Annotated in this window: 57 protein-coding genes and 1 riboswitch (2 of these 58 cut by a window edge); of the genes, 17 read left to right on the top strand and 40 right to left on the bottom strand. The window is 36.0% G+C overall.

Annotation, left to right across the window (positions count from 1 at the left end; translation table 11 throughout):
* A protein-coding gene (locus HMPREF2937_RS01415; protein WP_002479640.1) for a 2-hydroxyacid dehydrogenase family protein crosses the window boundary here: on the top strand, positions 1-526 show its 3' portion. It extends 443 nt beyond the left edge of the window; the window shows 526 of its 969 coding nt (coding positions 444-969); its start codon lies beyond the left edge, outside the window; it ends in the stop codon at positions 524-526.
* A gap of 94 nt (positions 527-620) precedes the next feature.
* Here HMPREF2937_RS01415 and HMPREF2937_RS01410 read toward each other — a convergent pair whose 3' ends face one another.
* The 8 genes from HMPREF2937_RS01410 to HMPREF2937_RS01375 form a co-directional block, all read right to left on the bottom strand.
* Complete coding sequence (locus HMPREF2937_RS01410; RefSeq protein WP_070863867.1) at positions 621-1,745, bottom strand: FAD-dependent monooxygenase; 1,125 nt, start codon at positions 1,743-1,745, stop codon at positions 621-623.
* Positions 1,746-1,853: 108 nt separating this feature from the next.
* Complete coding sequence (locus tag HMPREF2937_RS01405) at positions 1,854-2,630, bottom strand: N-acetylglucosaminidase (protein WP_002479642.1); 777 nt, start codon at positions 2,628-2,630, stop codon at positions 1,854-1,856.
* Between the two features lie 25 nt (positions 2,631-2,655).
* Entirely contained in the window at positions 2,656-2,907 is a 252-nt protein-coding gene (locus HMPREF2937_RS01400; RefSeq protein ID WP_037556062.1) for a hypothetical protein, read from the bottom strand.
* Positions 2,908-3,031: 124 nt separating this feature from the next.
* Positions 3,032-3,502 carry a helical membrane plugin domain-containing protein gene (locus tag HMPREF2937_RS01395; protein WP_002479643.1) on the bottom strand — a complete coding sequence of 157 codons (471 nt, stop codon included), beginning with the start codon at positions 3,500-3,502 and terminating at the stop codon, positions 3,032-3,034.
* Positions 3,495-6,452: a formate dehydrogenase subunit alpha gene (gene fdhF / locus HMPREF2937_RS01390; RefSeq protein WP_002479644.1), complete on the bottom strand. Its 2,958-nt coding sequence runs from the start codon at positions 6,450-6,452 to the stop codon at positions 3,495-3,497. Before fdhF ends, HMPREF2937_RS01395 begins: the two co-directional genes overlap by 8 nt.
* A 561-nt stretch (positions 6,453-7,013) precedes the next feature.
* Positions 7,014-7,316 (bottom strand): hypothetical protein, encoded by a 303-nt coding sequence (locus HMPREF2937_RS01385; protein WP_070863866.1) that lies wholly within the window; start codon positions 7,314-7,316, stop codon positions 7,014-7,016.
* Between the two features lie 117 nt (positions 7,317-7,433).
* Positions 7,434-8,390: an LCP family glycopolymer transferase gene (locus HMPREF2937_RS01380; protein ID WP_180364609.1), complete on the bottom strand. Its 957-nt coding sequence runs from the start codon at positions 8,388-8,390 to the stop codon at positions 7,434-7,436.
* Positions 8,391-8,454: 64 nt separating this feature from the next.
* Positions 8,455-9,264: an inositol monophosphatase family protein gene (locus HMPREF2937_RS01375; protein WP_070863864.1), complete on the bottom strand. Its 810-nt coding sequence runs from the start codon at positions 9,262-9,264 to the stop codon at positions 8,455-8,457.
* Positions 9,265-9,663: 399 nt separating this feature from the next.
* Here HMPREF2937_RS01375 and HMPREF2937_RS01370 point away from each other — a divergent pair, with 399 nt between their 5' ends.
* Positions 9,664-10,350, top strand: coding sequence for a helix-turn-helix transcriptional regulator (locus HMPREF2937_RS01370; RefSeq protein WP_070863863.1), 687 nt, complete (start codon positions 9,664-9,666; stop codon positions 10,348-10,350).
* 26 nt (positions 10,351-10,376) lie between these two features.
* On the opposite strand, the gene HMPREF2937_RS01365 is transcribed toward HMPREF2937_RS01370, so the two are convergent.
* Entirely contained in the window at positions 10,377-11,093 is a 717-nt protein-coding gene (locus tag HMPREF2937_RS01365) for a CPBP family intramembrane glutamic endopeptidase (protein WP_002479649.1), read from the bottom strand.
* A 100-nt stretch (positions 11,094-11,193) separates the two neighbouring features.
* Here HMPREF2937_RS01365 and HMPREF2937_RS01360 point away from each other — a divergent pair, with 100 nt between their 5' ends.
* On the top strand, positions 11,194-11,538 hold the full coding sequence (locus tag HMPREF2937_RS01360) for a hypothetical protein (protein WP_002479650.1): 345 nt from the start codon (positions 11,194-11,196) through the stop codon (positions 11,536-11,538).
* A gap of 298 nt (positions 11,539-11,836) precedes the next feature.
* A complete protein-coding gene (locus HMPREF2937_RS01355; protein WP_002479651.1) occupies positions 11,837-12,709 on the top strand; it encodes a MurR/RpiR family transcriptional regulator in 873 nt (290 codons plus the stop codon).
* A gap of 45 nt (positions 12,710-12,754) precedes the next feature.
* Here the strand turns inward: HMPREF2937_RS01355 and HMPREF2937_RS01350 are convergent, their stop codons facing one another.
* Complete coding sequence (locus tag HMPREF2937_RS01350) at positions 12,755-14,146, bottom strand: amino acid permease (RefSeq protein WP_002479652.1); 1,392 nt, start codon at positions 14,144-14,146, stop codon at positions 12,755-12,757.
* 656 nt (positions 14,147-14,802) lie between these two features.
* Here HMPREF2937_RS01350 and HMPREF2937_RS01345 point away from each other — a divergent pair.
* From HMPREF2937_RS01345 to HMPREF2937_RS01335, 3 genes are all read left to right on the top strand, one after another.
* The gene (locus HMPREF2937_RS01345; protein WP_002479653.1) at positions 14,803-15,645 is read left to right on the top strand and encodes a formate/nitrite transporter family protein; all 843 of its coding nucleotides are present in this window, start codon (positions 14,803-14,805) and stop codon (positions 15,643-15,645) included.
* 68 nt (positions 15,646-15,713) lie between these two features.
* The gene (locus HMPREF2937_RS01340) at positions 15,714-16,067 is read left to right on the top strand and encodes a hypothetical protein (protein ID WP_070863862.1); all 354 of its coding nucleotides are present in this window, start codon (positions 15,714-15,716) and stop codon (positions 16,065-16,067) included.
* Positions 16,064-16,246, top strand: coding sequence for a hypothetical protein (locus tag HMPREF2937_RS01335; RefSeq protein WP_002479655.1), 183 nt, complete (start codon positions 16,064-16,066; stop codon positions 16,244-16,246). Before HMPREF2937_RS01340 ends, HMPREF2937_RS01335 begins: the two co-directional genes overlap by 4 nt.
* Positions 16,247-16,354: 108 nt before the next feature.
* Here HMPREF2937_RS01335 and HMPREF2937_RS13940 read toward each other — a convergent pair whose 3' ends face one another.
* Positions 16,355-16,537, bottom strand: coding sequence for a hypothetical protein (locus HMPREF2937_RS13940; protein ID WP_070468812.1), 183 nt, complete (start codon positions 16,535-16,537; stop codon positions 16,355-16,357).
* Between the two features lie 16 nt (positions 16,538-16,553).
* Positions 16,554-17,186, bottom strand: coding sequence for an HAD-IA family hydrolase (locus HMPREF2937_RS01330; RefSeq protein ID WP_060803638.1), 633 nt, complete (start codon positions 17,184-17,186; stop codon positions 16,554-16,556).
* A 203-nt stretch (positions 17,187-17,389) separates the two neighbouring features.
* On the opposite strand from HMPREF2937_RS01330, the gene HMPREF2937_RS01325 reads away from it, so the two are divergent.
* Both HMPREF2937_RS01325 and glpT read left to right on the top strand, forming a co-directional pair.
* Entirely contained in the window at positions 17,390-17,926 is a 537-nt protein-coding gene (locus tag HMPREF2937_RS01325) for a hypothetical protein (protein ID WP_002479658.1), read from the top strand.
* Positions 17,927-18,060: 134 nt separating this feature from the next.
* A complete protein-coding gene (gene glpT / locus HMPREF2937_RS01320; protein WP_060803637.1) occupies positions 18,061-19,416 on the top strand; it encodes a glycerol-3-phosphate transporter in 1,356 nt (451 codons plus the stop codon).
* 75 nt (positions 19,417-19,491) lie between these two features.
* Here glpT and HMPREF2937_RS01315 read toward each other — a convergent pair whose 3' ends face one another.
* From HMPREF2937_RS01315 to HMPREF2937_RS01275, 9 genes are all read right to left on the bottom strand, one after another.
* Positions 19,492-20,013, bottom strand: a complete 522-nt coding sequence (locus HMPREF2937_RS01315) for an SRPBCC family protein (protein ID WP_002479660.1) — start codon at positions 20,011-20,013, stop codon at positions 19,492-19,494.
* A 156-nt stretch (positions 20,014-20,169) separates the two neighbouring features.
* The gene (locus tag HMPREF2937_RS01310) at positions 20,170-21,477 is read right to left on the bottom strand and encodes a Na+/H+ antiporter NhaC family protein (RefSeq protein ID WP_002479661.1); all 1,308 of its coding nucleotides are present in this window, start codon (positions 21,475-21,477) and stop codon (positions 20,170-20,172) included.
* A gap of 68 nt (positions 21,478-21,545) precedes the next feature.
* Positions 21,546-21,656, bottom strand: a riboswitch (SAM riboswitch).
* Positions 21,657-21,745: 89 nt separating this feature from the next.
* Positions 21,746-22,357, bottom strand: a complete 612-nt coding sequence (locus HMPREF2937_RS01305) for a flavin reductase family protein (protein ID WP_023015031.1) — start codon at positions 22,355-22,357, stop codon at positions 21,746-21,748.
* Positions 22,358-22,489: 132 nt separating this feature from the next.
* On the bottom strand, positions 22,490-23,371 hold the full coding sequence (locus tag HMPREF2937_RS01300) for an SDR family oxidoreductase (RefSeq protein WP_070863861.1): 882 nt from the start codon (positions 23,369-23,371) through the stop codon (positions 22,490-22,492).
* A gap of 71 nt (positions 23,372-23,442) precedes the next feature.
* Complete coding sequence (locus tag HMPREF2937_RS01295; RefSeq protein ID WP_070863860.1) at positions 23,443-24,558, bottom strand: amidohydrolase; 1,116 nt, start codon at positions 24,556-24,558, stop codon at positions 23,443-23,445.
* On the bottom strand, positions 24,555-25,739 hold the full coding sequence (locus tag HMPREF2937_RS01290) for a SulP family inorganic anion transporter (protein WP_306806996.1): 1,185 nt from the start codon (positions 25,737-25,739) through the stop codon (positions 24,555-24,557). Before HMPREF2937_RS01290 ends, HMPREF2937_RS01295 begins: the two co-directional genes overlap by 4 nt.
* 128 nt (positions 25,740-25,867) lie before the next feature.
* Entirely contained in the window at positions 25,868-27,109 is a 1,242-nt protein-coding gene (gene hutI, locus HMPREF2937_RS01285; RefSeq protein ID WP_002479666.1) for an imidazolonepropionase, read from the bottom strand.
* On the bottom strand, positions 27,102-28,790 hold the full coding sequence (gene hutU / locus HMPREF2937_RS01280; RefSeq protein WP_057509931.1) for a urocanate hydratase: 1,689 nt from the start codon (positions 28,788-28,790) through the stop codon (positions 27,102-27,104). The genes hutI and hutU overlap by 8 nt, the downstream gene beginning before the upstream one ends.
* A gap of 56 nt (positions 28,791-28,846) precedes the next feature.
* Entirely contained in the window at positions 28,847-30,172 is a 1,326-nt protein-coding gene (locus HMPREF2937_RS01275; RefSeq protein WP_173020225.1) for a YjiH family protein, read from the bottom strand.
* A 498-nt stretch (positions 30,173-30,670) separates the two neighbouring features.
* Between HMPREF2937_RS01275 and HMPREF2937_RS01270 the strand changes: the two genes are divergently transcribed.
* A complete protein-coding gene (locus tag HMPREF2937_RS01270) occupies positions 30,671-31,552 on the top strand; it encodes a LysR family transcriptional regulator (protein ID WP_002479669.1) in 882 nt (293 codons plus the stop codon).
* Positions 31,553-31,602: 50 nt separating this feature from the next.
* Here the strand turns inward: HMPREF2937_RS01270 and hutG are convergent, their stop codons facing one another.
* Positions 31,603-32,532, bottom strand: coding sequence for a formimidoylglutamase (hutG, locus tag HMPREF2937_RS01265; RefSeq protein WP_002479670.1), 930 nt, complete (start codon positions 32,530-32,532; stop codon positions 31,603-31,605).
* Between the two features lie 352 nt (positions 32,533-32,884).
* Between hutG and HMPREF2937_RS01260 the strand changes: the two genes are divergently transcribed.
* Entirely contained in the window at positions 32,885-33,874 is a 990-nt protein-coding gene (locus tag HMPREF2937_RS01260) for a peptidoglycan release complex CPBP-like subunit SdpC (RefSeq protein ID WP_002479671.1), read from the top strand.
* Between the two features lie 94 nt (positions 33,875-33,968).
* On the opposite strand, the gene HMPREF2937_RS01255 is transcribed toward HMPREF2937_RS01260, so the two are convergent.
* The 9 genes from HMPREF2937_RS01255 to HMPREF2937_RS01215 form a co-directional block, all read right to left on the bottom strand.
* The gene (locus tag HMPREF2937_RS01255; RefSeq protein WP_031262441.1) at positions 33,969-34,655 is read right to left on the bottom strand and encodes a ribose 5-phosphate isomerase A; all 687 of its coding nucleotides are present in this window, start codon (positions 34,653-34,655) and stop codon (positions 33,969-33,971) included.
* Between the two features lie 21 nt (positions 34,656-34,676).
* Positions 34,677-35,696 (bottom strand): aldose epimerase family protein, encoded by a 1,020-nt coding sequence (locus HMPREF2937_RS01250; protein WP_180364608.1) that lies wholly within the window; start codon positions 35,694-35,696, stop codon positions 34,677-34,679.
* 34 nt (positions 35,697-35,730) lie between these two features.
* Complete coding sequence (locus HMPREF2937_RS01245) at positions 35,731-36,057, bottom strand: YnfA family protein (RefSeq protein ID WP_002479674.1); 327 nt, start codon at positions 36,055-36,057, stop codon at positions 35,731-35,733.
* A gap of 129 nt (positions 36,058-36,186) precedes the next feature.
* Positions 36,187-37,416 (bottom strand): ABC transporter permease, encoded by a 1,230-nt coding sequence (locus tag HMPREF2937_RS01240; RefSeq protein ID WP_070863858.1) that lies wholly within the window; start codon positions 37,414-37,416, stop codon positions 36,187-36,189.
* On the bottom strand, positions 37,409-38,308 hold the full coding sequence (locus HMPREF2937_RS01235; protein WP_023015039.1) for an ABC transporter ATP-binding protein: 900 nt from the start codon (positions 38,306-38,308) through the stop codon (positions 37,409-37,411). Before HMPREF2937_RS01235 ends, HMPREF2937_RS01240 begins: the two co-directional genes overlap by 8 nt.
* Positions 38,309-38,428: 120 nt before the next feature.
* Positions 38,429-39,151 (bottom strand): DUF3169 family protein, encoded by a 723-nt coding sequence (locus HMPREF2937_RS01230; protein WP_070863857.1) that lies wholly within the window; start codon positions 39,149-39,151, stop codon positions 38,429-38,431.
* Positions 39,144-39,350 carry a helix-turn-helix transcriptional regulator gene (locus HMPREF2937_RS01225; RefSeq protein ID WP_002479678.1) on the bottom strand — a complete coding sequence of 69 codons (207 nt, stop codon included), beginning with the start codon at positions 39,348-39,350 and terminating at the stop codon, positions 39,144-39,146. The genes HMPREF2937_RS01230 and HMPREF2937_RS01225 overlap by 8 nt, the downstream gene beginning before the upstream one ends.
* A 142-nt stretch (positions 39,351-39,492) precedes the next feature.
* Entirely contained in the window at positions 39,493-39,996 is a 504-nt protein-coding gene (locus HMPREF2937_RS01220; RefSeq protein WP_070848685.1) for a DUF805 domain-containing protein, read from the bottom strand.
* A gap of 76 nt (positions 39,997-40,072) precedes the next feature.
* A complete protein-coding gene (locus HMPREF2937_RS01215; RefSeq protein ID WP_070863855.1) occupies positions 40,073-40,711 on the bottom strand; it encodes a DUF805 domain-containing protein in 639 nt (212 codons plus the stop codon).
* Positions 40,712-40,962: 251 nt separating this feature from the next.
* Here HMPREF2937_RS01215 and HMPREF2937_RS01210 point away from each other — a divergent pair, with 251 nt between their 5' ends.
* On the top strand, positions 40,963-41,577 hold the full coding sequence (locus HMPREF2937_RS01210; protein ID WP_057509939.1) for a DNA-3-methyladenine glycosylase: 615 nt from the start codon (positions 40,963-40,965) through the stop codon (positions 41,575-41,577).
* A 75-nt stretch (positions 41,578-41,652) separates the two neighbouring features.
* Here HMPREF2937_RS01210 and nrdG read toward each other — a convergent pair whose 3' ends face one another.
* The 5 genes from nrdG to corA all read right to left on the bottom strand — a co-directional run bounded on the left by nrdG (position 41,653) and on the right by corA (position 47,444).
* Positions 41,653-42,180 carry an anaerobic ribonucleoside-triphosphate reductase activating protein gene (gene nrdG / locus HMPREF2937_RS01205; protein WP_057509940.1) on the bottom strand — a complete coding sequence of 176 codons (528 nt, stop codon included), beginning with the start codon at positions 42,178-42,180 and terminating at the stop codon, positions 41,653-41,655.
* 2 nt (positions 42,181-42,182) lie between these two features.
* Entirely contained in the window at positions 42,183-44,030 is a 1,848-nt protein-coding gene (nrdD, locus tag HMPREF2937_RS01200) for an anaerobic ribonucleoside-triphosphate reductase (RefSeq protein WP_070863854.1), read from the bottom strand.
* Positions 44,031-44,491: 461 nt separating this feature from the next.
* Positions 44,492-44,971 (bottom strand): hypothetical protein, encoded by a 480-nt coding sequence (locus HMPREF2937_RS01195; RefSeq protein ID WP_002479684.1) that lies wholly within the window; start codon positions 44,969-44,971, stop codon positions 44,492-44,494.
* Between the two features lie 392 nt (positions 44,972-45,363).
* Positions 45,364-46,401, bottom strand: coding sequence for a type 2 isopentenyl-diphosphate Delta-isomerase (gene fni / locus HMPREF2937_RS01190; protein WP_070863853.1), 1,038 nt, complete (start codon positions 46,399-46,401; stop codon positions 45,364-45,366).
* Between the two features lie 95 nt (positions 46,402-46,496).
* Positions 46,497-47,444, bottom strand: a complete 948-nt coding sequence (gene corA, locus HMPREF2937_RS01185; protein ID WP_002479686.1) for a magnesium/cobalt transporter CorA — start codon at positions 47,442-47,444, stop codon at positions 46,497-46,499.
* Between the two features lie 155 nt (positions 47,445-47,599).
* Here corA and HMPREF2937_RS01180 point away from each other — a divergent pair, with 155 nt between their 5' ends.
* The 4 genes from HMPREF2937_RS01180 (at position 47,600) to HMPREF2937_RS01165 (ending at position 51,894) form a co-directional block, all read left to right on the top strand.
* Complete coding sequence (locus tag HMPREF2937_RS01180) at positions 47,600-48,082, top strand: thioesterase family protein (RefSeq protein WP_002479687.1); 483 nt, start codon at positions 47,600-47,602, stop codon at positions 48,080-48,082.
* Positions 48,079-48,510 (top strand): hypothetical protein, encoded by a 432-nt coding sequence (locus HMPREF2937_RS01175; RefSeq protein ID WP_070863852.1) that lies wholly within the window; start codon positions 48,079-48,081, stop codon positions 48,508-48,510. Before HMPREF2937_RS01180 ends, HMPREF2937_RS01175 begins: the two co-directional genes overlap by 4 nt.
* Before the next feature lie 54 nt (positions 48,511-48,564).
* Positions 48,565-49,203 (top strand): hypothetical protein, encoded by a 639-nt coding sequence (locus tag HMPREF2937_RS01170; RefSeq protein WP_002479689.1) that lies wholly within the window; start codon positions 48,565-48,567, stop codon positions 49,201-49,203.
* Positions 49,204-49,368: 165 nt separating this feature from the next.
* Positions 49,369-51,894: an MMPL family transporter gene (locus HMPREF2937_RS01165; protein ID WP_070863851.1), complete on the top strand. Its 2,526-nt coding sequence runs from the start codon at positions 49,369-49,371 to the stop codon at positions 51,892-51,894.
* A gap of 111 nt (positions 51,895-52,005) precedes the next feature.
* On the opposite strand, the gene HMPREF2937_RS01160 is transcribed toward HMPREF2937_RS01165, so the two are convergent.
* Positions 52,006-53,838 (bottom strand): DHA2 family efflux MFS transporter permease subunit, encoded by a 1,833-nt coding sequence (locus tag HMPREF2937_RS01160; protein WP_070863850.1) that lies wholly within the window; start codon positions 53,836-53,838, stop codon positions 52,006-52,008.
* A gap of 12 nt (positions 53,839-53,850) precedes the next feature.
* The gene (locus tag HMPREF2937_RS01155) at positions 53,851-54,495 is read right to left on the bottom strand and encodes an HlyD family secretion protein (protein ID WP_002479692.1); all 645 of its coding nucleotides are present in this window, start codon (positions 54,493-54,495) and stop codon (positions 53,851-53,853) included.
* Positions 54,496-54,622: 127 nt separating this feature from the next.
* Between HMPREF2937_RS01155 and HMPREF2937_RS01150 the strand changes: the two genes are divergently transcribed.
* Positions 54,623-55,177 carry a TetR/AcrR family transcriptional regulator gene (locus HMPREF2937_RS01150; RefSeq protein WP_070863849.1) on the top strand — a complete coding sequence of 185 codons (555 nt, stop codon included), beginning with the start codon at positions 54,623-54,625 and terminating at the stop codon, positions 55,175-55,177.
* Between the two features lie 90 nt (positions 55,178-55,267).
* On the opposite strand, the gene HMPREF2937_RS01145 is transcribed toward HMPREF2937_RS01150, so the two are convergent.
* The gene (locus HMPREF2937_RS01145) at positions 55,268-56,488 is read right to left on the bottom strand and encodes a putative multidrug effflux MFS transporter TcaB (protein WP_070863848.1); all 1,221 of its coding nucleotides are present in this window, start codon (positions 56,486-56,488) and stop codon (positions 55,268-55,270) included.
* Positions 56,489-56,654: 166 nt separating this feature from the next.
* Positions 56,655-57,671, bottom strand: the 3' portion of a protein-coding gene (locus HMPREF2937_RS01140; protein WP_023015049.1) for a TcaA second domain-containing protein. It continues 327 nt past the right edge of the window; 1,017 of the gene's 1,344 nt are visible here — the last part of the coding sequence; its start codon lies beyond the right edge, outside the window; it ends in the stop codon at positions 56,655-56,657.

The raw sequence follows: 57,671 nt of genomic DNA, 5'->3' as shown, positions 1-57,671 counted from the left end.
TATCGGTATCTTCGGTTTAGGTAATATCGGTTATGCAGTCGCTAAACGTGCGAAAGCATTCGATATGGATATCCTTTATACAGGTCCACATCGTAAAGAAGATAAAGAAAAAGAATTAGGTGCGAAATACGTTGATTTTGACACATTATTAAAAGAATCAGACTTTATCACAATCAACGCTGCTTACAAACCAGAATTGCACCACTTGTTCGATACAGAACAATTCAAACAAATGAAACCGACAGCTTATTTAGTTAATGCTGCGCGTGGTCCGATTGTAAACGAACAAGCACTTGCTGATGCATTGAAAGACAAAGTCATCGAAGGTGCAGCGTTAGACGTTTATGAATTCGAACCGAAAATCACTGAAGACTTGAAATCACTAGATAATGTCGTGATTACGCCGCATATCGGTAACGCTACATTTGAAGCACGTGACGGTATGGCTGAAATTGTCGCAAATAACACAGTAGATGTCTTAAAAGACAACAAAGCACCACAATATGTTGTAAATAACGTTAAATAAGATATTTACACTTAAGTAAAATGAGGCCTGGGAAAATATCCCAGACCTCATTTTTTTATTTCTTTATTTTATCGTTTTAAACGATGTTGGTTGTTTATACAGATTTCGTTTTGTATAAGAATTTCGCTTGATTTGAAATCAATTTAGACGGTGTGCGTTTCAACACAAAGTTGCGCAAGCCAATCATCAAGCCATTTTGATATTGTGCTTTTTTACCGATACTGCGAGAACGTTTAATCACTTTTGCAGTATGTTTCACACGTAACGCATCATAACGTGCTAAAGCTTCTCTGAAATCATAAGTATTTAAGCAATTTGCTAACACAATCGCATCTTCCATCGCTTGTCCTGCACCTTGTCCCATATTCGGTGTTGTCGCATGAGCTGCATCACCTAGTAATAATGTGCGACCATAGACGAAGGATTGAAGCGGTGTTAAATCGTAAATATTATGGTGTAAAATACCCGTTTCACTTTGTTGGTCTAGAATACGTCTGACCTCATTTGGATAGTTATTGTAATATGCTTGAATATAAGGTTTCGTGAACTCTTTAAATTTAGGATCGTTTTCTTTCGCATTAACCGCGATAAACCAATACGCTTGGTTATTTAACATCGGTACAATCCCTACACGACCTTTAGCACCCCAAAACTCTTTCGCTGTATGCGGATCATTCAAAGTTACATCGTCGACCATTCCTCTGAAGCATGTATAGCCTTGGTAGTTAACAGTGGCTTTAGGGTTTACTTCTCCGCGAATAATTGAATGTACGCCATCTGCACCGATACATAAATCAAAGTAATGTGTATCACCTTGTGCAGTTGTTAAAGTAACTTTCGAACTGTTTTGTACGAGTTTCACGATTTTAGTTCCTGTATGGATTAATTCTTTTGGAACATAAGATGCGATAACATCTAATAAAGCTTGTCTTGGCAGTGTTAAATTAACTGTTCCTTTTTTCATCACTGCTTTATTTAATACATGTCCTTTGTCATCTAAAATTTCCATTTCTTTGATGACTTGTCCTGCATTTTTAATTCCTTTTGCCATATCATGATTGCCGAGTTTGTCTAATACATTACCACCGATGCCGATACCTGCACCGATTTCTTTGATTTCATCTTGTTGTTCAAATACATGTATTTCGTGATCTTGTTCATGTAATAAGGCAGCTGCGGTGAGTCCGCCAATGCCGCCGCCGACAATTGCTATTTTCATCTCAATAATCCACCTCTTTTTAACACTTCCTATTTATTCTATCATATTCCCTATTTCCTATGTATCTAGCCGGATAGCTTAAAAAAAGAGGGCTGCTGCCCTCTTTGGTTATTTATAGAAGTTTTTACGAATATCATCTTTCTTAATACCATATTTTTGATAATACGTATCCATCATACCTGCAATATTTTGATCCCAACCGATGTCACTCGCATATTGATGCTGACCAGGATTGCTAGGATTCCAACGCATTTGATAAAGTGAAATTTGTCCTTTATCGAAGAAGTCTTCTCGTACAAAACGTGCACCTCCCATAATTGCACGTTCTGGTGACGTCCATTTCTGCTTTTTCGCATAACTATGGCCATGCTTCATTGCGTCTTCATCAAACGCACCGATGCCATAAAAATTATAATATGTTTTTCCTTTAAACTTAATGCCTTTCGATAACTCAGAACGTCCATGTCCTGTTTCTACTAATGCATGGCTGACGAGATAAATAACATTCACATCATATTTATCTTGTGCCTTTAAAAATGCGTCCCCTTTATTTTCAAGCACGCCTTTGCCTTTTAATAATTGATTCACTTCTTTTTCATCCATTGAGACAGGCTCTGAAATATCCATATAACTGATATTATGATTCTGTCTTTTAATTGCCATAGCTTGTTCAACATCTGCTTTAGATGCATTCACAAATTGACCATTGTCTTCTTTCGTATTCAATACACCTTTTGAAGTTTGAAGTTGAACAGCTTCATCAAATGTATAATTCTTATCATTGCTGAACCAATTCGTTTCATTAATGATAAATAGAATAATAAAAGTTAAAAGAATTAAGCCGACAAACAGCCTGAAAATACGCGTTTTTACTTTACGATTCATTATGCGAACTCCTCATGTATTTTTTCTATTTCAACATAAAGTATGCTGCAATGATTACAATCATCACAATTGTAAAAGAGAGATTGATAATTATCTTCATTCCTGTTCTGTCACGGAATAAAACATTAAACATCATTAAACTGATAATTAAACCGATCGCAAACATGGTAATCGCAAGCACGGCTTTCATCATAATCAAAAAAATAAAACCAAGCACAACAAATAAATTTGAAATCAGTGCTAAAGCTTTTAATATGTTCGGGTTAATCGTCAACACCTTCTTTCTATCATCTACATCTAAATTCTATTAAAGTTTATCATATTTCTGACAGCGTCGGCAGATAGATTCTGTATGTAAAAAAAGAGCCGTTCTAAAAAGAACAGCTCTTATAGAATGGTGCTTAATCTTCGCGTGACATTCCTTTTAATAAGTTTACGAAATACGTAATACTTCTGTTTGCTTCATCGTCTTTCAATAAGCCGACTAAGCTAGAAATTGTTGTACGTTGATTTGGACTTGCAGCATTCGCATTTTTAAGTCCTTTGTTCAACTTAAGCAACATTTCTTCTGTACCTGCAACATCCACTTTACCAAGCATGAATACAAGTGGTGCTAAGTTGTTTAATAAGCCAGTATATTGCTCTTTATTCAACTCTTTTGTGATCTTGTTTGTAATGAAGCCACGTTTTTCAACTGCGCCGATACCAGCGTCTAAGATTTTCGCATCATCTAAGACACGCATTAAACGGATCGCTTTGATGATGACATCTTTGTTTTCTGAAATGGCATCAGTAACCTCTGCAAGATCTTTCGCTTTTTGCTCTTCATGTGAAATTTCCATACGTTTGATTTTTCTAATGTTTTCAGCCATCGTGTCTCACCTGATTTCCTGGGAACACGTAGTCTGGACGTGCCCATTTTTTCTGAACTTGAACACTGTATTGCGGGTTACGTTCTGTATTCACACGGAAGTTAGAAGGGTTAAGTGGTGACTTACCTCTACGTGTAATAACTTCCATACGTGCTGATGTACGTTTGTAAGATGGTGTATCTGTGTCTTTGTCAACGTCACTGTTTGTCAGCATATTGACTGCACCTGCAGTACCATCTTCGTCAGCGTTATTATTCATCGGAATATAGATTTCTTTACCTTTAACACGGTCAGTAATGTGAACAACTAATTCAACTTGACCTGTTGAAGAAACTAATCTAACATCTGCACCTTCATGAATCCCGCGGTCTTCCGCAAGTTCTGGTGAGATTTCAACGTAAACATTCGGCACTTTGTATTTGATACCAGGCACTTGGTAAGTCATATTACCTTCATGGAAGTGTTCTAGGATACGACCATTGTTAACATGGATATCATATTCTTCATCTTCTTTGAAGAAGTTGTCGAATGTTAATGGATATAATTTGGCACGTTTATTAGGGAAGTTGAACCCGTCTAAGTATAAAGTAGGTTCATCTGTTCCATCTTCATGTACAGGCCATTGTAATGAATTGTAACCTTCTAAACGGTCATATCTTACACCAGCGAATAATGGTGTTAAGCTTGCCATTTCATCCATGATTTCACTTGGATGTGAGTAGTTCCAGTCTAATCCAACTTTGTTTGCGATCAATTGAATGATTTCCCAGTCAGGTTTTGAGTCGCCTAATGGTTTCATTGCTTGATATAAACGTTGGATACGACGTTCTGTATTTGCGAAAGTACCTTCTTTTTCAAGTGAAGGACTAGCTGGTAAAACAACGTTTGCGAAACGTGCTGTTTGTGTCAAGAATGCATCTTGAACGACTAAGAAGTCGACTTTTTCAAGCGCTGCTTGTACAAAGTTGATGTTTGCATCTACGATACCAGTGTCTTCACCATAGATGTACATTGCGTCGATTTCATCGTTATGGATACCTTCCATCATTTGATGGTTATCACGTCCAGCAATAGCTGGTAGTTCCATACCCCATGCTTTTTCGAATTTCGCACGTACTTCATCGTCAGTTACATCTTGGTAACCAGGGAATTTATCCGGCATACTACCGCCATCACTACAACCTTGTACGTTGTTGTGACCACGTAATGGATAAGCACCTGTACCTTCTCTTCTATAGTTACCTGTTACTAATAACAAGTTAGAGATTGCAGTACTTGTATCACTACCGATGTCTTGTTGAGTAACACCCATCGCCCAAGCGATACATACGCCATTAGAATCAACCATTTCATGTGCGAAGTGAATCAAGTCATCTTTAGGAATACCTGTTGTTTCTTCCGCAAATTCTAATGTGAATGGTGCTAATGATTTGTAGTACTCATCGAAGTGATCTACCCACTCATCGATAAATGCTTTATCGTGAAGGTCGTTATCGATAATGTATTTCGTAACTGCAGCTAACCATGCCAAGTCAGTACCTGGTTTTGGTTGATAGAATTTGTCTGCACGTTCAGCCATTTCATGACGACGAATGTCGAATACATGAAGTTTGTTACCGAATAATTTATGTCCACGTTTGATTTTAGAAGCAATAACTGGGTGAGCTTCAGCAGTGTTTGTACCTACTAATACCACCATGCCTGCTTTCATTAAATCATCCGCTGAACCTGAGTCACCACCGTGACCTACAGTTCTGAATAAACCTTTCGTTGCGGGTGCTTGACAATAACGTGAACAGTTATCGACGTTATTTGTACCCATTTGACGTGCTAATTTTTGCATCAAGTAAGATTCTTCAATTGTACCTTTAGATGATGCGATGAATGATAATGCATCTGAACCTTTAGCTTCTTTGATACGTAAGAAGTTTTCGCTAATTACGTTCAATGCTTCTTCCCACTCTACTTCAACGAATTCGTCACCTTTACGTACTAAAGGTTTCGTTAAACGTTCTTCAGAGTTGACGAAGTCCCAACCGAATTTACCTTTCACACAAGATGAAATACGGTTAGCTGGTGAATCATGTTGCGGTTGAACTTTAAGAATTTCACGGTCTTTCGTCCATACATCAAATGAGCATCCCACACCACAGTATGTACATACTGTTTTCGTTTTCTCAATACGTTCTTCGCGTAATGCAGATTCTGAATCTGAAATTGCGAATAATGGACCATAACCTGGTTCTGCTTTCTTAGTTAAGTCAATCATGTCTGCTAATGTACCTGGTTCAGTATCAGTCATGTAACCTGCTTCACCCACCATGTGGTTTTCCATCATTGCGTTACATGGACATACAGTCGCACATTGTCCGCAAGATACACATGATGATTCGTTGATTGATACGTCGTTATCCCAGATAACACGTGGTTGTTCACGTTCCCAGTCGATTGATAATGTTTCATTGACTTGAACGTCTTGACAAACTTCTACACAACGACCGCAAAGAATACATTGACTTGGGTCATAACGATAGAAAGGACCGAAGTCTTTCTCGTAACCTTTGTCTTTATATTCATATGATTGTTCCTGAACACCGAATTCATCCATTGTATTATGGATTTCACAATCACCGTTGTTGTAGTCACATACTGTACAATACAGAATGTGCTTTTCTAAAATACGATCTAAAGCTTCTTTTTGAGATGCTTTAACATCGCTGTTTGTCGTATTAACGACCATTGGTCGATCAATTGTTGTGCCGCATGCACGTGCAATCTTTCCGTCGATTTCTACTGCACATGTATCACAAGTTTCAATCGGCCCTAATGATTCGTTATAACAGATTGACGGCACAAATGTATCTCTAGATTTAATAAACTGGAGAAGATTCGTACCTGGTTCCACAAGATAGTCTTTCCCGTCTAATGTAAGGACAAGATGTTCTTGCATGTAATCACCCCTATATTCTGAGGTCTTGCAAATGTGTTTAAGCTGATGACATACCGACAGGTATACTGCATTCTGATTGATGAGGGTCAAAAGAACAGTATAAGAGTCGCATGAAATCCCCGATGTCACGCTTACGTCACAGATACGAATGTATGTATCAACATTAATATCTATTGAAATTAAGCAATCTTTAGATGAACAATGCAACGAAGTTTGCGGTTGCATCTCACTTCCTTTAGAAACATTCAGCCTCTAAAGATTCAACTCATTTCCTAAACCTCTATTTATTTTATATATTCCGTAAATATTGAAGACTAGTCTTTTTTTGCCCCACGCAATAAAAAATAGTCTTATTACTAATTCTATTACTTTTAAAGTTAAATGTTAAGTCCTATACTTATATATTCTCTCTAAAGTTGACATATTAAACTTTTTATTCATGAATCTCTTTTTTTGGTGCCGATTTAAAGGATTTAACATAATGTATTACTCTATTTCATAGACGAATTAGTTTGAATTTTCTTTTAAAAAATACCGACATATCACATGCCGGTATTTTGCTTACTTATCGTGTAATCTACCTAATACTTCTTGTTTAATAATATTGATAGCTTCATCAAATTTTTCTTCATTATGGTTTGCATCTGCATGTGCAATTAATGAATTGACTAAATCAGCATCATTATATTCGCTGACTTTCAATTTGAATTGATCAATTCCAACTTCTACAGTGTTGCCATTCGGTTGGAATTCATTGATGCCATAATAATTATCTGCACCTAAGCCGCCTTCATCAACCATTTCAGATACATCTTGTACTTCTTTTTCATCTACTTTATTTTGATTTTTATTATTATTTGTCATAAAAAATTCCCCCTCTGTTTATCATTACCCCAAAACATGTATTTTATTTATATACAATTTTAAATTTTAGGGTAAAATAATACCAAGACAAAGATTAACCCTGCCTCGGCATTTCATTTATAATTCTAAATTTTGTCTTAGCGCATTTGAAACGTTATTCAATGAACTTTCATCAGGTACAAAGTAATAAACGCCATCACTTTGAATACCTCCACCGCCTTGTAGTTCTAAACGGTTCATATTTTCATTTGCTTTTTGATATTTAGAACGGACTGTATTTAATTCACCTAGAGATAGGTCAGTTGTAACATTCTCTTTGATTTGATCCGTCACACCATTAAAGTTCGTTAGTGACTTCACACTTGTTAATTCATTCGCAATACCACGTAACACTAATTGTTGGCGCTCTTGACGACCGAAGTCACCGCCTGCACCTTCTTCTTTACGTGAACGGATAAACGCTAAAGCTTTGTCACCATCTAAATGTGTTTTTTCGCCCTTCACAAAGCAGTAACCACTATAACTAAATGTCGCATTACTGATAACATCTACACCGCCGATTTCATCGACCATACCTTTGATGCCATCCATATCAACTGTCGCATAATGATCAATCGGTACATCCAGCAATTTCTCAAGTGATTTCACAGCCATATCCGGACCACCATACGCATAAGCATGATTGATTTTCTCTACTGAATCATGTCCGACAATTTCAGCTTGAGTATCACGTGGGATACTGACAATTTCAGTTGTCTTTTTATCTGGATTAATCGATAACACCATGATTGAGTCAGAACGTTGTCCGTCCCCTTCACTTTGACGTTTTTCATTACTATCCACACCAAATAAAGCAATTGTGAATGGATCACCTTTGTTTAAATCTACTTTTTCTTTTCGTAATTCTGATTTGTCTCTGTCTAGAGGGTTATGAATCTTTCCGCCAACCGCAAAAATCTTAATTGCTAAGTAGATTGCTGCAACAAGCGCAAGTATTACTAAAATTCCAAATGCCCATAATAATATTTTTGGTACAAGTCCCATTTTACGACCAGGTTTATCTGTTCTCTTCACCCAACCACTCCTCATCTTTCATTTCAATCCATTATATTATAGTTGATTTTAACTAACATGGTGCTTAAGTCTTAGTAACTTTATTAACTTGATAACCGCCTTTTTGATTTAATATTTCTAGAACCGCTTCATGACACCCTTTATTACTAATAATAAACGGTCCGCCAACCGCAAAATCAATTGGTTCATTATCAAGATTCGTCATTTTCAAATCAAGTTCTTTCGCAAATAAAAACTGTGCAGAAATATCCCAAGGTTTCGCATTTGTATTAATGTGTGCTCCGAATTGACCTTTCATCACGCGCAAAGAATCTAATCCGCAAGCCCCGATTAATCGATAACTGAATGCTGCCGCTTTTAAATCTGCTTGTGTATGATCATTTAAAACATATGGATTATACGACAGAATCATTTCACTGATATCTAAAGAAGGAACCTTAGGCATACGTACTTCATTTTCAAATGCACCTTCATCTCTGATGGCTTTATAAAGTGTATGGTGAGGATAATCATAAATGTAAGCAAGCATCGGTTGACCTTCAGAGAAATAGCTTAAGATAATACAATAATCTGTTTTTTGTTTTACTAAATTCGCAGTACCGTCAATCGGATCCATTATCCAAACATCGCCATGTTTCGCATCTACTAAATCATTATTTTTTTCTTCAGCGAAAAGTTCATGACTTGGGTAATGTTCTTTTAAAAATGCGTCAAATTGATCTTGAATCATTTGATCTACATTGGTTACTAAATCAAACTGATTTGCTTTTGTTTCTGTATGCATATCCGCAATCAGTTTAGGAATAATATCATCTAACCCTTTCAACCAGTGTCTGATTGCTTGGTCTAATTGAAGCAGTTGATTACGATTCAAATTACACACCTCATCCTTTATTTTTCTTATGTATGTTTTCATTCTAGCATGGAACACAAATGAACTGTTAACGACTTTATAATCAATAAAAAAACCGACTAGCTTAACTAGTCGGCATAGAAAGGAAAGTAAGTAATAATATTGAAGATGTTAATTAACTAGTGATTCGCACGTTCTAATAAATCACACGACATGATTTATCATTACCCCTTTGTTCACTAAGTGCTATCTCCTAGTTACTAATGATAGTTTAGCACATAATTTTATAAAATGTAAGCGTTTACTTGAAATTTTTTCGACTTTTTTTAATTTTTTCTACAAGTACATTACCTAAAAACATCAAATTTTAAGAGATATGATATAATGATTGTAATATGTAATATATCGGAGGTGGCTTAATTGAATAAAATAGAACGTCAAAATAAACTTGTTCAGGCAATTGAAACCAACCATCAACTCACTGCAGCACAACTTGCGAAAACACTTAAAGTTTCAAAGCATACGATATTAAGAGATATCCAAGATCTTGAAAAACAAGGTGTCCAAATTATCGCAAAACAAGGCATGCTCGGCGGATACCAGATTCAAAGCCATCCTGCACCGATTCAACTCGAATTAAACGAAGCACAAATGCTAGCTTTATTTATGACATTAAACGAGAGTCAATCTTATTCTCGTTTACCTTATAAAAAAGAAATTGCACAAATTATCAAGAAATGTCTCAATCAGCCAGCAACACATATCAGACGTTTGTTAAAACGCATGGATCGTTACATTAAATTTGAATCTAATCCAAACGAGACAATACCGCAAATCTTTTCAGACTTATTAATTTATTGCGCAGAGCGTAATGTGATGTTAGTCGAATATGATTTGGAAAGTGAGACCTATACTGAAAATGTCATCTTTATCGGATTGATATGTCGCAAAGCTGAATGGCGTGTCGTTATCTTTGATATTGGTCATGGACATACAAAAGAAATACCGATTCAAGCGATTCAAGACATCTCTTATTCATTCCATAAAACATTAAAGACTCACGATATTACTATCTATAATTATCAACAATTTTTAAAATCCAACTAAGGGATACACCTCAGTTGGATTTTTTATTATAGATATAAAATTGTGATGATAAAAGAAACAAAATTATTCGCGATGTGAATTGCGATAGTAGCTGCAGTATTTTTACCTGATTTAAAATATACATAAACAATAACAATTGCCATAATTAAATAGGACCCGATTTCAAATGGAGATTCGGCTCCTGTGACATGAATCAACGCAAAGCCGATAACCGAAATAATCGCCATGACAATATAATTCAACTTCTTCCCTAACTCTCCAATCAAAATGGTACGGAAGAATAATTCTTCAACAACAGGACCTATAATTACTACAAAAATAAATGTGAAAGGTAAAAATGCCGGATTTCTGAACAATAATTCTAATTCCTGTTCATTTTGTGTTTCTGTATACTGTAAATTTTCAGGCAAGAACGAAACCAAATAATTGTAGAGTGTTTCTCCTCCCATTGCAATCAGCAGCATAATTAACAAGAACAACCAATGTTTCTTAACATAATGCCATCCTGATGACAATTTCATAGGCATTTCACTATAGTGAAAATAATAGTAAATAATTAAAAGTGCGATATATGTATTGATTTGACCTATAGCTGAAATTGGAATCAATGTTTCAACGGTCATCGGTACATTAAAATTGGCTGCTATTAACGTTTCTAAAAAAGTAAATAAAAAGATTAAAACAAAACCAATCGGAATTAACGTTAAATCTCTCCATGCTGGCTTATTATTTTTTAACTCCATAAGATGCTCCTCTATACAAAATTTAACTTCTCATGCATTTATCTTAAGTTATCGGCTTTCAAATCACAAATTAAATTTATCTTTTAAGGAATGATTAGTAATGACAAAACAAACAATTGAAACAGATATTTACGCACAACTGATTCATTTGATTACTTTAAGCGACACCTATCATCACTATATAACTTTAAATCAACAGAAACCTGCTGAACAGACTGCAAATGATATCACAACATATCTACAAGCATATTATCACAAAGCACAAAGCTTAGTTGAAACACACCCTTCTTTTATTACACAACGCTACTGTGACTTATTAGCCAAATTAATCTTGCAGCCGTTAGTAATCCTTAACACTGGCAATACAAATGTGATGATCAAAACGTGGCAAAAACCCATTCATCACTTGCTTTTTCTTTTAACCTCACACTCAATTATTGACTAATTTTTTAATATTTTTACGTTAATCGTTTAAATCTTTATCAGTTAGGTATGATAATACTAGTGAGTGTTGTTTTTAAAATTCTCAATTGTGTTAGCTGTCATCCTATAGTACACTAGAAACCATTATAAAGATGAACTGATAATTGGGAGACTGTCGGTTTGTCTGAGTCGTGCTTTAATAGGCGTACAAACAATAATCAAAGTAAACTGTAGCAACTAAGGGTTCTGTTTACTGCTATCTATGATTTACAAAACAAATGAAAAAGCAGCTTTGTTTTTTCATAGAGCAGGTGATTATGATGACAAACATACTATTTAAACTAGAAACAAAATATAATGTTTTAACTAAAAGCGAGAAAAAAATCGCAGACTTTATTTTAAAACGGCCACAAAAAGTCATTGATATGACAACTTTAGATTTAGCGAACAGCACCAATACCAGTCCTTCTTCGGTCGTCCGCTTCGGTTACAAAGTAACAGATGGCGGCTTTCAAGAATTAAAAACGGAAGTATCAAAATACCTTTCCAAACGTACAAAACCCCAACCTATTGAATTACAACCGAATGAATCGATTGATTCTATTAAACGCAAAATGTTGTCACGTAGCACTCAAACATTATGTAGAGTTTCAGATGAAGTTGACGAACAGAAGATTGAACAAGTCTGTATCAGGTTGAAGCGTTCACGTACCATCTTCTTATTTGGCTTTGGCGCTTCCTTTGTTTCAGCATTAGATTTAACACAGAAACTGTCTAAGGTTGGTTTAAATGCACAATGCGTTGAAAGTGTGCACGCGTTAATCAGTTTAATTGCAACCCATGATGCTCGTGATACATTATTCTTAATTTCTAATAGCGGTGAACACAATGAACTCGAAGCCATTGCACGTGTTGCGTCGGATTATCATTTGTGCCTGATTACCTTAATGGGTACACATCATAATCCGATGACACGCTATAGTGATATTGATTTGATTTACAGCGAATCAGAAGAAAATGAGTTTCGTATGGCGGCTACTACTTCTCTGACAGCCCAGCTCTTTACTATCAATGTGCTGTATTACCGTTATTTGTCTATGGACTTTTCAAATGCGTTAGATACAATTACGCAATCTAAAATGGCTTTAAACAACTATAAGAAACATCTTTCTAAAATTAAATTTGAACATTAAAAAAGAGTTGAGCATAACGCCCAACTCTTTTTCATTTGTCTTATATTATTCTAAATGTTGATCTTTGTAAGGTAATTTGTCGTATCCTCTGATGAAGTAGAACGCTGTCATGAAACCTAAGAATAAGAATCCGATAACAACTGATACAACTGTTTCTTTATTAAGCAACATACCGATTAATACGATAATTAAGAAAATAATAGTCGCATAACTTGCTGGTGCCCCGCCTGGCATTTTGAATGGATGACCTTGGACTTCTTCAGGATGAAGGCGTCTGAACCGGATATGACTGATTAAAATCATAAACCAAGGAATCATACCAGGTAAGATTGATGCACTATAAACATATACGAAAATACTGTCTGCACCTTTAATGAATAAAGGTAAGATAACGTTTAAGATAACACCGATAAAGATACCGATTGAAATCGCAAGTACTGTGTACACAGGTACACCATTTTTCATTACTTTCAAGAAGAATCTAGGTAATTGTTTGTGTTGTGCCAATGTATAAATCATACGGCTCGCACTGAAGATTCCTGAGTTACATCCTGACATTGCGGCTGTTAATACTACGAAGTTGATTAAACCAGCTGCAATTGTAATACCGACTTTCGCGAATGTTGCTACGAATGGACTACCGATTGTACCAAGTTGATCCCATGGATAAACAGTTACAATAACGAAGATAGCTCCGATATAGAAGATTAAAATACGCCAGATAACACCGTTAACTGCTTTTTTAATATTCTTTTGAGGATTTTTAGTTTCCCCTGCTGTGATACCGATTAATTCTACACCTTGATAAGAACCTACAACGATTGATAAAGCAAAGAAGAAGCCAAGCCAACCGTTAGGAAGGAAACCGCCGTGTGACCATAAGTTAGATAAACCGATGGCATTTCCGCCGTTACCAAGTCCAAAGAAAATCAATCCGAAACCAGCAATAATCATTAAAACAATAGTGACAATCTTGATCATCGCGAACCAGAATTCAAACTCACCGAACGCTTTAACTGATACTAAGTTCGCTGAAGCTAATAATACAATAACGATAACACCAGGAATCCAATCTGGAAGTTCTGGGAACCAATATCTCATGTATTCTCCGACTGCGATAACTTCACTCATACCAACTACAACCCACTGGAATATGTTACTCCAGGCTGTTAAATATCCTGCTACTGGATGAATATAGTCACTTGCGAAGTTCGCAAATGAACCTGTAGTAGGATGTAAGTAAACCATTTCTCCCATTGCACGCATTACTAAAAATAAAAATAGTCCAACAATTAAATAAGCAAAAATAACAGATGGTCCTGTCCATTTAATTGTACTTGTCGCACCCATAAATAAACCAACGCCGATGGTACCACCGAGTGCGATCATTTGAATCTGTCTAGAACTTAATCCCCTGTGTAATTGAGTTTCTTCCATTAGAAAATACCCCTTCTCTTTCATGATTTCCAGGCCCTATTACAAGTTATCGATAGCTGCCCCATTCTCTCTTTCTATTTCAGCGTCCCAATTTACTAAAATTTAAAAGATTGCGAAAAATTTAACAATGTTTCTTTTTGCTATCGATTTGTAACTTTTCAAGCCCATTGAGGCTATTATACTATAAAATTTCTAGATGAAAACATAAAAATTACACTTTTATGTATGCGCTTTCATTTATTTTTTTTCCTAAAATACAACAAAAGCAGTCATCGCGCATTTTAATGCATTTCGCACTCAAATAAAATATTGTATTCCTAAAACACACACAATGAACAGTGTCCATTTAGTAAATACATTTTATTTGAACATTATAGCACGGAGTTTTATAAAAGCGCAATGTACTTTTGATAATTTTCTGATTCTTTGTCATGTACATAGAGACAATTGTCTTTTTGACACAATCACTGTTTTATATACAAATGCAGTATTTCAATAATTTTCACGAGACAGTCATATTTATGAAAAAAGTTTATGTGAAAGTATTCACAAAAATAAGAAATGCGATTATACTATATGCATTACAGAAAATGAGATAACCCTCTCAGCCTGAATTAATATTAAACATTTTGCTAGAGCGAGGAGTTTTTTTAGGAATGAACAGTGAAAAATATATCCGTTGGGATAATGTATTTTATGGACGTAAATGGGTTAAAGAAGTTGTTAAAACTATCCAAACTAAAGACGTCTTACAAGCGACTTATTTTAAGCGCTATTTATTACGTGCCATGATGGCAGGTTTTATTATCAGTATTATTGCAGTCTTTGTATTAGCCATTAAAGCTGGTTTTGTACAAGAAGTACACACAGGAGAAATCAACACAGGAATTATCAACATCGTCGGATCAGTTGCCTTCAGCTTTGCCTTAGTACTGATTCTTTTTACCAATTCAGAACTCCTGACAAGTAACTTTATGTATTTCACAGTGGGTTTATATTATAAAGTTATTTCGCCATGGCGTGCTTTCCAAATCTTTATGTTATGTTTCATCGGTAATATGTTAGGTGCCCTAGCCTTCTTTATTATCTTACGTTTCAGTGATGTCGTTACACCAGAAATGATGAAACAATTAGAAGTCTTGCTACATCACAAAACAATGACAGCTGACTTTACTCAAATATTAGCTAAAGCAATTTTTGCCAACTTCTTTATCAATATCTCATTAGTTATTGCGATGCAAATTGAAGACATTCTAGCAAAAATGTTTGTGATGATGTTTGGGGTTGCTATCTTCGCATTCATGGGTTACGAACACGTTGTTTATAACGCATGTCTATTTATCGGCGGTGCTATTTACCAATCAGATGTTTTACACTTCTGGCCTGCAGTCATCAATATCATAGCTGCATTCATCGGTAACTATATCGGCGGCGGATTAATCATCGGTCTATTCTATGCTTACTTGAATGACCATAAACAATTTAAGAACGAGCTTTAATATGCATACGACGCACCAATATACTATGTTATAATTTGAGTGAACTGAATTGAAAGGAGACGTCAACATTGTCTAAACAATTAGTTTCACGCGGACTATTATATACATTTATATTTGGTGCGTTATTCTTTTTCTTAAACCGCTCAGCCAGTCAAGAATCGCTGACAAATACTTTAATTATGTCGGTAATTGCTGCTGTGGTATTCGGTGTATGCTATGTCGCTTTGTTTAGCGCATTGACTTCTCCAGCTAAAAAAATGAAAGTCGGGATTGTATTACCGATTACCGTTATACTCGGTATTGTTATCGGACACTTTACAAATCATATGAAACTTGGAGTAGGCCTTGGCCTAGTACTTGGTATTGTCATTGCCATTATCTGGGATTATTTATCAAAGGATCATAAAGGAGAATCAGAGTGAAGCTTACCTTAATTATTATTATCATAGTGCTCCTTATCATCAACCTTGTACCAAACTATCTCATGTACAAACGTTTGAAAGCACAAGGTGAACAAGCAAACCGTCGTGCATTAATGATTGGAGTAGACGCAATTTTATTAGTCTTAGTCATCGTCGGTCTAGTTTATATGTTGAAATAAACAAAACAGAGGATTCAAAAGTTAACGGCTTTTGAATCCTCTGTTTTATTATAATTTTAATTTCATTAATAGTTTGTATCCTCTTTTTCCAACAGTTGCTCATTAAAGTTATAACTGCCCTTTCAATACAAACTGATAAACTAAGTAGGCAGATATCAAGTAAATCATAGAACCTATCATGAACGCGCGAAACCTGACATTCATCGGCACCCTTCTATTAAAGATAGGTGCAAGTATTAAGTTTCCAACGCCAATAATTAACGGTCCTGCTAAAAAGAATAATAGCAACATGCGCTCACCTGCTCACTTAAAAATATTGTTTCATAATTGTTTCAGCATCTAAATTCATTCCTTCTAAATTTAAATTGCTGAAATCCATCTGTTCAGTCATCTGATTTGTATTTACAATTACTCCAAGTCCCGCACGTTCTGCAGCAGTTGCACCATTGACTGAATCTTCAATAGCTAAACAACTCACTGGATTCATATTCAATTGTTGAACCGCAGTTAAGTATAAGTCTGGTTCAGGTTTGACCGCTTCTACATCTTCTCTTCCAACAATCACTGCAACCCGATTTGTTAATCCTAATGCTTGAAGTGCAGGTTGAATCGCTTCACGACTACTGCTCGTCGCAATCGCAAAAGGAATATGTTTAGCCTCTAAATGTTCCATCAAACGACTGATATTTTCAATCATCGATAGATGTCGACTTTGTTGATGATGATCATCATACAATGCCTTAGTTGCTTCTTCTCCAATTTGTGATTCTATATATTGATGCAATCCTTTGGCTGCACCGCCGATGGATTGACGATAAAAATCTACTGAAATTGGATCTTTTTGATATGCAGTTAAATGTTGATTGATCACATCAAACAAATGTTGTTCCGTATCAATAATCGTACCATCAAAATCAAATACGACTGCTCTATATCGCATGATGTATTCACTCTCTTTCTTTCCTATGTATTACACTCATTATATTGAAAAAATGACAAAATTAACAATTATCTTCATTTCGTCCAAAAGTCCTAGTGAAAAAGTTTTTAAAGCGTGATACAATTTACAATGAATTTGAACAACACGCAATCCATCCATCTTATGCCACTCAAATATAAATTATACTTCTGGAGGAATTGTCTATGTTTATAGATAAATATGACACTTTTATTATTAATATAGGGCATCTATCAACATGGCTTAAGCGAAGACAATTATTAAAATTATGCAGACAACTTCAAAGCAGTCACGCTGTTCAAGCAGAATTCACTCGAATTAAACAACAGCCTGTTTTAAAAGTCCGTATTCCAAAATGCAACCTGCCTTACTTCATCAGTTTCTTAAGTTATCACAACTACCCTATCTACCAGATTTTACCTTTTGCAGACAAAGACTTCGTCTATCAATTTGCACCGAATATTCAAGCTTCTATGCATTTCAAACTTAAAATTGACGGTTTACAAGATATGTTTGTCAAAGATAAAATCATTGATATTATGCAGTTTCTTAAACATCAAGAAGACATTAAATATGTACTCACAACGTATCACATTGATATTTCATGTACACCGCACGTATTATCTAAATTGATTCATGCGCTTGCGACACAAAACATCGATGTATTAGGTGCGAACTACAGACCACGCATCGCTCAGCATAAATATTCTACAATCTCATAATTAAGTGTACCGTTCTGACATTCCATGATTGGAGTGTCTTTTTTTATATTAAAACTAAAAAATAAAAATGTTCATTGCTCTTTTGTAATTTTAGTATTAAGATTAGGTTAATTATTTGTAAAGGAGGCGCTTTCTTGTTTAACTTCTTAAAACCGCCAAAGCCGATTGCTCCTCTACCAAAAGAGCAAGTTGATGATACATATAAACAACTACGAATGAAAGTATTCTTAGGTATCTTCATCGGTTATGCGGGTTATTATTTATTACGCAAAAACTTTTCTCTTGCGATGCCTGATTTGATTGAACAGGGGTTCAGTAAAGGTCAATTAGGTATTGCCCTGTCCGCCGTTTCAATCGCATACGGTTTTAGTAAATTTGTGATGGGAACTGTCAGTGACCGAAGCAACGCACGCATGTTCTTAACACTAGGATTGATTTTGACTGCAATTGTCAATCTGTTGCTTGGTTTTGTTCCATTCTTTACTTCAAGCATTTTAATCATGTTTATTATGCTGTTCTTAAACGGCTGGTTCCAAGGTATGGGGTGGCCGCCTTCAGGACGTGTCCTCGTCCATTGGTTCAGTGTGAGTGAACGGGGCAGTAAAACAGCCATTTGGAACGTCGCACATAATGTCGGCGGCGGCTTAATGGCACCGATTGCGACTTGGGGTATTTCTATGACTGCCTTGTATAACTTCGGTTATTTAAAAGGATTTGAAGGGGTCTTCATTTATCCTGCATTACTTGCGATTATCATTGCGATCATCTCTTATATCTTAATTAGAGATACACCACAATCACAAGGTTTACCACCGATTGAAGCCTATCGTAATGATTATCCTACCGCTTCAAGAACAACACTTGAAACAGAATTAACTACCAAAGAAATCTTGTTCAAATATGTGTTGAATAACAAATGGGTATGGGCAATCGCTTTCGCAAATATCTTCGTCTACTTCGTTCGTTATGGTGTACTTGACTGGGCACCAGTCTATTTAAGCGAAGAGAAACATTTCGATATGAAATCCTCTGGATGGGCTTACTTCCTTTACGAGTGGGCTGGGATTCCTGGAACATTACTGTGTGGTTGGATCTCAGATAAACTCTTCAAAGGACGTCGTGGTCCAGCAGGTTTCTTCTTTATGTTAGGTGTAACTATTTTCGTATTAATCTACTGGTTAAACCCTCCAGGTAATCCATTAGTAGATAACTTAGCACTCGTTGCGATTGGTTTCTTAATCTATGGACCAGTGATGTTAATAGGCTTGCAAGCATTAGATTATGTACCTAAGAAAGCAGCAGGAACAGCTGCCGGGTTAACAGGTTTATTCGGTTACCTATTTGGTGCAGTCATGGCTAACATCGTACTTGGTTTCGTGGTTGATCAATTTGGTTGGGATGCAGGTTTCATCTTATTAACAGTGATTAGTATTCTAGCTATGTTAAGCTTTATTCTGACTTGGAATAAACGTGGTCAAGAAACTGTCTAATTGTTGAAAATTGAATATATAAAATAAAACAAGCGACATACGCTGCTTTCTAGCATTGTGTGCCGCTTGTTTTGATTAAAATTCTTCTTTGTCTTCTTGCATTTCTCTTAAAATGTCTTGAAGCTTAATGAACATATTTTCAAAGCCGTGTGCCGTCGCATCATGATATTCTTTCTTCTGCTGTTTGTATTCCAAAGTTGTCCAACGTCTTTCTTTCGGAACAACAGCAGTATAACGGAAGTTCATTTGTGTCATGTCTGAACCTGGTTCACGTTCAAAAATTTCTACTTCAATCGTATCTTCTTTGTCGCTCAGTTCAGGCATACCGATGGTCATCACAATTCGGTTAGGTGCTTCTAGTTCTTGGAAGACCCCTGTTACTCTGTTCTTTTTACCGTTACGTTCATCAACAATTTCATAACGTCTGCCTTCTTCTGGAATCAAGTCAATCGATTGATTTGAACGGTTAGAAGTCATGAACCAACGTCTCATGATATCCGCATCTGTCCAAGCTTGATAAATCAATTCGGGCGGGATGCGCATAAAACGTTCCAATGATATGACTACGACGTCATTTTCAATATTATATCTTGCCACTCTGTCGTCACCTACTTTCGCACTCTTTATTATTCTAACGCATTTAGAAGCATAAGCCAAAGTAATCCTAATAGCAAAGCATTTGTCACTATGCCTCTGTGGTTATTTCACAACAAGATTACTTTAACATTTTTCAAGTGAGAAAGTAAAAATTATTTACGCTTTTTGTTTACGTTTATTCAGTTTTGGAAAATTAAAGATGATTGCGGCTAATCCGCTGATTCCTAAAATAATCGGATAAATCGAATAAGGCACTAACATAAATGGCGAAATACCTGCGACACCCGCAGCCGCAATGACTTGCGGACTATAAGGTAAAAGGCCTTGGAAACAGCTGCCGAAAATATCTAAAATACTTGCTGATTTTCTTGGGTCGATATCATATTCATCTGCGATATTTTTAGCTAGTGGACCTGCCATTAAAATAGAAATCGTATTATTCGCAGTTGAAATATCTGCGGCACTGACTAAACTTGCGATACCGAACTCTGCACCGCGTCTTGATTTGACCTTGCTGCGTACAAAGTTAAGTAGCCATGTGATACCGCCATTATGTTGAATGATGCCGATTAAACCACCGATCATTAATGCGATAATCGCAATATCTTCCATGCCAATCATACCTTCTGAAGCGGCTTTCAAGAATCCGATCCAGTTAAATGATCCGTCGATTAAACCGATAATACCTGAGAGTACTGTTCCACCTATCAAAACAATAATCACATTCACACCGATCAAAGCTAAGATTAAAACTAATAAATATGGAATCACTTTAATAAACTCAAAGCTGTAATCTTTTGTACTGCTGATTGTTGCGCTATGTGTCAAAATACCTAAAATAACCATCGTTAAAATGGCACCTGGCAATACAATTTTAAAGTTTACTTTGAACTTATCACTCATTTTTGTATGTTGTGTACGTACTGCAGAAATTGTCGTATCTGAAATCATAGATAAGTTATCTCCGAACATCGCACCGCCGACGACTGTTGCCATAGCTAGTGCTGCTGAAATATCAGTTGCTTCACTAATCCCAAAGCCGACTGGTGCAATGGCTGCGACTGTACCAACTGATGTCCCCATAGAAATAGAAACGAACATACAAATAATAAACAAACCGATAATCAATAAGTTGCCTGGAATTAAACTTAATCCTAAATTAACGGTAGATTTCACGCCGCCCATATCTTCAGTCACTTTTGAAAATGCGCCGGCTAATACGAAAATCAAGACCATCAAAATAATATTAGAATGGCCTGCACCTTTGGTGAAGACTTCAACTTTCTCTGTGAATTTTTCTTTGCGATTCATTATTAATGCGACAATAACCGCAATCGTAATCGCAATATTTAACGGCATCTTCGTAAAGTCGCCAGTAATAATCCCAACACCTAAAAATAAACCGACAAATAGAATTAAAGGAATCAGTGCGACTGCATTGCCTTTTTGTTTTTGTTCAGACATGATTCAAACACCTCACTCATGATATTAAAAAATCCTTTTTTCAGCTAAGAAAAAAGGATACATTATGTTTCTTATCTCTTAGCAAATAGTTGCTATGGGAATTGGCACACGCGTCGCTATCAGCGAACCATGTTGCCGAGGTTTCAAAGTGCCCATCACTCCACCTCTCTTGATAAGCTATATTTATTTTTATTTTTTGAATCTTTTTAAACCTATCATGATTGTAATAGTTAGTCAATCATCAAAGTATGAACTTTTCATTAAGCAATTATTCTGTTGGTCTTTCTAATACAAATTCTTGACCTAATTTTACATAATCATTACCCGCTAAACGACCAACAGGATGTAACGCTTGCACATCAATTTTATGCGGTTCGATATAAACATCATCAGCGATGTGATAACGTACAACTTCACCTAAGATTAAATCGCTGCCCGCTTTGTCATCACCGAGTTCAATCACACGATCCAGTTTACACTCAAATCGGATTCGCGCCCCTTCGACTGCTGGTACATTAACGACATCTGAAGGAATTGTTTTAAAATCTGTACGTTCTAACTCATTTGCTTCACGTTCAATCGGTGCAGCAGTATTATTAATACCTTCAATCATAGACAATTCAGAAATGTGTACCACAAATTCTCCAGTATCAATAATGTTTTGTGCTGTATCTTTACGGACACCTTCTGTGCGTCCAGTTGAAATCATAATCATCGGCGGATGACTGCTGACCACATTAAAGAAACTGAATGGTGCCGCATTTAAATGACCTTCTTTATCTTGAGAAGTCACAAAAGCAATCGGTCTTGGTAAGACGCTGCCGCTTAATAATTTATAATTTTCTCTTTGCGTTAAATCTTTAGGGTTAAAATGTTTCATCATTCTGCCTCCTTAGTTACTATACTAATTATACCTATAGCATAATAAACTAAACCTTACTTTGCGAATAATGTGTTTGTATGTATAAAAACAGCGTTCCATTCATTGTTGGAACGCTGTCTTAATCATAGCTTAGTTAATTTGTTTACCGCCTGTTACGCCATACACTTGTCCTGTTGTATAACTTGATTCGTCTGAAGCAAGTAAGACATAAGTGCCTGCTAATTCTACTGGCTGACCTGCACGGCCCATCATTGAACTTTGACCGAATTCAGGAATTTTACTTTGCGGTTGACCACCTGAGATTTGAAGCGGTGACCAGAATGGTCCGGGTGCTACTGAGTTCACACGGATACCTTTATCGATTAATTCTTTTGCTAAGCTTTTTGTTAGTGAAATAATCGCAGCTTTTGTAGCCGCATAGTCATGCAAGATTGGATTAGGGTCATAACCTTGAATAGATGTTGTCGTTGTAATCGTCGCACCTGGTTTTAGATACTCAAGTGCTTTTTGAACTGTCCAGAATAATGAATACACATTCGTTGTGAAGGTTTGTGTGAAATCTTCTGTTTTGAAGTTTTCGAATCCTTCATGGTATTGCTGATGTCCAGCAACCAATGTCACATTGTCTAAACCGCCAAGCGTTTCGTGTGCATATTCAACTAAATCGTAGTTGAATTGTTCATCTGATAAATCACCTGGTTTTAAATAAACAGTTCCGCCAGTATCTTCAATAACTTTCTTAACTTCTTGTGCGTCTTCTTCTTCTTTTGGATGATAGTTAATCACAACTGACGCACCTTCACGTGCATACGCAATTGCGACTGCACGACCAATCGCAGAGTCACCGCCTGTAACTAATGCTTTCAAGCCTTCAAGGCGTCCATGTCCTTTATATGATGTTTCGCCACAGTCTGGTTTTGGATCCATATCTGTTTGGAAACCTGGCCATTCTTGTTCTTGTTTTGGATAATCTTGATCAGAGAATTTCGTACGTGGATCTTGTAGTGCCATTATCTATCACTCCTCAATTATTTGTCTCTCTATTGATATACCACAAAATCCATATTTCATTCATCGGCAAATTAAAATAATTTTTGAACTAAATTCGCAAGAAACTCAGGCGCTTTTTTCAAAATGTCTTCATTCGGTTTATATTTCGGATGATGTAAATCATAATCAGATTGTGAACCGATGAAACTGAAAACACCAGGGACAGTATCACTCATAGCTGAGAAATCTTCACCAATTGTTTTAGGTTGGCTCAATTGTTCAACTTTATAACCTGTCTCTTCTGCCGCTTCTTGTGCAATATGTGTTAATGTTTCATGATTCATGACTGCATTCGGTAAATGAATATATTCTAATTCAATCTCCGCATTAAAGGCAGATGCTAAACCATCACAAATACTTTGTAGACGTTGTTCTGCAAGTGCACGTGTTTCATTATTAAATGTTCGAACTGTTCCTTGAATGCGTGCTGAATCTGGAATCACATTCCATGTGTTGCCAGCTGATACTTCCCCAATTGTCACAACTGCAGAATCAAAGGCTGAAACATTACGACTGACGATAGACTGCACACTCGTTAATAATTGACCTAAAATAATCATCGGGTCATTGCTTTCTTCAGGTTTTGCGGCGTGACCCCCTTTTGCTTTAATTCGAATAAAGAAACGATCTACTGCTGAAGTCATCGCACCTGGTTTGATCGCTAATGTGCCCACTTTTAATGTCGGGTCATTGTGAAAACCTGTCACAACTTTAACACCTTCTAATACACCCGCTTCTACCATTTGTTGTGCACCGCTGCCCACTTCTTCGGCAGCTTGGAATAAAATACGCACACGTCCAGGCAATTCTGCTTCTTTCTCTTTCAGCAACAATGCAGCACCTAAAATACTTGCCATATGTATATCATGTCCGCAAGCATGCATTACACCTTTATTTTGTGACGTGATTTCACTATCTACTTGTTCTTCTATCGGTAAAGCATCAATGTCTGTACGTAACGCAACAATCGTTTCGCCTTCACCGATTTCTGCCACTAATCCTGTGTCTAGTGGATAATCTATAATTTTAATCTCATGTTCTTCTAAAATTTCTTTTAAACGCGCAGTAGTGTCATATTCTTGATAAGAAACTTCTGGATGCTGATGAAACATGCGTCTCCATTCGACTAATTGTTTAAAATGACTCATAAACTTTCCCTTCCTTTACTTACAACGTAGATTACTAAATATATTGCTGAACCTGCCGCAACACCAAAGGCTAAATTATTCGTTACTAACGTAACAATCATCGTACCGATAATCGTTGCGGTATTTAACAGAGGCTTCGCTTTAATCGCTTGTATAGTACGTCTATCAAAAGTATTCAACGCAATCGAAACTAATACAGTCGCGAGTACGACCATTGGAATCAGTGCGATAACAGGCCCTAAGACGTAAATCGTCAATAATAAAAACAAAGCAGTCACTAAGGTCGCATAACGTGCAGTTGCACCGACTTTCACATTAAATTTTGATTGACCGACTAATGCACTGCCTCCAAAACCACCAAATAATCCTGCTGCTAAATTCGCAAGTCCTTGTGCAGCTGATTCTTGATTTAAACAACTCTTTTCATTTGTTAGCACATCTAATGCTTGTGCAGTCAATAAAGATTGCAGTGTACCTACAATTGCCATCGTGATACCGTAACCCACAATAACCATTAAGGCATGACTTTCTGTAAACAGATGAAACTGAGACCATTGGAGTTTAGGTAATACCACATAGATATCCGCTAAATCTTTTACATAATGTAGTTTCGGGTGAATAAGATGTGCAATGATGGTTAAGACAATAATTGAGATCAAAGGTGCTGGAATAAATGAAATGAATCGGGGCGCGAACCAAATAATTAAAAAAGAGACTATCGCAAAAACATACGTTGCGATTGAAATGTTGAAAATATTATCGATTTGCGAAGACATTAATAATAAAGCTAAGGCATTCATAAAGCCGATTACAACTGCTTGAGGAATGCGTTCAATCAATCGTCCTACATTTAACGCACCCATGCCTAATTGGAGTATCCCCATGACAATCGTTGCACAGATTAAGTATCCGACACCATGATGCATGACTAGAGGTGCTGCGACTAAAGCTATACCACTGCTTGGTCCTGTAATCATTAAAGTCCTGCCTGCAGTCAGACTGAGTACAATCATCATAATCCCCATACTCAATAAGCCGATTGAAGGGTTCATGCCGACAATAAATGAATAAGCAATTGCACCAGGCAATGCAGATAACGCAATTAAAATACCTGCCAACACATTGTCTTTGATATCACCTTTCCATTGATTCACATACATTTGACGTTCCAATTTTTTCACCCGCCCACTTCTCTATGCACTTATCTTAACATAAATTGTCAGACTATTAAGAAGCAAAAAAAACAGCCACACTTATGAGAAATCATAAGCATGGCTGTAAAAAGTTCTGTTTAACTGATAGTTAAAGCTTATTGTTGTACTTCAATACGGTTGTCAATAAATAACTTACCGTCTTTATAAACATATTCCGCATGGTTGATACCATAATGGTATGGTACATATTCATAATTCGGTACATTCCAAATCACGAAGTTTGCGCGGTCGTCTTGTTCTAACGTACCTGCATCTGCATCAATTGCTTTTGCCGCATTGACTGTGACTGCGTTCCAAATTTCATTTGGAGTTAATTTTAATTTCAGTGCTGCAATTGCCATAACCATTTGTAAATTATTCGTTACGTTACTGCCTGGGTTGAAGTCAGAGGCAATGGCTACTGCACCATTATTATCCAACATACCGCGTGCATCTGCGTATTGATCTTTACCTAAATAGAATGTTGTTCCTGGTAAAACAACCGCAACTGTGTCGCTATCTTTTAATGCTTGTTTATCTTCTTCACTTGAAGCGACTAAGTGATCAGCTGAAATCGCACCTTGTTCAATCGCTACACCTAAACCACCTAAAGGATCAATCTCATCTGCGTGAATTTTCACATCAAAGCCTTGTTCTTTAGCTGCTTTCATATATTCACGTGATTCATCAACTGTGAAGACGCCCGTTTCGCAGAAGATATCCGCAAAGTCTGCATATTCTTTTACTTCTGGTAATAAGTCAATCATCTCTTGTAAGAATGCTTGATTAGATTCCGCTTCTTTCGGCACAGCGTGTGGCCCTAGGAATGTGTGTTTCATTGTAATGCCATACTTTTTCTCTAAAGCATGTGACACTTTTAATTGTTTCAATTCATTCTCTTTATCTAATCCATATCCACTCTTACTTTCTACTGTTAAGACACCATAAGACATCATTTCACGTAAAGACTTGTCTGTTTTCTTTAACAACTCATCTTCAGTTGCCTCACGTGTTGCTTTAACTGTAGATAGAATACCGCCGCCTTGTTCTAGAATTTCTAGATAAGACGCACCTTGTTGTTTTAATGCCATTTCATGCTCTCTTGAACCGCCGAATACTAAGTGTGTATGTGCATCAACCAAAGCAGGAGATACGACTTTGCCTGTCGCATCTACCACTTCTTGTGCATCATACTCTTCTGTATGAGGTCCTGCATAAACTACTTTACCGTCTTTCGCAACTAATGTTGCATTTTCAATGATTTTCAACTCATTTAACTGATTGCCTTTTAAAGGTTTATCAGTTTTCTTCGGTAAAATTAATTGTGCAATATTTTGGATAACAACATCATTACTCATTAGAATCTTGCTCCTTTAACATTGGAATATCGACACCTTTTTCATTCGCTGTATCAATCGCAATATCATAGCCAGCATCAGCATGTCTTACTACACCCATACCCGGATCTGTTGTTAATACTCGTTTCAAGCGTGCTTCTGCACGATCTGAACCGTCTGCAACAACAACCATACCGGCATGTAATGAATAACCCATACCTACACCACCGCCGTGGTGGACTGAAATCCAAGAACCACCTGCTGCAGTATTGACTAATGCGTTTAAGATTGCCCAGTCACCTACAGCATCTGAACCGTCTTTCATTGATTCAGTTTCACGGTTTGGTGATGCTACTGAACCTGAGTCTAAGTGGTCACGTCCAATCACAACTGGTGCTGAGATTTCACCATTACGTACTAATTCGTTTAATTTCAAGCCCATTTTCGCACGTTCGCCATAACCTAACCATGCAATTCTTGAAGGTAAACCTTGGAATGCAATTTTTTCTGTTGCCATATCTAACCAGCGCATTAACTTCTCATCTTCAGGGAAAAGTTCACGCATTGCTTGGTCTGCACGTTCGATGTCTTTTGGATCACCACTTAATGCCGCAAAACGGAAAGGTCCTTTACCTTCACAGAATAACGGTCTGATATATGCTGGTACGAATCCAGGGAAATCAAAAGCGTTTTCTAAACCTTGGTCATACGCTACTTGACGGATATTATTACCATAGTCAAATGCTACTGCACCACGTTTTTGGAATTCTAACATTGCTGCTACATGATTTTTCATTGATTGTGAAGATAATTTTACATATTCTTCAGGATTTGCATCGCGTAACGCTGACGCTTCTTCTAAAGAATAACCTTCAGGTACATAGCCGTTTAACGGATCATGTGCAGACGTTTGGTCTGTAATGATATCAATCTTGAAGTCACGTTTTAAAATTTCATTATAAACTTCAGGTGCATTGCCGACTAAACCAACAGATAATGGTTTGCCTGCTTCTTTCGCTTCTTGCGCTTTTTCTAACGCTTCATCTAAAGAATCTGTGATAATATCACAATAACGTGTCTCAATACGTTTTTCGATACGAGATGGATCCACATCTACACCGATAACTACCCCTTCATTCATCGTTACAGCTAATGGCTGCGCACCACCCATGCCGCCTAAACCAGCTGTTAATGTGATTGTACCTTTTAATGAACCGTTATAATGTTGGTTTGCGAGTTCAGCAAACGTTTCATATGTTCCTTGAACAATCCCTTGAGAACCGATATAAATCCAGCTTCCCGCTGTCATTTGACCATACATCATTAAGCCTTTTTTATCTAATTCATGGAAGTGTTCCCAGTTTGCCCATTTCGGTACAAGTACAGAGTTCGATAATAATACTCGTGGTGCTTCTTCATGTGTTTTAAAGACAGCAACAGGTTTACCAGATTGAACTAGCATCGTTTCATCACTTTCTAAGCGACGTAATGTATCTACAATAGCATCAAAAGCTTCCCAGTTACGTGCCGCTTTACCAATACCCCCGTAAACGACTAACTTTTCAGGATGCTCTGCTACTTCTGGATCTAAGTTATTGTATAACATTCGAAGGACTGCTTCTTGTTCCCATCCTTTACATTCAATTTCCAATCCTTTTTTCGCTTTAATTTGTCTGCCTTTCGCTGCTACTTCTTTAGTCATAATCAATCTCTCCTTTGTTTAGTTATGATATTAAATACACAGTTTTAGATTTCGCTTTAGAAAATTAATAACGCAAATGGAATTGCGATTAGTAAAGTTAATGCCACACGGATGAACCAAATCAGAGTTAATTTCCAAATTGGAATTTTGATATCCGTTGCTAAAATACAAGGTACCAGCGCTGAGAAGAAGATAATCGCTGAAATACTTGTAATAGCTGTCACTAACTTAACTGCCATCGTTGACTTCACAACTAATAATGATGGTAAGAACATCTCAATCAGTGAAATCGCTGAAGCTTTCGCTAGCAATGGTTTATCCGCAATCGGGAAAATGTAGATAAACGGATAGAAAATATAACTTAACCAATCAATCACTGGTGTGAAATTTGCAAGCAACAATCCGAAGAATCCGATTGATAAGATAGATGGTAAAATCGCCATCGTCATTTCAAATCCATCTTTCACGTTCACCCAAATATTTTTGAGTAATGGTAAAGAACCATGTGATTGACGCTTTGCTTCATCATAAGCTGCGACAACACGATTGCCGTTAACTTCTACTTCTTTCTGACCTTCTTGGCCTTCGTAATATTCTTCTGATTCATTACGAATCGGCGGTAAATGTGCCGAAATAGCTGTCACTACAAATGTAATGATCAACGTACTCCAGAAGAATAAGTTCCAATGCGGCATTAAATCTAATGTATTTGCGACAATTACCATGAATGTTGCAGATACTGTTGAGAAACCTGTCGCGATAATGACCGCTTCTTTCTTGTTATACATTCCATCTTTATAGACACGGTTTGTAATCAAGAGACCTAATGAATAACTTCCGACGAAAGATGCTACGGCATCTACTGCAGATTTACCTGGCGTCTTAAAGACTGGACGCATAATCGGCTGCATTAATACCCCGATAAATTCAAGCAGCCCGTAACCAACAAGTAATGATAGTGCCACGGCACCGACTGGAATCAAGATACTTAGCGGCAACATCAACTTATCGAATAAGAACGGTCCGTAATTCGGATTAAATAACAATGCCGGACCTATTTTAAAGACATACATAATACCAATGACAGCACCGAGTACTTTAAATAAAGTCACCACAAAGTCTGTCGCTGATTTCATAAAGTCTTTACGAATAATCGGTAATGCTGCACCTACTAAAATCATCAGCAATGCAACGTAAGGCATTGCTACTCCGAATGCTGCGCGAATCCATAAATGAACATGATCTACAATAATCGTGTTCGTTCCGTTAATTGTCACTGGTACGAAGAAACATAAAATTCCGATAATGCTGAATACGTAAAACCGCCACATGCCGACCCCCGTCTGCTTATCAGCGGGTTTACTCTCAGGCTGGAATTCCATATCGCCAGAAACCAAATCTGCTTCTATTTTCATACTTGACACACCCCTTTGTTTTACAAGTACGACAAAGCTGTTTCAACTGACTGGCTCTCGATGACTTAAGCTTCGCATCATGTTATGAATTTGTGAATGATAGTGAAAGGTCGATCAGCTTACGTAAAAATGATCCCCTTCATTTTATGTACGTCCCCTTGTTTACGGACCGACCTCACATTACCATTCTTACAAGTTACACTGACTATTCCATGTTATAATGAATGAATAGTTATAATTTTTAGATTATTAACTGTGGTAGTTTATTGAATATTCCGAAATTTTAACGTTAAAACTGTTGCGTTAGAATATTTTTGTATAACTTGTAATACAACTTAAGTATACGCGTAGATGATTATAAGCTTCAAATATCAATAAACTAATCATTTATAGCTTCAAACTATAACAAGGGGAAAACGCACGTGTTACAAAGATTTCGGCATGTCTAATCAGGGGGATAATTTCATGAAAATTATACAATTAGAGTACTTTTTAGCAGTTGTTAAATACAATTCTTTTACAAAAGCAGCACAGTTTCTACATATCAGTCAGCCATCTTTAACAACTGCGATAAAGAAAATAGAGGATGATTTGGGGTATCTTCTATTTATCCGTACAACAAAAGCTTTAAAGATTACAGAGAAAGGCATTCAATTCTATAAACATGCGACAGACTTAGTCGAGATGTATCATCGTACGCTGGATCAGATGTATGATTTGAATATCAGTGATGAACCACGCATTAAACTCTCAATATTAGAGTCTACAAGTGCATGGATGGCAATGGTCATCCAACAACATCATTATCAATTTCATAAACAGCGCTATCAAATTGTCGAACAACATAGTCTTGAACATATTATTTCCAGCTTGTTGAATTTTGATATATCATTCGCAATTTTCAATGAAGCCATTCAACGTGAAGGGATTGTCTCTGTTCCTTTATACCAAGAGCCTTATGTATTGATTACACCGAAGAATACGTTTAATAATCAAAAGAGCATCAGCGCTGAAGCATTACAACAATTGCCTTTAATCTTGCCTAATCGACAATACCAAGTCCGTAAGCACGTTGATGAATATTTTAAACATATGAATATTCATCCGAATATTGTACTTGAGGTCGATCGTTTTGAAACTGCGACAACACTTGTTCATAGAGGTTTAGGACATACAATCATCCCAAGATTCTACTACCAATCTTCTTCAGCAAATCATTTAAATGCGGTCAAATTAGAACCAAATATTGAACGAACGATTTATTTAAACTATCTAGAGAAACGTAAGCTTTCAGAACCTGCCAATCAATTGATTGATGCCTGTATCAATTATTGGAAAATGAACTAAAATAAGACGGATACTTCCACAAATTGAAGTATCCGTCTTATTTATCTCTATTAATGAATGAAATTATGCAGTAATAATGCGACAAGTTTTGCGGTGCGATTATCGACGTCATGCAATGGATTAGTTTCCGCAACACTTACAGAAATTAACTTCTCATGTCCGATGACACGTCTTGTTAACTCTAAAATAATATGCGGTGTTAAGCCATTCACTGCCGGTGCACTGACACCTGGCGCAAATGCGCTATCTACCACGTCCATACATATCGTCAGCATAATCACGTCATGCTTATTAATGAAGTGGTCTACTTTATCTTTAATCGTTGGAGAAATCTCATGTAAGATTTCATCTACTGTGACATATTCAATGCCACGTTTTTCCGCGTAATCAAATAAATGTTTTGTGTTGCTCGCAGGTTGAATACCTAAAACAAAATAATGCGCATTGTCATCTTCTTCTAAAATTTGTCTGAAACTTGTTCCTGAAGTGGATGATTCTGCTTCTCTAGTATCAAAATGCGCATCAATATTAATAACGCCAATAGATGCATCTGGATGCGATTTACGCATGGCTAAATATTGTGCATAAGCAATATCATGTCCGCCTCCGATTAATAATGAATAATTATGATTGTCAAACATTTTTGAAGCTAAGTCTGCATATTCTTCTTGTGTTTCAATCAATGCGTCATGATCATGATAGACATTGCCATAATCATAAACTGAGCAAGGTGTTAACACTGATAAGTTCGCAAATGCTTTACGTATCGCATCTGGTCCCTCTTGTGCACCTACGCGGCCATTGTTCAGTTCTACCCCTTTATCTACAGCGTAGCCTAAAATGCCAGTTCCTTGTTTTCGATCAAAATTTGTTTCATTGATATCTTTTAGTTCAATTGTTTGGAAGTGTCTGAATTGCGATGAATCTGTTTCACTATCCACTCTACCTGTCCATAAATCTTTGTTGGCTTGCTTATACATGTTCCACATCCTCCTTAAGTCATACCTTGTGAATCATTATATACATTTCTTAACAGTCTATTCTACTTTTTGCATACCCTTTTCTGAAAAAATTTAAAACGCTTACACTTAAGACTATTGTATTCAACCTTTACAACGAGATTTCATTTAGAAGTCATTTCAGGGGAAGTGATTTATTTATGTTTTATTGAGATGTATAATACTATTAGGTTATTATGTATATCCATACGCTTAAAAATACGGTTAAAACTCTCAATACATACTTAAGGGTTCACTCTGTTTGTAATGTATTATATGATAGAAGTTAATATAAAAATGTATGGATATCGCCGTAATTATTGGAGGTTTCATAATGGACACGAAACGCATATCAGGTTTCCAATGGGCTATGACGATCTTTGTCTTCTATGTACTTGCATACGCACTCCCATTGGTACTGAAAGATTTTCAAGGCCAAGTTCCATTCAAACGCTTTGTCTTTGATTTGAGTACACTTGCGCCATTTATCGCAGCTATTATCTGCTTAATTGTATTTCGAAACAAACGCGCTCAGCTCGCAAGTTTAAAATTCACAATCAGTTTTAAAGTGATTGAACGCATTATTTTAGCTTTAATCTTACCGCTTGTGATTTGTATTATTTGTATGTTTGCCTTTAATACTTACGCAGACAGTTTTATTATTTTACAATCTAAAAACTTATCTGTGTCTGTCACATCTATTTTAATCGGACATCTTTTAATGGCATTCTTTGTAGAATTCGGTTTCCGTTCATACTTACAGAATGTCGTAGAAACAAAAACGAATACGTTATTCGCATCTATCCTGATCGGTATTCTATATGCCTTATGGAATGTGAATACGACTTATACATTAGAATTCACATTATATAACTTGTTGTATCACTTCGCATTCTCAATGATTATCGGCGAATTGATCAGAGGTACTAAAGGACGTACAATTTACATTGCTGTAGCATTCCATGCTTTAATGTCATTTGGATTAGTCTTCTTCTTCAGTGAAGAACTAGGAGACGTCTTCTCTATGAAAGTAATCGCATTAAGCACAGCACTTGTAGGCGCTGTTTTCATCTTACTCAGTCTGCTTATCAGAGCAGCTTTCTATTTCTTCACAAAAGATTCTTTAGAGGAAGTTGAACCGAACAATCCTTTAGACTATCCAAAAGATGAAGAAGACGAAGATGTTGCAGTATCAGAAACTGCACAAACAGAAGAAACTACACCAGTCACTGAAGATACAGAGCCTGAACATTCAACAGACGATTCTGAATCTATCAAAGACGATGAACCCGCACAAACTAAAGACACAGACGAACCTAAATAAGTGAATCGCTATATTATAAAAGCGCTGGCAGATATCATTCAGTTATCTGTCAGCGCTTCTTTTTAACCTATTCATTTAAATAAAATAAGTCTCTTTAGACCTTATCAATAATTTCGACACCTTCTTGTTTACCGACAATTACACGGTCAGCAAGATCTAAGAAGTATCCAGTTTCTAATACACCTGTTAAATGAATTAAATATTCATGCATGTCATATGGATCAGTGTTTGGTGGTAATTCAACATCTAAAATATAATTATCATTATCTGTGATAAAGGTAATGTCTTCCACGTTACGACGTGATACTTTTGCTTTAGTATCTTTCTCTATTTTTTTCGCTACTAGCATCCAGTTGAAGCGATCAACTTCTACTGGCAATTTAAAAGTTTGGCCTAAGTAGTCTACTTGTTTCGTTTCATCTGCGATGACCACAAAGCGTTCAGCCATTTCATCAATAACTTTTTCACGAAACAGTGCACCACCGCCGCCTTTGATTAAATTTAATTGCGGATCAAATTCATCTGCACCATCAATCGCCACATCAATATGATCGACATCATTGACGTTAACAATCGTAATCCCTAATTCTTTCGCAAGCAATGCGGTTTTATTAGACGTACAAACGCCTGTAATTGTAGCGCCATCATCTAATAATTTCGCGATATGCGGTAATAAGAGTTCAATCGTGCTGCCTGTACCAATACCGACAACCATACCATCTTTAATTTCTGAGACTGCGTCTTTCACAGTTTGTAATTTTAACGCTCTAACATCCATCACTGAATACTCCTTGTCATTATATTACTCAGATTTTTCTATAATTTGATACGTTGTTTTAGAAAAGAATGTGTCACCTTTACGTAAAATAGAAGGTGCTTCTTCTCCTAGTAAATTAATATCATTTGGTAAGCATTGCGCTTCTAAAGTAAAACCTGAGTGTGGTTTATAAATGTTCATATCACTTTCCCAATTGCTGGTTTCATTAAAAGTAAAGATAACCACATGTGGCATATCTGTTTTCATTTTCAATAAAAATTGGCTATTTTCAACAGTCAGTTCATCACCGATTGTAAATGGATGATCTAAGCCATGATAACGTTCAATTTGAGCATGTAATCGTTCATCTGCAGCTTTGCCGATATCTTCAAATCGCATTGATTGTTTACCTAATACCTGAATTAAATCTACAGTATCATTAAGCGTTGGTAAATTCTTGTCATTTAATAAATGCATTTTCAATGTTGAACTTGTTAAGATATGGTTGTTCACCTCTTTATTATCTCTGTTCAAGTTGAAATAAACGTGGTTAGTCGGATTAAATAACGTTGTTTCTGTTGCTTCTGCACTATATTCAATCGTCCATCGATTGTCGATATCATACGTATGTATAATCTTTAGTTTAATATCGCCCGGGTAATAATCATCTGCTGATTTAACAGTTGTAGTAAAGATAATTTGAATATAGCCGCCATTGTCATCTTTAATTTCATAATCAAAATAGTGTTTATTAATTCCGTGAAAACCGCCGTGTAAATGATGAGGCGGATCATTTTGTTCAAGTTGGTAAGTTTCACCCTCTAATTCAAAACGTCCGTCTTCAATACGTCCCCCAAAACGACCGACACTTGCGCCGAAGTAATACGGATTTTCATGGTAATACTCATCCGCTTCAACGACATTTCCTAACACAATATTATTATCTTCATACTTCCAAGACACAATACGCGCCCCAAAATTTGAAAAGATAATTTTCGCTTGGTCGTTATCAACCTTGATTAAATCCAAACCGTTTCTTTGGTGCTCCACTTCTGTAAACATCATTTCAATACACCCTTTCCTTGCCCGATGAAAATCATCAGCCTCTATCAGGCAGCAACATAATCAAGACACCGATAATACATACAATGCCGCCGATGACATCATATTTATCTGGCATCTGTTTATCAAAAACATATCCCCATATAATACTCATGACAATGAACACACCGCCATATGCTGCATATACTCTGCTGAATGTTGGAAATACTTGGAATGTTGCGATGATACCGTATGTAATTAACAGGATACCTCCAAGCATCCCTAACAACGGTGATTGTGCATCTCTCAACCACAACCAAATTAAATAACCGCCGCCGATTTCACACAGCCCTGCTAAAATAAAAATTGCAATTGGATACATCATATACTGACTGCCACCTATTTTTTATAATACTTTCCTCACTTTATATTTTAACAATAAGGCGCATGGTTTACTAGATGAAATCCAGTAAACCATGCGCCATTTAGAAATCTTTTTATAGGATTGTCATTTTTATTTTTTAATTGCACGTTTCAACGCTTTAAAGATATTCTTATCGAACGTTAAAACTGAATCACGATAACTTCTCACTGCTATCCATACGAGTAAAACAAGTACGATTACAGATAAACCCATGCTCACTATGATTTCCCATAGTTCCAAATTCGGTGTCGAAGCTCTAACAAATAATAAGAATGGTGATAACAATGGAATAAAGCTTGCTACTTTAGCTAACATCATATCTGGATTGTTCATACTGAATAATGCGATATAAAAAGCAATGAAACTAATAATTGTCATCGGCATCAACGACTGATTTAAATCTTCAATACGTGTCGCAAGTGCGCCTAAAATTGTTCCTAATACAGTATATGAAACCACGCCGATAATGATAGAAAGTACGCCGACAATAATCAATCGTGTTGTCGTAGGTGTCATAGTCATATCAAACTTTTTCATTAAGTCGCCTGCATCTGAAAAATACAGTGCTGCGGCACCAATCACAACTAAAATCAACACTTGTGTAAAAGCGACACAAATCATCGCTAGAATTTTAGCTAAGATATGCTTCACAGGTGAAATACTCGTAATGACCATTTCAATAACGCGTGATGTTTTTTCTGTCGCAACTTCCATTGCTACTTGGTTGGCATAGTTCATAATCACAATGAACATCAACATGATGCCCGCATATAAAATAATCCAATTTAAAAATTTATTGCTTTGAGAAGTATCTGAGCCACCTTTACCGATTGCTTTTGAAGTGACTTCACTTTTTTGTTGTAAATCAGAAAGTTCTTTCGGACTTAAATTAATTTGTTGAGCTGCTGCTTGGGTTTGAATCGGTGTTAAAATACTTTCTAATTTTTGAACACTCTCATCAGAAGGTGCGTCTTTACTAACAACTTCGCCTTTAATTTTTTGTCCTTGTCGATCAATGATATAAGCTTTATCAATTTTATCTTTCTTTATTTCTTTTAACGCTTGTTCTTTAGATAAGATTTTAAATTCTGTACCTTTTTCTTCAATATGTTTGCTTTGTGCTTTGACCATTTGCGCAATTTTCGGTTCATTAGAAGCAATGCCGATTTTATCCGGCCCGTTATCAAACAAATCGATAATCTTATTGAAGTTAGCTGCCGCAATAATAATCACTGCTAAAATGACCGTCATAATGATAAATGCGCGTGATTTCACTTTATTCTTATACGTCAAATTGAACGTAGCTAAAAATTTATTCATGAATATCACCTACCTGTTGAATAAAAATATCTTGAATTGAAGGTTCAAGCACTTGGAATCGTTTCACAAACCCATGTTGAGCTACTACGTCAAAGACACGTTTTGCGGCTGCTTGATTTTCTACAGAAACAGTAATCATACGTTTTGAACGTTCTACACGTGTAACACCTTCAACTTCTTCTAAATTTTCTAAAGCATCTTCAGTTTCAATCACAATTTTCTTCAAATCAAATTGATCTTTAATCGATTGTATGTCGCCTTGTAAAACTAAATCACCATGATTCAAAATACAGATATCATCACACAGTTCTTCTATATGCTCCATACGATGTGAACTGAAAATAATAGTAGTCCCTTGTTCGTTCAGATCTTTAACTGCTGATTTTAATAATTCTACATTGACTGGATCTAAACCACTGAAAGGTTCATCTAAAATCAATAATTCAGGTTTATGAATCAAACTAGCTAACAATTGAATTTTTTGTTGGTTACCTTTAGATAATGATTCAATTTTCTTATCTCTGTTCTCGTTAATCTCAAAGCGATTTAACCAATAGTCTAACGCTTGATTAAAATCTTTTTTTGACATTCCTTTTAAAGTCGCAAGATAACGCAACTCATCTGCGACTTTCATTTTTGGATGCAAACCACGTTCTTCAGGCAGATAACCTACTTGGTTAAACATATGTTCACCCATCTTTTCACCATTATATGTAACGATCCCTTTTGTTAATGGTGTCAGTCCTAAAATCATACGGAATGTTGTCGTCTTCCCAGCACCATTTCGTCCTAAGAATCCTAACATCTTCCCTTTTTCAAGTGTTAATGAAATATCGTTGACCACTGTCTTATCGCCATATTGCTTTGTTACATCTTCTAAAACTAAAGCCATCGTGCATCACTCCTTATCGTTGGTGTTGGAAAAGCAACTCTGTTAATAATATATCATAAGTATATGATAATAATATTATTAAATATCTAACTTTACAAACTGTTCACAAAGAATTTACACTTATTTGCTTTTATAATACTTGTAAATTTTTATGTAATAAAAACTAACATTAAAGACAAACAAGATAAATAGCAGTGTTAAAGCTAATGATTGTGTATGACCTGTAATTGCTGAATAGAATGCCAATACGAGAATCAAAATAGTTAATGCAAGTAAGTTATATTGAAGTAACTTAAATATCGCTGAAAATGTAACATATCTCTCGCCTTCATCCATAGCTTTAATCAATTTATCTACATAATGCTCATCATTAACTTTTGGCATCCTTTCATCTAATTTAGGTAAATAGATTTGATAGACAACACTAAAGATAGACGTAATTAAAAATGGAATAATTGTCAGTCCCCAGTAATTATCTCCTGCTTTAAAAATCGTAACTAAAATGATATTCGCTATCACAATAAACAATCCTAAATTATTTAAAACTGAAGCAATGAATTGTTTGCGATTCGCTAAAGTATCATAATGATCTCCTAATGCTTCATCTTCTTCTGAGAGATGTTTATAATTTTTAGCTTGAGACAACTGATGAACCATTAAAACTCCAATTATAAAAATTAATAGTGTAGTAATAACTGTTGATATAATCGTTTCATTTGGACCAAATAGTGGTAACCGTGATTGTTCACTTAGAAAACTGAAGTATAATCCTACACATCCGCCTGCTAGTCCACCTAATGCGATTTTCCCTGCATATTTCCAATTCTTTTTCGTGCTACTCATAGTCGTCCTCCTCGAAAATGAAAATATCTTCAATGCGTTCTCCGAATATCCGCGCAATTTTTGCGGCAGTCAGTACGGAAGGCATAAATTCATTTCGTTCAATTAATGAGACGGTTTGTCGTGAAATCCCTGCTTTTTTCGCAAGTTGTGTTTGATTATAGCCATCTCGTGCCCGCAATTCTTTTAATCGTGTTTTCATGCGCCTTACCTCCGTTAATACACATGCTATATGATAATAGTCAATTTGACAAGTATATTAGTCAAATTGACACATATAAATAACAAAAAGACGATACCTTCTATATAAAAGTATCGTCTTTTTGTTATTTTGTTATTCGATTTTAGGCGTGTCTGTAACGTTGTCCAACAGGCTCTGGACCATAAGCATTGTGACCTTCTTGTGACTTTTGTACACCTACGACAATCACCCAAATTACAAATACTAGCTGTGCAATAGAGATAATGGCATCTACAATTGTAGCAAACATGCCATCTCCTAAATCCACAAATAAAAGAATACGTTCTATTACTAATAGCGCAGAAAAGATAATTGGGACCACCATTGTATTGCCTGTATCATGGAAACGTCTTGCAAGCAAAGCGACCCATGGAATGAAGCTTGCGATTTCAAAAAGTGTTGTTAAACCAAAAGAAGTATTATCAAAACTTTGGTTCAAACCTAATAAAGCATCCAGACTATTCAATACAATGTTAATAATCGTTGTCCATAGTACCATAAACCAGAACTCTGAACGTCGTGATCTCCCGTTGAAATCAATGTAACGTTTCCAGAATAAAACAAAAGCTTCTACGAATCCGACACTCTTTTTGTGTTGTTCATGCATCATATATCTCCTCCATTTTTAGATTCTATATGAACTACTTTCTAATAGATGCTTATCTCAATAAACGCTAGCAAAATTAAAAATCTGAACCTGAATCATGACTGGTCGTACTGCCTTTTGTCGATTGAGCTGGTTTAGCATGAGATGTATTAGAGGCTGGCGCATTACCTTGTTCATAGCGATGCACATAAGGACTGCGACCATATTTATTATCTTTATCTTGACTCGGTAGACAAAGCACTACAAGAACATAAATCCACAAACCTAAATAGACCAAGCTGATGATTAAAAATATAATTAACGCTGGTGTTAGTTCAGTTGATTCATCCATATTAAGTACAAAATTAAACACATTCATCACAATGCTCAATACGAACATAACAATCGGCATCACCATAGTTCTGCCTGTATCATGAAAACGTCTGATCATAACAGCCCAAGTTGGGATAAATGTAGCTAAGGCAAACAATACATAAACCAACGTGCAGATTAGGAATAAAATCATACCCATAACTGCTACTCCACTGGAATCAACTGCAGCTCCACCGACTAAAAATATGGTTCCTAAAATCATCACAAAAGTTAATGGCGCATATAAAATCAACATCCATAACGCCGCAAACCAATATTCTGAGCGTGTCGATCTGCCTGTAAAATTAACATAATTTTTCCAGAAAAGTTTAAACGCTTCTAAAAACCCAACACGTCTTATCATACTCATCCTCCTCTCTAACTTTTTGTTTTACGATACTTCTATGTATTACAACTTACTCTTTTATGTCTTTTAAAAGGTAATAGTTATTTAAAACTATTCTTTTTTATTTTAACAGACTTATTGTAAAATTAGCATAGTTTTTCTGAACTTTACAATATCTACAAACTTCTTCTTCAAACGAAATATTGTTATTCCTTATCATCTTTGCGTAAAATAGAAAGTACTGTATTAAATAGATGAGGAGGAAAGTCATGGATTTTATTCATCGCACAACCGAGGAAATCGCACGTGATCTATTAGGAGTTAAAGTCCAATTCGACGATGGTGAACAAACGTATGCTGGTTATATCGTTGAAACAGAAGCCTATTTAGGCGATGTTGATCAAGCTGCTCATACGTACAATGGACGAAATACACCTCGTGTACAATCCATGTATAAAGATGGCGGTACAATCTATGCACATGTCATGCATACACATCTATTAATCAACTTTGTGACACAACCAGCAGGTACTGCCCAAGGGGTACTAATCCGTGCACTAGAACCCGAAACGATTACTGAACAAATGAAAGAAAATCGTAACGGCAAAGATGGTATAGACTTAACAAACGGTCCAGGTAAATGGACACGTGCCTTTAATATGACAATGGCCTTAGATGGTTTTAAATTAAATGAAGGCCCTCTAAAAATCGATACAAAACAACGTCGTTATCCAGTTGATATTGTTGAAAGCCCACGTATCGGCATTCCTAATAAAGGCGAATGGACACATAAACCATTACGCTTTACTGTAGAGGGTAACCCTTACGTTTCACGTATGCGGAAATCTGAGATGAAACCCGCGCAAGAAACTTGGAAACCTTAAATGGATACTAAATTTAATAGTTATTGATAAACGAAAAAAAGTGGTCCTCCTTATGTTCAGGAGAGACCACTTTTTTCATAGTTCTATAATGGTATTTGTTTGTAGAGATAAAGGTACATTGATGACACGTTGATTCAGCGAACCTTTGAATGCTAAGCCTGGTTGATAAAGTTGTTGGACAAAAGGTCCATCTACTAAGACATCAATTTGTTTTAAAAGTTCTTTACGTGCTTTTGTATTATGTTTTAAATTCTCAAACATAAAACCAGACCAAACCCAAATCGTTTTAGTATGACCAAAACGTGCTCTGAATGCTTCAATCAAGGGTTGGATAATGTCTATATTACAAAATGGTTCGCCGCCTAACAGGCTTAACCCAGCAATATAATCTGGTGCACAAGCATCAAGGATTTGAGTCAACGTTTCATCTGTAAAAGGTGTGCCATATTTAAATTTTTGTGCTGCGACATTATAACAGCCGGCACATGCAAAAGGACAACCTGATACATACACACTGCATCTGACCCCTTCTCCATCCACAAACGATTCTTCTTCAATCTTTGCGAGATAACCTTGTCCCGTTTCAACTTGTGCATATAACATCGTTATTCGTTTCCTTTCATATGTTTCACACGTGCAGCAATTTCTTTATGACGCCCTTCAATCGTTGGTCTTTGAACAGGATTACCAAGATAACCGCAAGTTCTTTTAACCACATCTACTGTATCAGGATCATGATTACCGCAATGTGGACATTCATAGCCATGTGCTGTTGTTTTAAAGTCCCCTTCAAAGCCGCATTCATAGCATTTGTCTATCGGCGCATTCGTACCTAAATAACTGACTTTATCATATGAATAGTCCCATACCGCTTCTAGCGCCTTTGTATTATGTGTCAATTTAGGATACTCACAATAATGAATATAACCGCCGCTCGCTAAGAAAGGATAATCTTTTTCAAAATCCAATTTTTCAAACGGTGACACTGCTTTACGTACATCATAATGGAAAGAGTTTTGGTAATAGCCTTTATCTGTAATATTTGGGATTAATCCAAAACGTTCTGTATCTAAACGACAGAATCGATCTGTTAATGATTCACTTGGTGTACTGTATAAGCTGAAGAAAATATCGTAATCATCTGTCCATTGATATTGGAAATCTTTCATGCGTCTTAAAATGTCTAATGTGAATGTTTTCGCTTCTGGATTTGTTTCCCAGTTACGTCCATAAAAAACAGTTGCTGCTTCATAAAGACCAATATAGCCCATTGAGATAGTTGCGCGTTTATGTTTGAATAATTCCATCACATTATCATCTTCTTTTAAGCGATTGTGGAATGCACCGCTTTTATAAAGGATTGGTGCGTTATTTGGAATCACAGATTGAATACGTTCAATGCGATAAACTAATGCATCATGAATCAATGTCATACGTTCATCAAGTAATCTCCAGAATGCAGCTGGATCGCCTTCTGTTTCAATCGCAATACGCGGTAAGTTCAAAGTAACAACACCTAAATTACAACGACCGCTGTTTTCATTTTCACCTTTTTCGTTTTGCCATGCTGGTAAGAATGAACGACAACCCATCGGCGCTTTAAAATCACCTAAAATTTCAACGGTTTTATCATAGTTCAAAATATCTGGATACATACGTTTAGTAGAACATTCTAAAGCTAACTGTTTTACATCATAGTTGATATCTTCAGGCGCAAAATTGACACCTTTTTTAATGGAGTAAACCAATTTAGGGAAAATGGCAGTCACATGATGATGTCCTAAACCTTGAATACGAGTTTTCAAGATTGCCTTTTGAATCATTCGGCTGTATGTATCTGTGCCTAAGCCGAAACCTAGTGTCACGAAAGGTGTTTGTCCATTAGACGTATAAAGTGTATTAATTTCATATTCTAAACTTTGCATCGCATCTTTAATATCTTTTTCAGTTTGCGTACGGACATAATCATCCAATTGTTCAGGATATACAAATTTTTCTCCGATTTCGCGATGTTTTCTGGCGTTACATTCTGCATATTGACTTAATACTTCATCAATACGATCAACTGTACAACCACCATATTGACTGCTTGATACGTTCGCAATAATTTGAACGATTTGAGCTGTCGCAGTTTGAATGGACTTTGGTGATTCTACTTGTGCATTACCAATTTCAAACCCTTTTTCCAACATCCCTTTAATATCAATCAAGCAACAGTTTGTTAGAGGTTGGAATGGGTGATAATCTAAATCATGGAAATGAATATCTCCATTTAAATGTGCTGCTGCCACATGTTTTGGTAATAAGTGTTCTAAGGCATATGATTTTGAAACGACACCTGCAGTTAAGTCACGCATTGTCGTAAATGTTTCACTGTCTTTATTCGCGTTTTCATTAACTACTGTCGGATCTTTATTAATTAAGCGACTTAAGCTTTCTTCTAGTTTCAACATAGAATTCCCCTTTTCTACTATATCTTGTGTTCTAAATACTAAATTACCACAATATATAGAATTTAGAAGAGGATGACCATACTTTTAACAGATATGTCAAAATGTTGTGGCTTTATTTTGAATAGAGTATTTAGGACGACTCTATTTCCAACTTTTTCTAACTACGCAAAAATGCCCTCATCTATATATCATAGACAAGGACATCTCATCAATTCACAAAAACTATTACAATCTGTAAATAGTCTACCCTAAGTTTCTAAATCATTTTGCTTATTTAATCTGTCACATTGTTTATGTTGGAGTCACACACAAACAACTGTCAAGACTCATCCTTTATTACTTTGGATGTAATCATTCATGTATATATGTTAACATTCTTTGAAAAAAGTTAGTGTCCATATTTTAAAATTTAGAGTTGAAGCACTGTATGATAGTTTATTTAACAGTCCGACCACTCAAAATCACGTAGAAGTTTTTAAGATAAAGCATTCATTAAAAATACGTTCAATTTTGAAATTTTGTAAATTATGATGAGTCAGTTGACAGCTTAAATAAGCAGTATATATATAATTCTCGCCACTAATCAAATAGTTGGTTATGTCGTATATATATTTTGTCGATGAACGACTCAACTCTATACGCAAATCCTGATTGATGTCTATTATCATAGCGGTATTTGTCTCGGGTGTTATGACAACCAAATGATACTTCACATTATTTTCAGCACGATCAACTTTAAAAGTATGACTGGCTGTAATAATATTCGTGTTGATATTGTTTTCGAGAGAAACATTCCAATTATTTAACTCAACTTCTATACTGATGTGTAGCCCTGAGATGTGATGTTGGTTCTTATCATAATAGTATAAAAACGGTTCAACAACTGGTGATGTCGGTTCTATCAGCACGGTTTCTTTGAATTGTGAATAACTAGGTCTCACTCCCTGACCCCCTTCGACAGAGAATTAATATACTCCTATTATAAATTCAGCTCAGTTTCTAAAGATAGATATAAATCAATACACATTTATGTCAAAATGTTTCTTATAGGTACTAAATAATACTCATCTGTAATTTTGTTATTTACCAATCATTTTATTTTGTACAATCCATCATTTTTTATGAATCTAATTGCTTTGTGCAAATTAATGTTCTATAATAAGTGTAAGCGTTGCCAGAGCCTATGGACTCAAAGGTCCAGCTCTTCGTGATTGCCTATACCAAAACCAATTTGTTACTAAAAAAGCGGTTCAACCCTCTACCAGTTGAACCGCTCTCCTTATATTTCCACTTATTTTTGTATATTTTCATACAATGATTTTTGTGCTATTTTCTAATTTAATCCACGTTGTTCTATCCAATTTTTTAGATATTGATCAAAAATGACTGACGTTTGTTGTAAATCTTGAATATTTGATGCATCCAACATCGTCGCAATTCGTTTCATTTGTTCAAGAAACGCTTCTACATATTCTACAGTTTGTGTAATCCCATTATTTTCAACTTGTTCTAAGAAAGGTCGAGACATACCTACTGCATCTGCACCTAGCGCAATACATTTCACAGCATCCAGCGGGTTACGTACACCGCCGCTCGCAAATACAGTCATTTTATTTTGTAGTGATTGGCTTTCTAATAAAGATTCGACTGTTGATTGTCCCCAATTTTGAAGGTAAGACATATCTTTTAAATCACGGCGTTCATTTTCGATATTAACAAAGTTCGTACCGCCGCGACCGCTGACATCTACATAACGTACACCGATTTCATATAGAGCTTCTATCGTTTCTTTGCTCATACCGAAACCGACCTCTTTCACAATCACAGGTACATCAACTGTTTGAACAATCAAGCTCAAGTTTTCCATCCAATTTGAAAATGTACGATTACCTTCTGGCATTACAAGTTCTTGTGGTGCATTGACATGTACTTGCAGTGCATTTGCATCCAACATTTCTACAGATTTCTTAGCTAATTCTGCAGGCACATCTGCACCGACATTACTAAACAAGATACCTTCTGGATTCTTTTCTCTTACAATATTGAATGAATCTGCAGTTTTTGGATTACGTAATGCAGCATGTGTTGAACCTACCGCAATTGCAAGCCCTGTCTCTCTCGCAACTACCGCAAGCTTTTCGTTGATTTGTTTTGTCCATTCACTGCCGCCTGTCATGGCATTAATGTATAGGGGTGAACTTAAGTCAAAGTCTGGTAATTTGACTGATAAATCTACTTGTTCTACATCCACGCTTGGAATAGAATGATGTACAAATCTAACACGATCAAAATCAGTTAGTTTCGGATCAGTTTGTGCCATCGCAATTTTTACGTGATCATCTTTTCGTTGTTCCCTTTTAGCGTCGCTCATTGTCTTTCCTACTTTCTTTTCTTTCATGTATTAGTGATAGTGTATCAATCAACTGACATTCGTTCCAGTTTTTAATGCTCCCATTTCAAATCATGCTAAAGCATATTTTTACGTTTGAAGAACCAAAGGCACCATAACGTAATTAGTACCATCAATCCTAGGCATATAAAGTAACCATAATGCCATTTCAATTCTGGCATATATTCAAAGTTCATTCCGTATATCCCCGCAAGCAATGTTAATGGCATGAAAATCATTGAAACAATAGTTAATATCTGCATGACGTGGTTCATTCTATATGTAGTATATGATTCAAAATTGTCTCTGATTTCTTTCGTGATATCCTGCGCTGTTCTCAACATATTTTCTTCTTTGACGATATGATCTTTAATATGTTGAATATACATTCTATGCCTTTCATCTCTCACTAAAGCACTCGAATATTGCAACGTATCAATCAACTCTTTCATCGGCATAATGATTCGGTTCATCTTGATAATATCAGAACGTAAATCAAACAAATCATCCATCATATACTTGTTGGTACGTTCTCCTCCATGTTCATCTTCAAACATAAACACTTTATCTGATATCTTTTCCACGTGATTGAAATATTCATCCACAATATGGTCAAGGATATATAGAACGATATCATCGCAATCTAAATCTTTATCGAAATGAGCAGTGACTTGCTTGTGAACTGCTTCAATTTCATCAATCGGCTGATGATGATATGTGATTAAGATATTGTTTTTAATGAAAATATTCAAGACTTCAACTTGATAGTTTTGTTCTGAAAGTCGATGAAATACGATATTTTGATAATCTCCATAATTCTTATACTTCGCCCTTGGATTAGCATGTATAGTATCATCAACTTCTAATGGGTTAAAATCAAAGTTATCTAATAAAAATTTATTTTCTTGTTCAGTCGGTTCATTCAAATCAAACCAAATCACCGTCGCATCTGACGGAATATCACGCTTGTCTTCTACTGTTTTGAAGCCATGTGAATGAGTTTGATAATATATGGACATACTCATGCGTTTCCCTCCCCTATGTCATAAAATTAGTTTATCATTTTTAGTATTAATTATGTTTGAAGTTATCCCTATTGATTTGTATATTATGGAGGGTTATAAAGTATAAAACAATACATGATAAATAAAAAAATAATAATCGGTAAAGGAGTTTTTTAATGAGCAACCTATTTACATTAACAGGTACAGTAGAAAAATCTATGATTGATCATAATCAGCATATGCATGATTCACAATATAACGAAGCGTTCAGCCAAGCAACGAATGAATTCAACTATAATAACGGTCTTTCATTAGACGAACGTAAGCAGTTAAACTACACGATTTTCACAATTGAAGAACACACAACATTCTTATCCCAGCTTAAGTTGGATGATAATTATCAAATTGATATTCATCTTTATAACTATGATTATAAACGTCTGCATTTCTTTTTAATTATGCGCAACGAACAAGGCAACATTGTCGCAACGAATGAACAAATGATGATGGGTATCGATCGTGATAGTGAAAAATCAGCTCCTTTCCCAGAAACATTTATGCGCAATGTTGAACTTTACTACAACACACAACCTAAGGTTGATTGGCCAAAACAACTGGGGCATCGTATTGAAATACCTCAAAAAGGAGATTCTAAATGAGTTTATCCCTTCAAGAAGAACTTCAAGTAACTTTGTTGGATTTAACGGACGATGTCAAAGTCGAACTTAGCGAGCTCAATCAACGCAAAGACAATGTAACTAAGGGGCCTGACTATAAATTATTTGAACGTGGTATTATGCATGCGATTATACAAGGTAAACGTCAAATGATAGATACGCTACAAAATCAATTACAAAGAACAGAAACCAATCAAGACATCACGACTTTAATTCAAAATACAAAACAAGATTTAACAACACAATTATCACAACTTCATAGTGAAATCTCATCAAACAACACGATCAATCAAGCTTATTATGAAGAAGGGCTGACTGTAGCACAACTCTACGAAACACAAGGAAAGTACTATGTGATTCAAGTCATCAGTGATAAAATATATACAATACAGTCAGAAGATAAGTTATAAGAATATATAAATCATTCTGTTCTTCTTTCTTCAAAGGGAGGTATTTGATCCATTATGGCTCAAAATAATTTACGACGGGCTGATAAAGCTCCTTTAGATCGAGTACCGCTTCAACGCGGCCAGTATTTCGCACCTAAAAAGAAGCGTTCTTACGTCAGCTTAATCATTCAAATCATCGTATTGATTCTGACAATTATCTCGATTTACAGTATGCTGAAAGAACCTATTTTCAATATTTTACTCGTGAACGAACCTATTCGTTTTTCACAAATCTTGAATTTCCAAGAGACACTGCAAAACATCTCGAGTCAAAATGTTGATTTAACACAAATCAGCCAACTGCAAGATAATATCAGCAAATTGAAACTGGCCTTTTACGCCTTTTTCTTCGCAGGTATTCTCAGTTTGATTTTGACGGTTTTAACATTGATTTTTAATCGTACTGCGATAAAAATTGTCAATATGGTCTTAATCGCCATTATGTTTGCGATTCCTTTCGGCCTGGCTTATATCGTTGAAGAAACAGCGAAACGCGTATCTGAAACATTACAACAATACTTTATTAACCTCTCACCTGATAAAATCTTAGTCACAGGTGAAGCGATAAGTAATGCGACCGTATTACTCGCGTGTTGTTTCGGTTTACTCTTTATCAGCTTATTCTTCAGAAACCGTCGTATTCGAATTAAATAGTTAATGACTACGCAACAGCTCACACCGAGTTGTTGCTTTTTTATATTCAATTTTCTCAAACATTTAACTTTACAATAAACTCAATTCTCTTTATCATAGATAGAGTTAACACCTCTCAACTAAAAAGTATGAGGGAATTTTATAAAAAAGGAGTCAATATAGAAAATGAAAACAATATTGAAATTCAGATGGCTAATTTCAATTATTGTTGTGATAATGGTGGCTTGTACTTTAATTTTCGCACCTAATTTAACAAAATTAGCTGAAGATAAAGGTGATATAAAGCCTCCTGATAATATGACCTCACAACAATATACAAATAAATTAAAAGCAGTCGGCGCTGATTCCGAAAGTATCAGCGCTGTCGTCAAGTTAGATCGACCTCTAGATAAAACAAGTCGTCAACAGCTTAAGGACTATGTTAAAGACATCAAGAACGTGAAACATGTTGAAAATGTCATTAATCCTGTCGAAAGTAAGGACATTGAAGACAAATTAGTGGCAGATAATAAAAAAACAGTGCTCATTCCTATAGAAACGACAGATGATAAAACTAAGACTTTAAATGCTGCGGATGATATCAATCATATTCATCAAGACTTTAAGTCTTCTTATTTAACTGGTAATGAAATCATCAATGATGACATCAATAAGAGTGTGAACGAAGGCCTGCAGAAGACTGAAATTATTACAGTCATTTTAATTCTCGGTATTTTATTCTTAGTCTTCCGTTCTGTAGTTACACCTTTTGTACCATTACTTTTAGTCGGTATTTCTTATTTATTCTCACAAGGTATTTTGGCACTGCTTGTTAAATATATCGATTTTCCAATTTCCATCTATATTCAACCGTTCTTAATCGCGTTGCTGTTTGGTATTGGAACGGATTACTGTATTTTATTACTTAACCGTTATAAAGAAGAGTTGAGTAAAAACCAATCCAATTATCAAGCTGTATTTAATACGTTCAAAAATGGCGGACGCACGATTTTAATCTGTGCCATTACAGTATTAGTCGGCTTTGCAGCATTATTCTTTGTAGAGTTTAGTCTCTTCCGTTCAGCGATGGGTATCGCAATCGGTGTACTATGTCTGATGATTATCTTATTCACCTTGCTGCCTACACTATTAATGGTAACGGGTGAAAAAATATTCTGGCCAAGTAGAAATGCTGGTACACACAAAGATAGTAAATTATGGGGCAAGTTGGGCCAATTTACAACGAAGCGTTCTTTCTTAGGCCTTGTCATTGTGTTAGTAATTTTGGTGCCAATTATTATTTTCGCACCTAATAAAATTTCATTCGACAATACTAATGAAATCAGTGATCAATATGATTCCATCAAAGCCATCAATATCATTAAAGATGACTTCACTATGGGACAAGCATTCCCAGTAAATATTGCAATCGCAGATGATCATAAACTGACAACTTCTAAAGGTGTGAATGATGCTGAAGTCTTGGCACAATCAATTGAAAAAATAAAAGGTGTCGATAGTGTCAGCACGATTACACGCCCTACCGGAGAACCGATTAAATCTCTTTCAGCATCGCATCAACTAGATGTCATTCAAGGCAAGTTAAATGAAGCGAATCAAGGACTCGATCAAGTCAACAATGGTTTAGGTGAGATGCAGTCACAAGTTGAACCTCTAACAGAACAACAACGTGTACAACAAATGCTGCAACAAAGTTCTCAACTTCCACCACAACAAGCTGTTCAACAAGTTACTGGACAGTCTGGTCAATTAGCACAAGGGTTAGAACAATCACAAAATGGTATTTCACAAGTTCAAGACGGACAAACTCAGATTCAACAACGCTTAAAAGAAATGGCCGATGACAAAAACATCGACAAGTCTGGTATGCATATTACAGATGATATGTTGAAAAATACAGATTTAAAAGATTCGGTTAAACAGTATAGCGAAGGCAATGGTAAGGTACTCTTAATGACTGTTGAATTAAAAGGAGATCCTTTCTCTAAATCAGCTATGCAGACTGTAGATACGATACACGAAACTGTCGATCATCAAGTCAAAGGTACATCATTCGAAAACAGTGATATTGAGTTTGGTGGCACATCATCACAAAACAATGACTTAGAAAAAACAGTCAATAGTGATATGAGTAAAGCCATCGCATTGATTACAGTGTTCTTATTTATTGTACTGTTAATCTTTGAACGCTCAATTATTATGCCGATTTATATGATCGCATCTATTTTAATCACATATTATGCATCTATCGGTATTTCAAACTTAATCTTTACAAACTTATTTGATATGGGTGGTCTCTCATTAGTTGTTCCATTCTTCAGCTTTGTTGTACTCATGGCTTTAGGTATCGACTACGCAATCTTCTTAGTCAACCGTTTCACCGAAGAAGTCGAACAAGGTCATTCAGTCACTGACGCCATCATCACTTCAATGCGTAAGATGGGTACAGTTATCATGACCGCATGTGTCATTTTAGTCGGTACTGTCGCAGCACTTTATACTTCTGGTGCCTTAACACTTATGGAAATTGCGACTGTGATTATTATCGGACTTATCATTTATAACGTACTCTTATTACCACTCTTCATTCCTTCGGTTGCACAATCATTCAATCAAGGAAACTGGTGGCCATTTAAATCACCTACGAAGAATTCTCAAATTAACACGTCAAATACAGACCCTACAAATTAAAAAATGAATCATAATTGAAGAAACGCCCCTGCGTAAAGGACGCAGATGCGTTTTTATTAGAAAAAGCGACAGATACAGCACCTGTCGCTTTCTTTATATCTTCAATATTTTTTAATGATCATGTTCTTGCGCAAATGCATCTGCTTTTTTCTTACTTTGAATAAAGAAACTAAGGAATAATGCGATAGCGCTAAATAATGTCGCAATCCAGAAAGCATCATTGACACCTTCAACTGTCGCAAGTTTATTTAAGAAGGTCATAATCACTTTCATTGCGCCTTCTTGACCGCCATATTGCATGGCCATTTCTTTCATTTGATCTTGAATCGCCGGATTCGTTTTATCTAAATCTTGTGCGAACGTATTCATGTGTTCAGTTGTTTGTGTCGTCATCACTGTAACGAGAATAGCTGTACCGATAGAACCCGCTAATTGACGCAATGTGTTCACTAAGGCATTACCATGTGAAATTAAACGTGCTGGCAATGCATTCATACCTGCTGTCATAATCGGCATCATAATAAATGCCATACCAAATGAACGTAAAATATAAATCCCCATAATATGCGAATACGGTGTATCCATTGTTAAATGCGTTAACTCCCATGTTCCGTATGTCATAACCGCGATACCAAATATCGCAAGTGGTTTAATACCTATCATGTCATACAATTTACCAGCAATTGGACCTAATAGTCCCATAACTAAAGCACCTGGTAATAGTAATAAACCTGAATCAATCGCGGTAAAACCACGTAAATCTTGTAAATAAATCGGTAATAATAACATACCGCCATATAAACTCATCATGACAATAACGTTAATAAGTGTTGTTAATGCATAAGTCGGAAACTTCAAGACTTCAAAGTTCAACATCGGCATCTTCATACGTAACTCTCTTAAGATGAATAAGATAATAAAGATAACTCCGATAGTAAATGAAACAATAATTTCATTTGAACCCCAACCTGCATTACCTGCTTCACTAAAGCCATACAGTAATGCGCCGAAACCTAATGTACTGAAAATAATACCTGGGACATCTGCTTTAGGTTGAGACGTATGTTGATAAATTTTGAAACCGAAATAACCGACAACAATCGCCACAATACCGATAAAGAACATACCGTAAAACATAAGATTCCAGTGATAGTTTTGAACGATATAACCTGATAATGTCGGGCCGATGGCTGGCGCTAAAATCATCGCGACGCCCATCACACCCATAGCCATACCACGTTTAGCCGGTGGGAAAATCGTCATAATCACATTAGAACCTAGCGGCATTAATATTCCTGCACCCGCTGCTTGAAGCACACGGCCAGTCATCATAACTGGGAAGTTCATCGCAATCCCGCACACTAATGAGCCGAGTGTGAAAATAACAAGTGAGAACAAGTATAATTTACGGTAAGAAAAACGGTCGAATAAAAAGGCACTGACCGGAATTAAAATACCGTTTACCAACATAAAACCAGTCATCAACCATTGACCTGTTGACGCGGTAATATTGAAATCACTGTTGATTTTAGGCAATGCCACATTTAATAATGTTTGGTTTAAAATCGCAATAAACATCCCAAACAACATCGCCGCAAGGACTTTATTACGTGTTGCACCTTTACCAAAACGATACATGACAGAATCGCCTTGTGCAGGTTGTTTTGTCTCTTCTGTTTCTGAGTTTTGTGTTGTTTCTTGTTCATATGTGGACTCAGTTTCTGTTTCATCTGAGTGAGTCTGTTTTAAGTCTGTCTCCTCTGTTGATTCATCTGATGTTTCTAAATCGCTCGCTTTAAATCTTGAAGGATCAGTATTTTGTTTGATGTGAGAGAGGTTAGGTTGACGTACTGATTGAGAAGTTTTACGTTTTCTTAAGAAAACATTGATCAGCAATACAATCAGTAATGCAACGACAATATATATAATTAAAGCAAGTGTCATAGATTGACCTCCTTACTTATGAATACTTACTTCAGCATTCATACCTGGAACCACTGATTTTGCCGGTGCATTTTCAAGTGAAATCTTCACAGGTACGACTTGTGATACTTTAGTATAGTTGCCGTCGCTATTAGATGAAGGCATTAAAGAGAAACTTGAAGCTGTCGCTTTACCGACTTGTTCTACTTTACCTTTCATTTTAGAATCTTGACCGTCAATTTTAACATCTACTTTTCTACCCTTTTCAACATCGCCAATGTCTGTCTCATCTACATTTGCGGTAATATATAATTCATCTAAATTATAAGCATATGCCATTGGAGAACCTGCTTGAACCATGCCGCCTTCTTGCGCATCTGTTTTCACAATAGTTCCGGCTTGAGGCATTTTAATATCCATTTTTTGTGGAGAACCGTCTTCTCCTTTACCTGCTACTTCTGCGATTTGTTCATCTTTTTTATAGTATTTGTTTTCTTTGCCATCAAATGATTCTACTTTACCTGAAACAGGGCTCGCAATTTTAATTTGTTGGCCATCTACTTTCGCGTTATCTGTTTTTATATAACTTGTTGCTTGGTTATAATAGTAAAATCCGCCGATGCCGATTAACACAAGCACTACGATTGTCACAATATTAATAATGATTAACTTCTTCATACATACTTTCCTCCTATTTGCTTTTCAAAGTCACTTTTAATAGTATAAAGACATGTAACTTAAAAAAACACCAACACTTTTAAAAAATGTGTCGGGCGATTCTAAAGTGTAACGAAGAGGTGCAAAGATGAAAAAGCGTGCTCGAATCAAAATATTTACAAATACAATTGGTCTGATGGAAAACTATGCGCCAGAAGAAATCACAATTAAAATGATTTGCGCATATAGTGGTATTAACCGTTCTACTTTTTATGACTACTTCCAAGATAAATACGATTTATTTGAACAGATTCAAAACTATCACATGTCGCGTTATCAAAAGTTAATGCACATTGTATATCAAGATTTTGAAACCATTAAAAAGGATAATCAAAAGCTGCTTCAGTTTTTCCGTATTATCTTCAGATACATTAATCGATTTCAACGATTTTTTCGTGCCATCTTTGTCACACATCCACAAAAAGATGTGATTATTAAATTCGTCACTTTTACACATGAATCTTACGAACGATTGTTGAATGATTATACACGTATTTCAGATAAGATTTACTTTGCACATTACTTAATCGGAGGCCAATTAGGTGTAATTCATACTTGGTTAAGACGTGATTGTACAGAAGCACCTGAAGCAATGGCACAAACGATGTTAGTCAATACTATTAAAATGAGACAACAAGCTTAAAATACTCAATAATAAGCAAAGAGGAAGCGTCTGACGAAGACACTTCCTCTTTTTATATGAATAAATAAAACACTGCTTTATATATTTTCACTACTTATTCTCTGATAGAGGCTGCGCAAAGACTCTGGCAGTAATCAAATGAAGTATTATTAATACTATTGATGCGATAAAAATGATAATTAAATAAGGGATATAACTGCTTTCACCCATTAAACCGACTAACGGTGTACTGATGCCTCCGATTAATGTTTGAACTAAACCGAGTAAACTAGAAGCACTGCCCCCGCCTCCTGTACGTTCATCCATTGCCACTGAAAATCCAAGTGTTGCGATACCTGTTACTGGGCTGACTAACACAAAGAAAGCTATGAATAAAAAGAAAATGGGCAAGTGGAAAATCAGCACAATTGAAATCAAGACAACTCCGACGAGTTGAACCCAAGTATAACCACGCATTATTGCTAAAGGTGAAAAGTAATCAACTAATTTACCAGATAATTGTGATGAAATAATCAAGCCGATACCATTCACTGCGAACATAATACTGAACGCTTGTGGTGAAAGTGTATAAATACGTTGTGTAATAAAAGGAGAGGCTGAAATATAACTGAATAAGATCACAAAAGTCATACCTTGAAGCAACATTGGTAAAACAAATCTCGGGCGCTTCAACAAACGTTTGAATTGAATTAAAATTGATTTGATATCAGCTGGCTCTCTCGCTTGCTTACTTAATGATTCTGGCACACGTATAGAGGTACTGAATACCATAAAAATCCCGAAAATCGTTAAGATAATAAAGACCATATGCCATGTTGAAAATAATAGGATAATGCCGCCCAGTGCTGGCGCAATCACAGGTGCAACACCATTCACCAACATTAAAACAGCTAGGAATTTTGTTAAAGCTTTTCCATGATACATATCACTGGCAATCGCTCGTGAAATCACCGCAGCTGCCCCTGCGCATAATCCTTGAATCAATCTTAAACTGATCATCATCGTGATATTCACTGAAAAAACAATACCTATACTTGCGATAGTATAGATGACCATCACTATAATTAAAGGTTGTTTTCTTCCATAAGCATCTGATAAAGGTCCCATAATCAAATTACCAAACGCTAATCCAACCATAAATAAAGTCAGTGTTAATTGTGTCGCAGATGCAGTTGTATTAAAATCCGATCTGATTTGCGGCAGCCCTGGTAAAAACATATCGATGGATAACGCACCGATAGCTGTCAGCGCCCCTAAGATAATAATCAAAAATATAGGCGGTCGCTTTTGATATGTATGTCCCTGACTCACAAACAATCCCCTTCTTTCTCTCTGTACAATTCAATTAATATCCTCATGTTATACCGATAGTCAAAATAATACAATGAAAATAAAACTCGTATTTCAAATAAACAAAACTACAAGTGACGTATATTAAATAAACTCCTCTCTATCCAATGGATAAAAAGGAGTTTATTTATGATTGATAGCTGATAATTTTCAAGTCGTCAGTACTTGGTATCTGACCTGATTTATGATTATCATCTAAAAGTTTATAGGTTGATTTAACCCATACACCTTGGTTATTTAAAGTTAAGACTTCAGCGTAAACGTGCGCCCCTTCAGTCGTTACATCAACGACTTGGGGCGATTGGTAAAAAGACGCTGCACCTTGACCTGTTTGAATCAAATGTTGTGTCTGTTTATAATTATCCGTTCCTGATTTTAAAAATGGAGAGACACTTGCGAAGTTATTATTCGTCGACGCTTCATTTAAAGCTGACGTATATTTATCAAAGAACCGAGACAATTTATTTTTTAAACTGTTTTCCTCTTTTTCTTTCTCTTCAACATACTTCTCAATTTTTTCTTTTTCGAAGTGTAACGTCACAGGGGTATTCTCTTTTAATTCATTCGGATAAATTTTTATGCTGTCAGATTCGAATGTTCTGCCTTTAACTTTACCTTCTGCTGATACTTCAACTTCATCAGTTACAGGGTAAGGTCCATATAAACGTGTATGATCGTAATTGTAAGACTTACCATTAATTTTCACTTTCGTATGCTTACCTTCTAATTTATTGGCACCTTCTAACTTGATGTTTAAATTCGCCTCAGGGAATTTTTCATGAACATCGACTGTTTCGCTGTTACTGTTTTTAAATGAGAAAGTCAAATAACCACTGAATTTACCATTAGCTGTTTCTTTTGTTGCTGGAATTTTATAATCACCTGGAATAAAGTTACCTAACATAGTGGCTTCATTAGCTTCTGCGATAACTTTACGTTTTCGATCATCCGCTCTGAAAATATACGTTGTTTTCGTTTTAGGTTTAATAATCGGTTTCTTAGTAATCGTAGTGAAACTGATATTATCAAAGAAAATAAAACGGCGGCCATTTTTAGTAATGCGCAGTATTTTATTGCCATCAGGTGTTTTAATAAAGCTGGCATCTTTGTCGTTACGGTCTATGTTGCGTATCGTCTCTTGCAG

The organism is Staphylococcus sp. HMSC061G12 (assembly GCF_001838465.1).
Classification (GTDB): domain Bacteria; phylum Bacillota; class Bacilli; order Staphylococcales; family Staphylococcaceae; genus Staphylococcus; species Staphylococcus simulans.
This window is presented reverse-complemented; position numbering and strand designations above follow the sequence as displayed.

Excerpts from the sequence above, each read along its gene's own strand:
- HMPREF2937_RS01410 (WP_070863867.1), bottom strand. The coding sequence starts at position 1,745 with ATGAAAATAGCAATTGTCGGCGGCGGCATTGGCGGACTCACCGCAGCT.
- HMPREF2937_RS01405 (WP_002479642.1), bottom strand. The coding sequence starts at position 2,630 with ATGAATCGTAAAGTAAAAACGCGTATTTTCAGGCTGTTTGTCGGCTTA.
- HMPREF2937_RS01395 (WP_002479643.1), bottom strand. The coding sequence starts at position 3,502 with ATGGCTGAAAACATTAGAAAAATCAAACGTATGGAAATTTCACATGAA.
- fdhF (WP_002479644.1), bottom strand. The coding sequence starts at position 6,452 with ATGCAAGAACATCTTGTCCTTACATTAGACGGGAAAGACTATCTTGTG.
- HMPREF2937_RS01385 (WP_070863866.1), bottom strand. The coding sequence starts at position 7,316 with ATGACAAATAATAATAAAAATCAAAATAAAGTAGATGAAAAAGAAGTA.
- HMPREF2937_RS01365 (WP_002479649.1), bottom strand. The coding sequence starts at position 11,093 with ATGGAGTTAAAAAATAATAAGCCAGCATGGAGAGATTTAACGTTAATT.
- HMPREF2937_RS01360 (WP_002479650.1), top strand. The coding sequence starts at position 11,194 with ATGACAAAACAAACAATTGAAACAGATATTTACGCACAACTGATTCAT.
- HMPREF2937_RS01355 (WP_002479651.1), top strand. The coding sequence starts at position 11,837 with ATGACAAACATACTATTTAAACTAGAAACAAAATATAATGTTTTAACT.
- HMPREF2937_RS01350 (WP_002479652.1), bottom strand. The coding sequence starts at position 14,146 with ATGGAAGAAACTCAATTACACAGGGGATTAAGTTCTAGACAGATTCAA.
- HMPREF2937_RS01345 (WP_002479653.1), top strand. The coding sequence starts at position 14,803 with ATGAACAGTGAAAAATATATCCGTTGGGATAATGTATTTTATGGACGT.
- HMPREF2937_RS13940 (WP_070468812.1), bottom strand. The coding sequence starts at position 16,537 with ATGTTGCTATTATTCTTTTTAGCAGGACCGTTAATTATTGGCGTTGGA.
- HMPREF2937_RS01330 (WP_060803638.1), bottom strand. The coding sequence starts at position 17,186 with ATGCGATATAGAGCAGTCGTATTTGATTTTGATGGTACGATTATTGAT.
- HMPREF2937_RS01325 (WP_002479658.1), top strand. The coding sequence starts at position 17,390 with ATGTTTATAGATAAATATGACACTTTTATTATTAATATAGGGCATCTA.
- HMPREF2937_RS01310 (WP_002479661.1), bottom strand. The coding sequence starts at position 21,477 with ATGTCTGAACAAAAACAAAAAGGCAATGCAGTCGCACTGATTCCTTTA.
- HMPREF2937_RS01305 (WP_023015031.1), bottom strand. The coding sequence starts at position 22,357 with ATGAAACATTTTAACCCTAAAGATTTAACGCAAAGAGAAAATTATAAA.
- HMPREF2937_RS01300 (WP_070863861.1), bottom strand. The coding sequence starts at position 23,371 with ATGGCACTACAAGATCCACGTACGAAATTCTCTGATCAAGATTATCCA.
- HMPREF2937_RS01295 (WP_070863860.1), bottom strand. The coding sequence starts at position 24,558 with ATGAGTCATTTTAAACAATTAGTCGAATGGAGACGCATGTTTCATCAG.
- hutI (WP_002479666.1), bottom strand. The coding sequence starts at position 27,109 with ATGAGTAATGATGTTGTTATCCAAAATATTGCACAATTAATTTTACCG.
- hutU (WP_057509931.1), bottom strand. The coding sequence starts at position 28,790 with ATGACTAAAGAAGTAGCAGCGAAAGGCAGACAAATTAAAGCGAAAAAA.
- HMPREF2937_RS01275 (WP_173020225.1), bottom strand. The coding sequence starts at position 30,172 with ATGGAATTCCAGCCTGAGAGTAAACCCGCTGATAAGCAGACGGGGGTC.
- HMPREF2937_RS01270 (WP_002479669.1), top strand. The coding sequence starts at position 30,671 with ATGAAAATTATACAATTAGAGTACTTTTTAGCAGTTGTTAAATACAAT.
- hutG (WP_002479670.1), bottom strand. The coding sequence starts at position 32,532 with ATGTATAAGCAAGCCAACAAAGATTTATGGACAGGTAGAGTGGATAGT.
- HMPREF2937_RS01260 (WP_002479671.1), top strand. The coding sequence starts at position 32,885 with ATGGACACGAAACGCATATCAGGTTTCCAATGGGCTATGACGATCTTT.
- HMPREF2937_RS01250 (WP_180364608.1), bottom strand. The coding sequence starts at position 35,696 with ATGATGTTTACAGAAGTGGAGCACCAAAGAAACGGTTTGGATTTAATC.
- HMPREF2937_RS01245 (WP_002479674.1), bottom strand. The coding sequence starts at position 36,057 with ATGATGTATCCAATTGCAATTTTTATTTTAGCAGGGCTGTGTGAAATC.
- HMPREF2937_RS01240 (WP_070863858.1), bottom strand. The coding sequence starts at position 37,416 with ATGAATAAATTTTTAGCTACGTTCAATTTGACGTATAAGAATAAAGTG.
- HMPREF2937_RS01235 (WP_023015039.1), bottom strand. The coding sequence starts at position 38,308 with ATGGCTTTAGTTTTAGAAGATGTAACAAAGCAATATGGCGATAAGACA.
- HMPREF2937_RS01230 (WP_070863857.1), bottom strand. The coding sequence starts at position 39,151 with ATGAGTAGCACGAAAAAGAATTGGAAATATGCAGGGAAAATCGCATTA.
- HMPREF2937_RS01225 (WP_002479678.1), bottom strand. The coding sequence starts at position 39,350 with ATGAAAACACGATTAAAAGAATTGCGGGCACGAGATGGCTATAATCAA.
- HMPREF2937_RS01220 (WP_070848685.1), bottom strand. The coding sequence starts at position 39,996 with ATGCATGAACAACACAAAAAGAGTGTCGGATTCGTAGAAGCTTTTGTT.
- HMPREF2937_RS01215 (WP_070863855.1), bottom strand. The coding sequence starts at position 40,711 with ATGATAAGACGTGTTGGGTTTTTAGAAGCGTTTAAACTTTTCTGGAAA.
- HMPREF2937_RS01210 (WP_057509939.1), top strand. The coding sequence starts at position 40,963 with ATGGATTTTATTCATCGCACAACCGAGGAAATCGCACGTGATCTATTA.
- nrdG (WP_057509940.1), bottom strand. The coding sequence starts at position 42,180 with ATGTTATATGCACAAGTTGAAACGGGACAAGGTTATCTCGCAAAGATT.
- nrdD (WP_070863854.1), bottom strand. The coding sequence starts at position 44,030 with ATGTTGAAACTAGAAGAAAGCTTAAGTCGCTTAATTAATAAAGATCCG.
- fni (WP_070863853.1), bottom strand. The coding sequence starts at position 46,401 with ATGAGCGACGCTAAAAGGGAACAACGAAAAGATGATCACGTAAAAATT.
- corA (WP_002479686.1), bottom strand. The coding sequence starts at position 47,444 with ATGAGTATGTCCATATATTATCAAACTCATTCACATGGCTTCAAAACA.
- HMPREF2937_RS01180 (WP_002479687.1), top strand. The coding sequence starts at position 47,600 with ATGAGCAACCTATTTACATTAACAGGTACAGTAGAAAAATCTATGATT.
- HMPREF2937_RS01175 (WP_070863852.1), top strand. The coding sequence starts at position 48,079 with ATGAGTTTATCCCTTCAAGAAGAACTTCAAGTAACTTTGTTGGATTTA.
- HMPREF2937_RS01170 (WP_002479689.1), top strand. The coding sequence starts at position 48,565 with ATGGCTCAAAATAATTTACGACGGGCTGATAAAGCTCCTTTAGATCGA.
- HMPREF2937_RS01165 (WP_070863851.1), top strand. The coding sequence starts at position 49,369 with ATGAAAACAATATTGAAATTCAGATGGCTAATTTCAATTATTGTTGTG.
- HMPREF2937_RS01160 (WP_070863850.1), bottom strand. The coding sequence starts at position 53,838 with ATGACACTTGCTTTAATTATATATATTGTCGTTGCATTACTGATTGTA.
- HMPREF2937_RS01155 (WP_002479692.1), bottom strand. The coding sequence starts at position 54,495 with ATGAAGAAGTTAATCATTATTAATATTGTGACAATCGTAGTGCTTGTG.
- HMPREF2937_RS01150 (WP_070863849.1), top strand. The coding sequence starts at position 54,623 with ATGAAAAAGCGTGCTCGAATCAAAATATTTACAAATACAATTGGTCTG.